The 56,476-nt window shown below is 71.1% G+C and carries 49 protein-coding genes, 3 tRNA genes and 2 pseudogenes (1 of these 54 cut by a window edge); 29 read left to right on the top strand and 25 right to left on the bottom strand.

Annotated elements, in window-relative coordinates; genetic code table 11:
- Window positions 1-569, bottom strand: the 5' end (the start) of a protein-coding gene (locus tag AB0F81_RS18890; RefSeq protein WP_360198850.1) for a histidine kinase. 577 nt of this gene lie to the left of the window's left edge; 569 of the gene's 1,146 nt are visible here — the first part of the coding sequence; the start codon lies at window positions 567-569; its stop codon lies beyond the left edge, outside the window.
- 207 nt (window positions 570-776) lie between these two features.
- Between AB0F81_RS18890 and AB0F81_RS18885 the strand changes: the two genes are divergently transcribed.
- A complete protein-coding gene (locus AB0F81_RS18885) occupies window positions 777-1,463 on the top strand; it encodes a hypothetical protein (RefSeq protein ID WP_360198848.1) in 687 nt (228 codons plus the stop codon).
- Here the strand turns inward: AB0F81_RS18885 and AB0F81_RS18880 are convergent.
- From AB0F81_RS18880 to AB0F81_RS18870, 3 genes are read right to left on the bottom strand one after another with little or no spacing between them, the layout of a single operon-like run.
- The gene (locus AB0F81_RS18880) at window positions 1,448-3,019 is read right to left on the bottom strand and encodes a metallophosphoesterase (protein WP_360198846.1); all 1,572 of its coding nucleotides are present in this window, start codon (window positions 3,017-3,019) and stop codon (window positions 1,448-1,450) included. The two genes, AB0F81_RS18885 and AB0F81_RS18880, sit on opposite strands and share 16 nt — an antisense overlap.
- Window positions 3,020-3,066: 47 nt before the next feature.
- A complete protein-coding gene (locus AB0F81_RS18875; protein WP_360198844.1) occupies window positions 3,067-4,233 on the bottom strand; it encodes a PQQ-dependent sugar dehydrogenase in 1,167 nt (388 codons plus the stop codon).
- A gap of 60 nt (window positions 4,234-4,293) precedes the next feature.
- Window positions 4,294-4,680 carry a PH domain-containing protein gene (locus AB0F81_RS18870; RefSeq protein ID WP_360198842.1) on the bottom strand — a complete coding sequence of 129 codons (387 nt, stop codon included), beginning with the start codon at window positions 4,678-4,680 and terminating at the stop codon, window positions 4,294-4,296.
- A 174-nt stretch (window positions 4,681-4,854) separates the two neighbouring features.
- On the opposite strand from AB0F81_RS18870, the gene AB0F81_RS18865 reads away from it, so the two are divergent.
- A complete protein-coding gene (locus AB0F81_RS18865; RefSeq protein ID WP_360198840.1) occupies window positions 4,855-7,479 on the top strand; it encodes an EAL domain-containing protein in 2,625 nt (874 codons plus the stop codon).
- A 6-nt stretch (window positions 7,480-7,485) separates the two neighbouring features.
- Here the strand turns inward: AB0F81_RS18865 and AB0F81_RS18860 are convergent, their stop codons facing one another.
- Window positions 7,486-8,499, bottom strand: a complete 1,014-nt coding sequence (locus tag AB0F81_RS18860; RefSeq protein WP_360198838.1) for a LacI family DNA-binding transcriptional regulator — start codon at window positions 8,497-8,499, stop codon at window positions 7,486-7,488.
- Window positions 8,500-8,785: 286 nt separating this feature from the next.
- On the opposite strand from AB0F81_RS18860, the gene AB0F81_RS18855 reads away from it, so the two are divergent.
- From AB0F81_RS18855 to AB0F81_RS18845, 3 genes are read left to right on the top strand one after another with little or no spacing between them, the layout of a single operon-like run.
- Complete coding sequence (locus tag AB0F81_RS18855) at window positions 8,786-10,072, top strand: extracellular solute-binding protein (protein WP_360198836.1); 1,287 nt, start codon at window positions 8,786-8,788, stop codon at window positions 10,070-10,072.
- 58 nt (window positions 10,073-10,130) lie between these two features.
- Window positions 10,131-11,111, top strand: a complete 981-nt coding sequence (locus AB0F81_RS18850) for a sugar ABC transporter permease (RefSeq protein ID WP_360198834.1) — start codon at window positions 10,131-10,133, stop codon at window positions 11,109-11,111.
- Window positions 11,108-11,959, top strand: coding sequence for a carbohydrate ABC transporter permease (locus AB0F81_RS18845; RefSeq protein WP_360198832.1), 852 nt, complete (start codon window positions 11,108-11,110; stop codon window positions 11,957-11,959). Before AB0F81_RS18850 ends, AB0F81_RS18845 begins: the two co-directional genes overlap by 4 nt.
- A gap of 394 nt (window positions 11,960-12,353) precedes the next feature.
- Here the strand turns inward: AB0F81_RS18845 and AB0F81_RS18840 are convergent, their stop codons facing one another.
- Complete coding sequence (locus AB0F81_RS18840; protein ID WP_360198830.1) at window positions 12,354-12,791, bottom strand: NUDIX domain-containing protein; 438 nt, start codon at window positions 12,789-12,791, stop codon at window positions 12,354-12,356.
- A 226-nt stretch (window positions 12,792-13,017) separates the two neighbouring features.
- Window positions 13,018-14,865 (bottom strand): dihydroxy-acid dehydratase, encoded by a 1,848-nt coding sequence (gene ilvD, locus AB0F81_RS18835; RefSeq protein ID WP_360198828.1) that lies wholly within the window; start codon window positions 14,863-14,865, stop codon window positions 13,018-13,020.
- Between the two features lie 101 nt (window positions 14,866-14,966).
- On the opposite strand from ilvD, the gene AB0F81_RS18830 reads away from it, so the two are divergent.
- The 5 genes from AB0F81_RS18830 to serA all read left to right on the top strand — a co-directional run bounded on the left by AB0F81_RS18830 (window position 14,967) and on the right by serA (window position 22,593).
- The gene (locus AB0F81_RS18830; protein WP_360198826.1) at window positions 14,967-17,309 is read left to right on the top strand and encodes a bifunctional diguanylate cyclase/phosphodiesterase; all 2,343 of its coding nucleotides are present in this window, start codon (window positions 14,967-14,969) and stop codon (window positions 17,307-17,309) included.
- Between the two features lie 153 nt (window positions 17,310-17,462).
- Window positions 17,463-19,292 (top strand): acetolactate synthase large subunit, encoded by a 1,830-nt coding sequence (locus tag AB0F81_RS18825; protein WP_360198824.1) that lies wholly within the window; start codon window positions 17,463-17,465, stop codon window positions 19,290-19,292.
- On the top strand, window positions 19,289-19,807 hold the full coding sequence (ilvN, locus tag AB0F81_RS18820) for an acetolactate synthase small subunit (RefSeq protein ID WP_196413761.1): 519 nt from the start codon (window positions 19,289-19,291) through the stop codon (window positions 19,805-19,807). Before AB0F81_RS18825 ends, ilvN begins: the two co-directional genes overlap by 4 nt.
- Before the next feature lie 29 nt (window positions 19,808-19,836).
- Window positions 19,837-20,850 (top strand): ketol-acid reductoisomerase, encoded by a 1,014-nt coding sequence (gene ilvC, locus AB0F81_RS18815; RefSeq protein ID WP_360198821.1) that lies wholly within the window; start codon window positions 19,837-19,839, stop codon window positions 20,848-20,850.
- 144 nt (window positions 20,851-20,994) lie between these two features.
- Entirely contained in the window at window positions 20,995-22,593 is a 1,599-nt protein-coding gene (gene serA / locus AB0F81_RS18810) for a phosphoglycerate dehydrogenase (protein ID WP_360198818.1), read from the top strand.
- 7 nt (window positions 22,594-22,600) lie between these two features.
- Here the strand turns inward: serA and AB0F81_RS18805 are convergent, their stop codons facing one another.
- Window positions 22,601-22,963 (bottom strand): hypothetical protein, encoded by a 363-nt coding sequence (locus tag AB0F81_RS18805; protein WP_360198815.1) that lies wholly within the window; start codon window positions 22,961-22,963, stop codon window positions 22,601-22,603.
- Window positions 22,964-23,331: 368 nt separating this feature from the next.
- Here AB0F81_RS18805 and AB0F81_RS18800 point away from each other — a divergent pair, with 368 nt between their 5' ends.
- The 3 genes from AB0F81_RS18800 to AB0F81_RS18790 all read left to right on the top strand — a co-directional run bounded on the left by AB0F81_RS18800 (window position 23,332) and on the right by AB0F81_RS18790 (window position 27,305).
- The gene (locus tag AB0F81_RS18800; protein WP_360198873.1) at window positions 23,332-24,357 is read left to right on the top strand and encodes a 3-isopropylmalate dehydrogenase; all 1,026 of its coding nucleotides are present in this window, start codon (window positions 23,332-23,334) and stop codon (window positions 24,355-24,357) included.
- A 144-nt stretch (window positions 24,358-24,501) separates the two neighbouring features.
- The gene (locus AB0F81_RS18795; protein WP_360198812.1) at window positions 24,502-25,599 is read left to right on the top strand and encodes a branched-chain amino acid aminotransferase; all 1,098 of its coding nucleotides are present in this window, start codon (window positions 24,502-24,504) and stop codon (window positions 25,597-25,599) included.
- Window positions 25,600-25,760: 161 nt separating this feature from the next.
- Window positions 25,761-27,305: an LPXTG cell wall anchor domain-containing protein gene (locus AB0F81_RS18790; protein WP_360198810.1), complete on the top strand. Its 1,545-nt coding sequence runs from the start codon at window positions 25,761-25,763 to the stop codon at window positions 27,303-27,305.
- A 48-nt stretch (window positions 27,306-27,353) separates the two neighbouring features.
- Here the strand turns inward: AB0F81_RS18790 and AB0F81_RS18785 are convergent, their stop codons facing one another.
- Window positions 27,354-28,100, bottom strand: coding sequence for a tyrosine-protein phosphatase (locus tag AB0F81_RS18785; protein WP_360198807.1), 747 nt, complete (start codon window positions 28,098-28,100; stop codon window positions 27,354-27,356).
- A gap of 201 nt (window positions 28,101-28,301) precedes the next feature.
- Here AB0F81_RS18785 and cimA point away from each other — a divergent pair, with 201 nt between their 5' ends.
- Entirely contained in the window at window positions 28,302-29,888 is a 1,587-nt protein-coding gene (gene cimA / locus AB0F81_RS18780; RefSeq protein WP_360198804.1) for a citramalate synthase, read from the top strand.
- Here cimA and thrS read toward each other — a convergent pair.
- The 5 genes from thrS to AB0F81_RS18755 form a co-directional block, all read right to left on the bottom strand.
- On the bottom strand, window positions 29,885-31,105 hold the full coding sequence (gene thrS, locus AB0F81_RS18775) for a threonine--tRNA ligase (protein ID WP_360198801.1): 1,221 nt from the start codon (window positions 31,103-31,105) through the stop codon (window positions 29,885-29,887). The two genes, cimA and thrS, sit on opposite strands and share 4 nt — an antisense overlap.
- 154 nt (window positions 31,106-31,259) lie before the next feature.
- Window positions 31,260-31,793, bottom strand: coding sequence for a GNAT family N-acetyltransferase (locus tag AB0F81_RS18770; protein WP_360198798.1), 534 nt, complete (start codon window positions 31,791-31,793; stop codon window positions 31,260-31,262).
- Window positions 31,790-32,785 carry an endonuclease/exonuclease/phosphatase family protein gene (locus AB0F81_RS18765; RefSeq protein WP_360198795.1) on the bottom strand — a complete coding sequence of 332 codons (996 nt, stop codon included), beginning with the start codon at window positions 32,783-32,785 and terminating at the stop codon, window positions 31,790-31,792. The genes AB0F81_RS18770 and AB0F81_RS18765 overlap by 4 nt, the downstream gene beginning before the upstream one ends.
- A gap of 117 nt (window positions 32,786-32,902) precedes the next feature.
- Window positions 32,903-34,243 (bottom strand): pitrilysin family protein, encoded by a 1,341-nt coding sequence (locus AB0F81_RS18760; RefSeq protein ID WP_360198793.1) that lies wholly within the window; start codon window positions 34,241-34,243, stop codon window positions 32,903-32,905.
- Window positions 34,240-35,583, bottom strand: coding sequence for a pitrilysin family protein (locus AB0F81_RS18755; protein WP_360198790.1), 1,344 nt, complete (start codon window positions 35,581-35,583; stop codon window positions 34,240-34,242). The genes AB0F81_RS18760 and AB0F81_RS18755 overlap by 4 nt, the downstream gene beginning before the upstream one ends.
- A 49-nt stretch (window positions 35,584-35,632) precedes the next feature.
- Here AB0F81_RS18755 and arfB point away from each other — a divergent pair, with 49 nt between their 5' ends.
- Together arfB and AB0F81_RS18745 are read left to right on the top strand one after the other, a co-directional pair.
- A complete protein-coding gene (gene arfB, locus AB0F81_RS18750) occupies window positions 35,633-36,058 on the top strand; it encodes an alternative ribosome rescue aminoacyl-tRNA hydrolase ArfB (RefSeq protein ID WP_360198871.1) in 426 nt (141 codons plus the stop codon).
- Between the two features lie 45 nt (window positions 36,059-36,103).
- The gene (locus tag AB0F81_RS18745) at window positions 36,104-36,316 is read left to right on the top strand and encodes a hypothetical protein (protein WP_360198787.1); all 213 of its coding nucleotides are present in this window, start codon (window positions 36,104-36,106) and stop codon (window positions 36,314-36,316) included.
- 7 nt (window positions 36,317-36,323) lie between these two features.
- Here AB0F81_RS18745 and AB0F81_RS18740 read toward each other — a convergent pair whose 3' ends face one another.
- Complete coding sequence (locus tag AB0F81_RS18740) at window positions 36,324-37,265, bottom strand: 3-methyladenine DNA glycosylase (RefSeq protein WP_360198784.1); 942 nt, start codon at window positions 37,263-37,265, stop codon at window positions 36,324-36,326.
- A 220-nt stretch (window positions 37,266-37,485) separates the two neighbouring features.
- On the opposite strand from AB0F81_RS18740, the gene AB0F81_RS18735 reads away from it, so the two are divergent.
- The 4 genes from AB0F81_RS18735 to AB0F81_RS18720 are packed head-to-tail and all read left to right on the top strand — an operon-like array spanning window position 37,486 to window position 40,274.
- Window positions 37,486-38,334 (top strand): ABC transporter ATP-binding protein, encoded by an 849-nt coding sequence (locus tag AB0F81_RS18735; protein ID WP_360198869.1) that lies wholly within the window; start codon window positions 37,486-37,488, stop codon window positions 38,332-38,334.
- Window positions 38,331-39,173, top strand: coding sequence for an ABC transporter permease (locus AB0F81_RS18730; RefSeq protein WP_360198781.1), 843 nt, complete (start codon window positions 38,331-38,333; stop codon window positions 39,171-39,173). Before AB0F81_RS18735 ends, AB0F81_RS18730 begins: the two co-directional genes overlap by 4 nt.
- Before the next feature lie 24 nt (window positions 39,174-39,197).
- The gene (locus AB0F81_RS18725) at window positions 39,198-39,440 is read left to right on the top strand and encodes a helix-turn-helix transcriptional regulator (protein ID WP_360198778.1); all 243 of its coding nucleotides are present in this window, start codon (window positions 39,198-39,200) and stop codon (window positions 39,438-39,440) included.
- 39 nt (window positions 39,441-39,479) lie between these two features.
- Window positions 39,480-40,274 carry a fumarylacetoacetate hydrolase family protein gene (locus AB0F81_RS18720; protein WP_360198775.1) on the top strand — a complete coding sequence of 265 codons (795 nt, stop codon included), beginning with the start codon at window positions 39,480-39,482 and terminating at the stop codon, window positions 40,272-40,274.
- On the opposite strand, the gene AB0F81_RS18715 is transcribed toward AB0F81_RS18720, so the two are convergent.
- Window positions 40,263-40,958, bottom strand: coding sequence for a TetR/AcrR family transcriptional regulator C-terminal domain-containing protein (locus AB0F81_RS18715; RefSeq protein WP_360198772.1), 696 nt, complete (start codon window positions 40,956-40,958; stop codon window positions 40,263-40,265). The genes AB0F81_RS18720 and AB0F81_RS18715 overlap by 12 nt on opposite strands.
- A 45-nt stretch (window positions 40,959-41,003) precedes the next feature.
- On the opposite strand from AB0F81_RS18715, the gene AB0F81_RS18710 reads away from it, so the two are divergent.
- The 5 genes from AB0F81_RS18710 to AB0F81_RS18690 all read left to right on the top strand — a co-directional run bounded on the left by AB0F81_RS18710 (window position 41,004) and on the right by AB0F81_RS18690 (window position 43,085).
- Window positions 41,004-41,807 (top strand): NAD(P)H-binding protein, encoded by an 804-nt coding sequence (locus AB0F81_RS18710; protein ID WP_360198769.1) that lies wholly within the window; start codon window positions 41,004-41,006, stop codon window positions 41,805-41,807.
- Between the two features lie 62 nt (window positions 41,808-41,869).
- A tRNA-Gln gene (locus tag AB0F81_RS18705) sits at window positions 41,870-41,941 on the top strand.
- 89 nt (window positions 41,942-42,030) lie between these two features.
- Window positions 42,031-42,103 (top strand) — tRNA-Glu (locus tag AB0F81_RS18700).
- 142 nt (window positions 42,104-42,245) lie between these two features.
- Window positions 42,246-42,318: transfer RNA gene (locus AB0F81_RS18695), tRNA-Glu, on the top strand.
- Between the two features lie 95 nt (window positions 42,319-42,413).
- Complete coding sequence (locus AB0F81_RS18690) at window positions 42,414-43,085, top strand: MBL fold metallo-hydrolase (protein ID WP_360198766.1); 672 nt, start codon at window positions 42,414-42,416, stop codon at window positions 43,083-43,085.
- Here AB0F81_RS18690 and AB0F81_RS18685 read toward each other — a convergent pair.
- The 5 genes and pseudogenes from AB0F81_RS18685 to AB0F81_RS18665 form a co-directional block, all read right to left on the bottom strand.
- Window positions 43,082-43,828: an MBL fold metallo-hydrolase gene (locus tag AB0F81_RS18685; RefSeq protein ID WP_360198763.1), complete on the bottom strand. Its 747-nt coding sequence runs from the start codon at window positions 43,826-43,828 to the stop codon at window positions 43,082-43,084. The two genes, AB0F81_RS18690 and AB0F81_RS18685, sit on opposite strands and share 4 nt — an antisense overlap.
- Window positions 43,825-44,613 (bottom strand): alpha/beta hydrolase, encoded by a 789-nt coding sequence (locus AB0F81_RS18680; protein ID WP_360198760.1) that lies wholly within the window; start codon window positions 44,611-44,613, stop codon window positions 43,825-43,827. Before AB0F81_RS18680 ends, AB0F81_RS18685 begins: the two co-directional genes overlap by 4 nt.
- Window positions 44,610-45,452, bottom strand: a pseudogene (locus tag AB0F81_RS18675) (alpha/beta hydrolase); the annotation flags it as partial. The gene AB0F81_RS18680 and the pseudogene AB0F81_RS18675, both read right to left, overlap by 4 nt.
- 59 nt (window positions 45,453-45,511) lie before the next feature.
- Window positions 45,512-48,253 (bottom strand): AAA family ATPase, encoded by a 2,742-nt coding sequence (locus AB0F81_RS18670; RefSeq protein ID WP_360198757.1) that lies wholly within the window; start codon window positions 48,251-48,253, stop codon window positions 45,512-45,514.
- A gap of 65 nt (window positions 48,254-48,318) precedes the next feature.
- Window positions 48,319-49,005, bottom strand: coding sequence for an IclR family transcriptional regulator (locus AB0F81_RS18665; RefSeq protein WP_014447202.1), 687 nt, complete (start codon window positions 49,003-49,005; stop codon window positions 48,319-48,321).
- A 49-nt stretch (window positions 49,006-49,054) separates the two neighbouring features.
- Here AB0F81_RS18665 and leuC point away from each other — a divergent pair, with 49 nt between their 5' ends.
- The 4 genes from leuC to AB0F81_RS18645 all read left to right on the top strand — a co-directional run bounded on the left by leuC (window position 49,055) and on the right by AB0F81_RS18645 (window position 52,609).
- A complete protein-coding gene (gene leuC / locus AB0F81_RS18660; protein ID WP_360198754.1) occupies window positions 49,055-50,509 on the top strand; it encodes a 3-isopropylmalate dehydratase large subunit in 1,455 nt (484 codons plus the stop codon).
- An 11-nt stretch (window positions 50,510-50,520) separates the two neighbouring features.
- Window positions 50,521-51,111 (top strand): 3-isopropylmalate dehydratase small subunit, encoded by a 591-nt coding sequence (gene leuD, locus AB0F81_RS18655; RefSeq protein ID WP_360198751.1) that lies wholly within the window; start codon window positions 50,521-50,523, stop codon window positions 51,109-51,111.
- A gap of 159 nt (window positions 51,112-51,270) precedes the next feature.
- Complete coding sequence (locus AB0F81_RS18650) at window positions 51,271-52,086, top strand: HU family DNA-binding protein (RefSeq protein WP_360198748.1); 816 nt, start codon at window positions 51,271-51,273, stop codon at window positions 52,084-52,086.
- A 94-nt stretch (window positions 52,087-52,180) separates the two neighbouring features.
- The gene (locus tag AB0F81_RS18645) at window positions 52,181-52,609 is read left to right on the top strand and encodes a hypothetical protein (protein WP_360198745.1); all 429 of its coding nucleotides are present in this window, start codon (window positions 52,181-52,183) and stop codon (window positions 52,607-52,609) included.
- On the opposite strand, the gene AB0F81_RS18640 is transcribed toward AB0F81_RS18645, so the two are convergent.
- The 4 genes and pseudogenes from AB0F81_RS18640 to AB0F81_RS18625 form a co-directional block, all read right to left on the bottom strand.
- A complete protein-coding gene (locus tag AB0F81_RS18640) occupies window positions 52,566-53,444 on the bottom strand; it encodes an NUDIX hydrolase (RefSeq protein WP_360198742.1) in 879 nt (292 codons plus the stop codon). The genes AB0F81_RS18645 and AB0F81_RS18640 overlap by 44 nt on opposite strands.
- The gene (locus AB0F81_RS18635) at window positions 53,444-55,801 is read right to left on the bottom strand and encodes an RNA degradosome polyphosphate kinase (RefSeq protein ID WP_360198739.1); all 2,358 of its coding nucleotides are present in this window, start codon (window positions 55,799-55,801) and stop codon (window positions 53,444-53,446) included. The genes AB0F81_RS18640 and AB0F81_RS18635 overlap by 1 nt, the downstream gene beginning before the upstream one ends.
- A 55-nt stretch (window positions 55,802-55,856) precedes the next feature.
- Window positions 55,857-56,063 (bottom strand): cold-shock protein, encoded by a 207-nt coding sequence (locus AB0F81_RS18630; RefSeq protein WP_360198736.1) that lies wholly within the window; start codon window positions 56,061-56,063, stop codon window positions 55,857-55,859.
- A 10-nt stretch (window positions 56,064-56,073) separates the two neighbouring features.
- Window positions 56,074-56,476 (bottom strand): annotated as a pseudogene (locus AB0F81_RS18625) (2-phospho-L-lactate guanylyltransferase); the annotation flags it as partial.

Raw genomic sequence — 56,476 nt, 5'->3', positions numbered from 1 at the left:
TCGTGGATCTCCCGCGCGATGCGCTGCCGTTCCTCCATGACGACGGCACGGTCGCGGGCCTCGCGTTCGGCGTCGAGCGCCGCGGCCAGCCGGGCGAGGTCGTCGCCGCGGGTGCGTTCCCGCCGCACGACCCGCCCGACCCACCAGGACACCCAGTAGAGCGTGCCGAAGAAGAGCGACTCCCACGCCGACTGCCCGCCGGAGAGCACCGCCACCACGGCGAGCAGGTGCCCGGCGGCCGGGCCGGCCCAGCGGTGCCGGCCGGTCTGGCGGTAGCCGAGCCAGCCGAACGCCAGGAGCAGCGCGACGACCGTCGTACCCGGTGGCCCGGGGGTGCCCAGCGCGACCACGACCGGGAAGGTGGCGGACATCAGCAGCGCGCCGGCGAGCGGCGACCAGGCGGCCACCACCGCCGCCACGGCGGTGATCGCGACGCTGACCGCCGGGGCCAGCGGCGCCACCTGATACGCCTGGTCCAGCGTCACCTCGGCCACGCCCAGCGCGGTGAGCAGCACCGCCGCGCCGATCGGCAGGGTGCGCCAGGGCGCCGGTACGCGGAGAGAAGGCATGTGGATCACGGTAGCCAGGACGGGTAGCGGGGCGGATCCGCCTGCTGGGGGACAGCCGGGCACCTGCACGTCCGCCGTGCGGTGGACCGCCGCGCCGGGGAAGGCCAGCCGCGCGACGGGTGTCGATCAAGCCGCCGGAGGGCATCGCCAAGACCCTCCCGGGCCATAAGTTTTCCCAGGTCAAACGAGAACTGAGGAGAACTGATCATGACTGTGACCGCGACCGCCGACGTCGAGACCACCCGCGACAACCCGGCCGCCCGGGTGCTGTGGCGCACCGGTGCCGCCTCCCTGATCGCCGGGCCGCTGCTGTTCTTCGCCGGCAACGTCACCGCGCCGGTGCAGGACTCCGAAACCCAGGCCGGATACGTCGAATCGCTGGCCCGCGACCCGATGCTGACGCAGGTGTCGGCGCTGCTGCTGCACTACGGCAACATCTTCATCGGGGTCGGCGCGCTGCTGCTTCCGCTGCTGGTGCGCGGCCGCAAGGGCGCGATCGTGACGATCGTCGGCTCGCTGATGATGGCGCTCGGCTTCCTCAACATCTCCGGCAACCTGCTCAGCGACTGGTGGATCATGGAGCTGGGCCGGAACCTGCCGGTCGAGCAGGCGGTCGCTCTCGCCGAGGGTGCCCTGGGCCACGGGCTGCTGCAGGTCTGGAACTTCACCGAGATGCTGTCGCTGCTCGGCGTGGTCGTCGCCCAGGTCGGGCTGGCCCGGGCCGGCGTGATCGGCTGGTGGGCCGTGCCGGTGCCGGCGATCTGCCTGCTCGGCGCGTTCGCGCTGCCGCTGAGCATGCCGGTGCTGATCTCCGCCGTGGTGGGTGCCGCCTTCGCCCCGCTGGTGGTGGCCGGGGTCCGCGGCCTGCGCCGCCCCGCTCAGCGGCTGGGCTGACTGACCGGCACGGACGGGGCCGGGGTGGGCTCCTCGTCGAGGCCGACCACGTTGCGCTGCATCTCCACGGTGGACTGGCCGGTCCCGCCGAGCTGAATGTCGTCGTAGGCCTTGAGGGCGTTCTTCTCGTCGAAGTACAGCACCGAGAGGCTCAGCGGTGTCGGGTCCTCGCCCTCGAGCCCGCGCAGCCCGGCCCCGCCGGTCGACCCCTCGATCATGAGCCGGGTGGTCACCGGCGGCGGGGCGGGCACGGCCGAGGCCGCCGGGGACGGCGCGACGGACGGCGAGGGGGCCGGCGCCTCCGGCGGGGGCAGCACGCTCACCTCGCGCTGGTGCCGATGGCCCGCGAGGACCAGCGGAACCACCCCGGAGAGCGGACTCGCCATGACCGGGTCGTGGACCAGCGCGATGTCCACCTGCTTGCCGGAGTTGCGGATGGTGGTCGCCAGCCGCTCGCCGGCCGTGGTGAGCAGCTCCGGGCCGGACTCGTCGCCGGCCTCGTTGGACTCGCTCTTGTCCGGGGTGAACTGCGGGTCGCCGATCCCGGCGATGGTCAGCCCGTCGACCGTGGTGAGCGCGTTGTCCAGGACGACCGCGTTGCTCTGCGCGTCCACCGCGGCCTGGATGGCGGCCGAGTCGTGGTTGCCGCGCACATAGATGTACGGAACCTGGATCGACGGGATCGAGGCCACGTATCCCGTCTCGGCGCTGCTGCCCCAGTCGACGATGTCGCCGGTGTCGATCACGGCGTCGATCTCGAAGGTCTCCACGACGGTCCGGATCAGGCCCCACGACGACGGGTTCAGGTGCAGGTCGGAGACGTGCAGCAGCCGGGTGGTGTTGCCGGCCGGCTCGTAGACCGGCAGCGTCGAGATCGTTGAGTAGACCCGGCTGACGTTGCCGACGATGGCCTGCAACTGCTCCGCGTAGCGCCCGTAGTTGTCCGCGATCCGGCGGGCGTCGCCGACCACCGCCGGGGCGTTGACGAGCAGCCCCTCGTAGCGTGGCTCGCTGATCGCGTCCGGCCGCAGGGTCGCCGCGGCCAGGCCCAGGCTGCCGGTCGTGACGACCAGGGCGGTGACGCCCGCCGCGGCCGTGCGCCGAACGTCCCGGAAGACCACCGCCGCGAGGATCAGGGCGCTGAGCACGGCCAGTCCGAGGGTGCGCAGGCCGAGCCGGGAGATCCCGGCGACCACCTCGTCGACCGCCCGGTCGCCCGCGGTGCTGATCGCCGAGGGGTTGTCGATCAGCGCCTCGGTCCGGCTCTGGTCCAGTGAGCCGAGGGCCACCTTGAGGTGCAGCGGGCCGCGGTGGCTGTCCAGATGCAGCGAGCCGAGCGGCGGGATGTCCACCTCGGTGCCGCCGTGGATCGACGGGCGGATGGACATCTCGGCGCTGAACGGCCCGACGTTGATGCCGGCCTGGGCGAAGAGCATCACGCCGATCACCGCGCCGGCGATGCTGACCAGAGCGACCGTCACGGCGACCCGGATGCGCCGGGCCCAGCGATGCCGGAAAGCCCGGCCGGCCAGGTCAACGAACTCGCGCGGCTTCATCGGCGCTCACCTGCCCGGCCGGGGCTGATTCAAAACAGTCATGGCCGTCAACTCCGGCCGGCGCCGCCGTCGGAGAAGACCAGCCGGATGATGCGGTCGTCCTCGGGGTCGGGCTCGCCGGCCTCCTCCTGGTTGGAGGTGCTCACCCAGAACGAGCCGTCCGGCGCGGCGACCAGCGCGCGCAACCGGCCGAACTCGTCGGTGAGCAGCTCCTGCGGGTTGCCGAGGACGGTGCCGTTGCCGGTGACGTTCAGCATGTACATCCGTTTGCCGAGCAGGCAGGCGGTGGCGACCAGGCTCTCCATCGCCGCCACCCCGCCGCACGACGAGGCGGCGGTCGGCCAGGAGACCAGCGGGTTCGCCAGCTTGCTGTCGGTGCCGGCGCCGTCGGCTCGGGGCCAGCCGTAATCCTTGCCCTTGGCGATCACGTTGAGCTCCGAGAACTGCGGCTGCCCGTGATCGGTGGCGAACATCCGCTTGGTCGCGTCCCACGCCAGGCCCTGCACGTTGCGGTGGCCGGAGGACCAGATCGGCGAGGTCTTCACCGGGTTGCCGGGCGCCGGCTTGCCGGACGTGGTGATCCGCAGGATCTTGCCGCCCAGACTCTTCGGGTTTGCCGACTGGCTGCCGGCCGGGGTCCCGTCGCCGGTGCCGACATAGAGCTGCCCGTCGGGCCCGAAGGCCAGCGCGCCGCCGTTGTGATCGACCGAGCGGGGAATGCCGGTGAGGATCGGCTGGAGCTTGCCGCCGGCCACCAGCTTGCCGACCCGGTTGTCACGCTCGGTGGAGTAATAGACGTAGAGCGTCTTGTCGGTCTTGTAGGCCGGCGACACGGCGATGCCGAGCAGCCCACCGTCGCCGGAGGCGTGCACCTCGCTGAGCCGCTGCAACTCGGTGACCTTGAGACCCTCGGCGTCGGACTCCGGGCCCACCTTCAGAATGCGGGCGGTGTCGCGCTCGGTGACCACGGCCGAGCCGTCGGGCAGGAAGTCGATGCCCCACGGCACCTCGAGCGCCTTGGCCAGAACGGTGACCGCCACCTCGCGCTCGTCGCCGCTCCCGCTGGCGGTGGGCGCGACCGAGGGACGCGGCAGATTGGGCGGGGAACCGGCCTGGTCCGGCCCGGGCGGCCCGAAGCTGCACCCCGCGGTCAGGGTCAGCACGGCACCGACGGTCGCGACCGCGGCGCGGCCCCGGCGGAAGCGGACCACCAAACCACCCCTCTCAGGCTCTGCGGACCAGGGTAGCCGCGCCGCCTGACAGTTTCGGGCCGCTCACTGCTCGCTGGTGGCCGGTTCGCCGAGCGGATGCCCGCCGGCCGCCAGGACCAGCGGAAGGTTTTCCCGGTTGACGCCGGTCAGCCGGATGACGTTGCCGTTGTCGAGCAGGGCGGAGACCCGGCCGCGCTGGTCCGGGGCGAGCTCGGAGATCCGGCTCCAGGGGACCCGGCTGCCGCCGAACAGGGCCCGCACCCGCAGCTCGTCGGGATAGACGTCGGTGCCGGCCCGCCACGCCCAGGCCAGCACGGCGAGCGGGATCAGCACGATCGGCGCCAGCGCCCACGACGTGCCGGCCAGCGGGACCGCGCCGACGACCGCGATGAGCGCCGCGACGAGGACGGCGCCGGACTTGCGGACGCGGAGAACAGGACGATTGCGCACGTCCCCATCCTCCCACTCGGCGCGCCCGGCGGCCGTGCCGGTCCCCGGCCGGCCTGCAGGATTTGACCATCGTCGTTGGAAGGTCCACGATCCGTTGTAGGAGAACCCGTAACTCGATCCGGGGACACTCGTTGACCGGGTGCAGTTCCCACCCCTCGTCCCAGAGGACAGATCGTGGCTGTGCCTCCCGCGCCGGACCCGTCCCGGCCTGACGGCCGGACGGTCCTGATCGCTGTGCCCGTGGCGTCGGCGCTGATCCTTGTGGCCGGTGCGGCCGGCCTGCTGCCGGCCCCGGCCGCCCTGGCGGTTGCGGTGGGCGCGACCGGCCTGTGCGCGGGAGCTTTCCTCATTCGTACGGCGCTGGAGCTGCATCACGCCGAGCGGGCCTTCGTGGCGTGCCGCGGCGCGGGTTTTGTGGGGCTCGGAACACTGGCCACCGCGGCGACCGTGACGGTGCCGTGGTGGGCCGCCGGCGCGGTGGTCGGCTGGCTGACCGCCGGCCTGGCGGTGGCGGCCGTCTGTTTCGTGGTGGGCGTCTCACTGCTGCCCGGCGCGACCAGCAACTGGCAGATCCGGCTGCGCCGGGCGTTCGACGGCGTCGGCCTGGGCGTGAGCCTCGGCTTCGCGGCCTACCTGGTGCCGGGCGCGGCGACCCGGCCGGCCGGGGTGCCCGCGATGCTGATCGCGGCCGGTGGGGCGGCCATCGTCACGGTGATCGTGCTGCGCGCCCGTCCCCGCCCGCACCCGGCCCTCTGGTGCGGCGCCGGCACGGTGCTGACGCTGCTCGCGCTCTGTGCGCTGACCGAGATGGTGGCCTTCGGGGTGACCGGCCCGGCGGTGCCGCTGACCGGGCTGCCGATGGTGGCCGGGCTGACCGCCTGCGCGCTCGGCGGGTCCCGGCGCGACCTCCCGCCGCCACCGCTCGAGCCGCGGCACCCGGATCAGTACCTGGCGAGTTATCCGCTGCTGGCGGTGCCGGCGACGGTCGGTGTGGTCGCCGCGCTCTGGCATCTGATCACCGTCCGGGACTTCACCATCCAGGCGATCATTTTCGGACTCGTCATGGTCAGCGTGCTCGCCGTCCGGGAACTGCTGGTGGTCCATGACATCCGCCGTTACGCCGGCCGGCTGCGGGTCGCCGAGGCACACTTCCGATCCCTGGTGGCCGGCGCCACCGACCTCACCCTGGTGCTCGACGAGCAGCTCACCATCCGCTGGCAGTCACCGGCCGCGGCCCGGCTGTTCGGCCTGCGCGACGAGGCGGTGATCGGCCGCCGGTTCGGCGAGCTGATCCACCCGGACGACGCCGACTCCGCCCAGGCGGTGATCGAGTCGGTCCTCGCCGGTGAACACGAGGGCGGCCCGCCGGTGCTGGTCAGCGCGCGGTTGCGGGACGGCGCCCGGCTCTGGCGGGACACCGAGTCGACCATCTCCGACCAGCGGTCGGTGCCCGAGGTGGCGGCGCTCGTGGTGCACGTGCGTGACGTCGGGGAACGCGTCCATCTGGAACGCACCCTGCACCGGCTCTCCCACCTGGACCAGCTGACCGGGCTGGCGAACCGGCCGGCCCTGATGCGCGACCTGCTCGCCCACCGGCGCCGCGCCGGGCAGCGCGGCACCCTGCTGGTGATCGACCTGCACGGGCTCGCCGAGATCAACGACAGCCGCGGGCGCGAGGTCGGGGACGCCGTGCTCGTCGAGGTGGGCCGCCGGATCCGGGGTCTGCTCGGTGCCGACGACGTGCCGGCCCGGCTGGGCGGCGACGAGTTCGCGGTGCTCACCGGTGAGTCGGCGGTGCCGGCGTACGCCCTGGCCACCCGCATCGTGACCACGCTCGGCGAGCCGTACCCGCTGCCCGGCGTCACGGTCGAGCTGCACACCAGCGTGGGCCTGGCCGAACTCTCCGGCGGCGCCGACTCCGACGAGGTGCTGCGCCACGCCGACCTGGCCCGGCAGCGCGCTCGGCAGATCGGCCTGGACCGCGTCGAGTGGTACGACCCGGACATCGAGATCCAGCTGCACCGCCGGATGGAGCTGGAGCGGCAGCTGCTCGGCGCGGCCGGCCGGGGCGAGCTGGACCTGGTCTTCCAGCCGGTGACCGGGCTGCGCGACAACCATCCGGTCGGGGTCGAGGCGCTGCTGCGCTGGCGACACCCGGACCTCGGCACGATCCTGCCGGAGGAAGTGCTGCCGATCGCCGGGGCCCTCGGCATCACCGCCGAGCTGGACGAATGGGTCCTGGACGAGGCCTGCCGGCGTCTGTCCGGCTGGGCCTTCTCCGGCGACGACTTCTGGCTGTCGGTCAACGTCGGCCCGCGCGAGCTGCTCACCGCCCGGTTCCCGGAGCACGTCGCGGAAACCCTGAAACGGTACGGCCTGGCACCGGAACGCCTGGTCGTCGAGGTGGCCGAGACCTGGATCGCCGAGGACGTGCCGGCCATCGTGGCGGCGCTCACCGGGCTGCGCAAGCTGGGCGTGCGGGCCGCCCTCGACGACTTCGGCTCGGGCCAGACCTCGCTGTCGCACCTGCGCCGGCTGCCGGTGGACATGCTGAAGCTGAGCGGGTCACTGCTGAACAACCCCGCCGAGGCGGTGGTGGGTGGCGGCCCGGCGGTGCTGGACGTGGTGGTCAGTCTCGGTCGCCGGCTCGGGCTGGAGATCGTCGCCAAGGGGCTGGAGAGCGCCGACCAGATCGAGCGCGCCGCAGCCGCCGGCTGCCGGTACGGCCAGGGTTTCGCGCTGGGATACCCGGCGCCGGCCGAGCGGATGGAGGCCTACCTGGAGAGCCACCGCTCCTAGGCCTCGCTAGCGCGGCGGGGCGGTGCTTCCGCGCGGGGTGAGGTGGACCCGGCCGGCCTCGACGTTGCCGACCATCTTGCCGTCGATCGCGTTGAGCAGTTCCCGCGCGGCCTGCGCGCCGTATGCCGAGATGTCCCGGCTGAGCGCGGTGAGCGGCGGGTGCACGAGGCTGCACAGTGGTGAGTCGTCCCAGGCCACGATGGACAGATCGCCCGGCACGGACAGGCCCATCTCCTGCGCCACGGCCAGGCCGGCGACCGCCATCACGTCGTTGTCGTAGATGATCGCGGTGGGCCGGTCGCCGCCGATCAGCAGCCGGCGGGTGGCCCGGCTGCCCTCCTCGCCGGTGTAGTCGGCGGGCAGCGTGACCACGTTGTCCAGCCCCAGCGAGGCGCAGACCTCGTTGAACGCCTTGGTCCGGACCTGGGTGTGCAGCAGGTCGGGCACGCCGCTGACCCGGGCGATCCGGTGATGGCCGAGCGCCACCAGGTAGCGGACCGCCTCGGTGATGGCGCCGGCGTCGTCGGACCAGATCTGCGCGATCGGCCCGGTGTCGCCGGGGCCGCCGATCACCACGGCCGGCAGCTGGAGTTGCTGGAGGACCGGGATGCGCACGTCGTCCTCGCGGATGTCGGTGACGATCACGCCGTCGATCCGGCGCTCGCCCCACCAGCGGCGGTAGACCTCGATCTCCTGCTCGGGAGTGGCCACCACCTGCAGGGTCAACGCGTACGACTGGGCGCCGAGCTCGGCCTCGAAACCGCTGATCAGCCCCATGAACCAGGGCTCGATGCCGAGGATGCGGGCGGGCCGGCAGAGGGTCAGGCCGACGGCCCGGGCCCGGGCGCCGGAGAGCGCGCGGGCGGCGCTGTTCGCGTTGAAGCCGATCTCCTGGGCGATCGCCAGGATGCGTTTCCGGGTCGCTTCGGAGACGCCGGGCTGGCCGTTCAGCGCGTACGACACGGCGCCCTTGGACACGCCCGCACGGCGGGCTATGTCGGCGATCGTGGGCCGCTTCACTCAGTCTCCTCCGTACCCGATGCTGCCGAGCTTAACGGTCGCTGAACGTCCTTTGGCGAGCTCCCTTAGCGCTCGGAAGGCGCTTGAGCGGTTAAGTGTTACGGCACACATCGATCGGTGTAAAGCATGGGAGCGCACCCATGTCCGTTTAATCCAGCTTATGCGTTCCTGAGACATCGAAAGAATCAAGACTGTAACCGGCTATTGACAGCCGCCTAAGCCCCACATAGCGTCGCTGCAACTTACCCGGTTCAGTGACTTACACCTCTGCGCACAGGAGGAAACCATGGAGCGTTTCGGACGTCGTGCCCTGCACGCGGCCGTCGCGGGCGTCGCGGCGACACTGCTGATCGCCGGCTGTAGCGGTCAGGCCCTGGAGGGCGACAGCAGCGACACCGCGAGCGGCGAGCAGATCACGCTGAAGTGGAACATCTTCGGCGACATGGGCCAGGAGCAGCTCAAGGCCAAGTACGAGAAGCTCAACCCGAACATCAAGATCGTCTTCAACAAGAGCGAGTACCAGGCGCACCACGAGGACCTGCAGAAGAAGCTGGTCGCCGGCAGCGGCGCGGCGGACGTGGTGGCCGTCGACGAGGGCTTCATGGTCCAGATGCGGGCTCAGGCAGACAAGTTCGTCAACCTGCTCGACAAGGGATCCGGCAAGCTCGAGGGCAACTACCTGGCCTGGAAGTGGAAGGGCGGGCAGTCGGCCGACGGCAAGCTGATCGGTCTCGGCACCGACGTCGGTGGTCTGGCCATGTGCTACCGCACCGACCTGTTCAAGGCGGCCGGCCTGCCCACCGAGCGCGACCAGGTCTCGGCGCTCTGGCCGACGTGGGACGCCTTCATCCAGACCGGCCAGAAGTACGTGCAGGCCACCGGCAAGAAGTTCGTCGACTCGGGCACCAACATGTTCAACCCGGTGCTCGCCCAGCAGCCGGTCGGCTTCTACGACGAGTCGGAGAAGCTGCTGATGGACGGCGGCCCCAAGATCGCCTTCGAGACCAGCATGAAGGCGCTCGACGCCGGCATCTCCGCCAACCTGAACAGCTTCCAGCCGGGCTGGGACCAGGGCTTCACCGGTGACAAGTTCGCCGCGCTGCCCTGCCCCGCGTGGATGCTCGGCCACATCCAGCAGACCGCGCCGAAGCAGAAGGGCAAGTGGGACATCGCCGCGATCCCGGGCGGCGGCGGCAACTGGGGCGGTTCCTGGTTCACCGTGCCGGCCCAGGGCAAGCACGTCGACGAGGCCGTGAAGTTCACCGAGTGGATGGTGCAGCCGGAGCAGCAGATCGAGGTCTTCAAGACGGTCGGCAACCTGCCCTCGCAGCCGGCGCTCTACAAGGACCCCGCGGTGCTGGACTTCAAGCACCCGTTCATGAGCAACGCCCCGACCGGCCAGATCTTCGCCAAGACCGCGGAGAGCCTGCAGCCGCAGTACCTCGGCAAGAAGAACGGTAAGACCCGTGAGGCTGTCGAGGCGGTCATCACCCGCGTTCAGCAGGGCAAGCTGAAGTCGGACGCAGCCTGGGCCGAGGCGGTCAAGGAAGCCGAGAAGGTCGCGAATTCCTGACCTGGATCGCACTGGCGGGGCGACGCGAGTCGCCCCGCCTTCGCCTCAAGGAGTGCCCGTGTCCCTGACCCAGATCCGGCCGGCGCCGCCCGCGCCGCAGCCGGCCGAGCGTGTCAGCAAGTCGAAGCTGTGGTGGCACCGCTTCGACACCAAGACTGTTCCGTACCTGCTGATCGCGCCGTTCTTCGTACTCTTCGCGATCTTCGGGCTGTTCCCGCTCGCCTACAACGCCGTGGTGTCCTTCCGCCACTGGCGGCTCGACGACTCGACCAAGACCGGCTGGGCCGGCTTGGCGAACTACACCCAGCTCTTCTCGGACGAAGACTTCTGGAACGCGCTGTTCAACACGTTCGGCATCTTCATCCTGTCGACGGTGCCGCAGCTGCTGCTCGCGCTGACCATCGCGAACCTGCTCAACCACAGGTTGCGCGGCACCACCTGGTGGCGGGTCGCGGTGCTGCTGCCGTACGTGACGCCGGTCGCGGCGTCCACCCTGCTCTTCTCGATGTTCTTCGCGCGCGACTACGGCATGGCCAACTGGTTCCTCTCGCTGGTCGGGTTCGGCCAGGAGCAGCCCCTGGACTGGCGCGCCGAGAAGTGGAGCTCGTGGATCGCGATCGCCACGATGGTCAACTGGAAGTGGATCGGCTACAACGCGCTGCTCTACCTCTCGGCCATGCAGGCGATCCCGCGTGACGTCTACGAGGCGGCGGCGGTGGACGGCGCGGGACCGCAGCGCCAGCTGTGGCAGATCACCGTGCCGATGATCCAGCCGGTGGTGATCTTCACGGTGGTGCTCTCCACCATCGGTGGTCTCCAGCTCTTCAACGAGCCGATGCTCTTCGACGAGAACCCGGCCACGGCCCGCGGTGGCTCCAACCATCAGTGGCAGACCATGGCTCAGTTGATCTACGAGGTCGGCTGGCGTGACCTGAACCTGGGCTACGCGGCAGCGATGTCCTGGGCGCTGTTCCTCATCATCCTGGTCGTGGCAGCGATCAACGCCCTGCTGACCAGGCGCTTCGGAGGTGGCCGATGAGCACCGTGACGGGTCGTGCACCGCAGGACACCCGCGCCGGCTGGCGGACCTACCTCGGCCTGACCATCGTGCTGGTCCTGTCGATCTTCCCGCTGTACTGGATGTTCGTCATCGCCACCAGCGGCGACGGCGCGATGGTCAAGTACCCGCCGGCGTTCCTGCCGGGTGACCAGTTCATGGTCAACCTCCGCGAGGTCTTCACCGCGGACAACGTGTACTTCGCCGCTTCGCTGATCAACAGCGTCATCGTGTCCACGGTCGTCACAGCGTCGACGCTGTTCTTCTGCTCGCTCGCCGGATTCGCCTTCGCCAAGCTGCGCTTCCCCGGCCGCGACAAGCTGATGTTCGTGGTCATCCTGACCCTGACCGTGCCCAACCAGCTCGGTGTGGTCGCGCTCTACATCCTGATGGGCGAGATCGGCTGGAACGGAACCCTGCTGGCGGTCATCGCGCCCAGCCTGGTCACCGCGTTCGGCGTGTTCTACATGCGTCAGTTCATCGACCACGCGGTTCCCGGCGAGCTGATCGAAGCGTCGCGCATCGACGGTGCCTCGACGTTCCGGATCTACTGGAGCATCGTCCTGCCGGCCATCCGCCCGGCGCTCGCGGTGCTCGGCCTGCTCACCTTCGTGGCGACCTGGAACGAGTTCCAGTGGCCGCTGATCACGCTCGGCGGCACGGAGTTCCCCACGTCGATGGTGGCGCTCTCGGACCTGGCCAGCGGAAGTTTCGTGGTCTTCCGCCGGGTGCTCGCGGGTGCGTTCGTGGCCACCCTGCCGCTGCTCGTGCTGCTGCTCGTCGGCGGACGGCAGATCGTGCGCGGCATCATGGAAGGCGCCGTCAAGTAAACCCGACCCCGCCGGGCCCGCTGCGGGCCCGGCGGTCGGTCACTCTCCACCCGCAGCCGTACGCCCGAAGCGCCCGCCCGAATCCCCGGCCGTCTCCCGGCGCTGTTCCGTGCGGACATATACCGCCCTGAGCAACAGCCCGTCCGTCCGGCTGTCGCTCAGGGCTGTCTCGCGTGGCTCCGGACAGCTCTGAGCAACAGCCGGTTCGTCCGGCTGTCCGCGAGAGCTGTTTCGCGTGGCTGGGGACGGCTCTGGGCGACAGCCGGTTCGTCCGGCTGTCAGCGAGAGCTGTTTCGCGTGGCTGAGGGCAGCTCTGGGCGACAGCCGGTTCGTCCGGCTGTCAGCGGGAGCTGTTTCGCGTGGCGGGGGACGGCTCTGGGTGACAGCCGGGGGGTCAGGCGGGTGGGGGAGTGAGGAAGCTCAGTGGCGGCGCCGGAACGAAATACGGCGCGGCGGCGGGATCGCGGGCGAGCGCCAGGTAACGCATCTGGCGCTCGTTGAGCTGTGGCATGGCGTCCGGCGAGAACCAGGCCACGTCGAGCGACTCGTCGTCGTTGACCCGGGCTTCCCCGGCGACCGGCCGGCAGGCGAGCACCACCTCGAACCAGTAGACCTGGTCGCCGTTGGCGAGCCGGCGCAACTCCAGCGCCTCCACCGACAGGATCCGCTCGACCGCGACCTCGACGCCCGTCTCCTCGAACACTTCCCGCACAGCTCCGGCCGCGGGTTGTTCACCCGGCTCCAGGACACCGGCGAGCAGCGACCACCGATGATCGTCACTTCGCTGGTTCAGCAGCACGCGCCCGGCCTCATCGAGGACGACCGCGGTCACGCTGGGCAGGGGAAGTGGCGCATGTCCGACATGCCGCCGAAGCTCCACGATGAATTCTGGAGTAGCCACGAAACGACCCTAACCATCCGCCGCACCCGGGCCCCGGTCGCCGCGCGGGAGGCGTCGAGGCACCCCTCGCCGGGGCGGTCACCCAACGACAAACGCGCCAGCCGCCGCAGGCGGGGCCGGACGTCGCGTCGGCGCCGGCCCCGTCAGACGTACGAAATTATTCGGGAACGCGGCGGTAGGCGCCGTCGCTGGCGCTGGTGGCCATCGAGGCGTAGGCGCGCAGCGCCGCCGAGACCGGCCGCTCCCGCGCGACCGGCGTGTAGGGCTTGGGCCGGCGCTCCTGCTCGTGCCGCCGCTGGGCCAGGACGTCGTCGTGCACGTTGAGGGTGATGCTGCGCCCGGGGATGTCGATGGTGATCTCGTCACCGGTCTCGACCAGGGCGATCAACCCGCCACCGGCGGCCTCGGGAGAGACGTGGCCGATCGAGAGGCCCGACGTGCCGCCCGAGAAGCGCCCGTCGGTGATCAGCGCGCACGCCTTGCCCAGCCCGCGGCCCTTGAGGAACGACGTCGGGTAGAGCATCTCCTGCATGCCCGGCCCGCCGCGCGGCCCCTCGTAGCGGATGACCACGACGTCGCCCTCGACGACCTCCTTGCCGAGGATGCCGTTGACCGCGTCGTCCTGGGACTCGTAGACCCGGGCCGGGCCGGTGAACTTCCAGATCGACTCGTCGACGCCGGCGGTCTTCACGACGCAGCCGTCCGGCGCGAGATTGCCGAAGAGGATCGCCAGGCCGCCGTCCGCGGTGTACGCGTGATCGACCGACCGGATGCAGCCGCTCTCACTGTCGGTGTCGAGCGTGGCCCAGCGGTTCTCGGTGCTGAACGGCTGCGTGGTGCGCACACCGCCGGGGGCGGCGTGGAACAGCTCCAGCGCCTCGGCCGACGGCGACTCGCCACGGATGTCCCACCTGTCCAGCCAGGCGGAGAGCGACGGCGCGTGCACGGCGCGGACGTCGGTCTTCAGGGCGCCGCCGCGGTGCAGCTCGCCCAGCAGGGCCGGGATGCCGCCGGCCCGGTGCACGTCCTCCATGTGGTACTTCGGGCTGTTCGGTGCGACCTTCGACAGGCAGGGCACCCGGCGCGAGATGGCGTCGATGTCGGAGACGCTGAAGTCCAGCCCGGCCTCGCGGGCCGCGGCCAGCAGGTGCAGCACCGTGTTGGTGGAGCCGCCCATCGCCACGTCCAGGGCGACCGCGTTCTCGAAGGCGTCCCGGTTGGCGATCGAGCGCGGCAGCACCGACTCGTCGTTCTTCTCGTAGTACTCCTTGGCGATCTCGACGATCAGCCGGCCGGCCTCGGTGAACAGCGCCTTGCGGGAGGCGTGCGTGGCCAGCGTCGAGCCGTTGCCGGGCAGCGACAGGCCGATCGCCTCGGTCAGGCAGTTCATCGAGTTGGCGGTGAACATGCCGGAGCAGGAGCCGCAGGTCGGGCACGCGGAGCGCTCGATGGTGTCCAGCTGGGCGTCGGTGACGTTGTCGTTGGCGGCCGCGCTCATCGCGTCGACCAGGTCGAGCTTCTCGTGGACGATGCCCTCGATGGCGACCGTCTTGCCGGCCTCCATCGGGCCGCCGGAGACGAAGACCGTCGGGATGTTGAGCCGCAGGGCGGCGATCAGCATGCCGGGGGTGATCTTGTCGCAGTTCGAGATGCAGACCAGGGCGTCGGCGCAGTGCGCGTTCACCATGTACTCCACCGCGTCGGCGATCAGCTCGCGACTGGGCAGGGAGTAGAGCATGCCGCCGTGACCCATCGCGATGCCGTCGTCGACCGCGATGGTGTTGAACTCGCGGCCGACGCCGCCGGCCGCGGCGATCGACTCGGCGACCAGGCCGCCGAGGTCCTTGAGGTGCACATGCCCGGGTACGAACTGGGTGTAGCTGTTGGCGATGGCGACGATCGGCTTGCCGAAGTCGTCGTCAGTCATGCCGGTGGCGCGCCACAGGGCGCGTGCGCCGGCCATGGTGCGGCCGTGTGTCGAGGTCCGGGAGCGCAGCTCAGGCATGCCCCCATACTGCCACCGGCTGCGCGGCGAATGGCCAAGGACGTCCACAGCTCGGGACGCCGGGGCTGTCGGAATCGACGGAGATCCGGCACAGTGTGTCCGTGCATTCACCGTCCGGATTGGAGCTGGCGGGCCTGGCATGCCTGGTGGCCGCTGTTCCGGCGGTCGCCTACCTCGGGCAGTCCGGCCGCCGGCACACCGGTGCGGCCCGGCGTGCCCATCTTCTCCTCGCGGCCGGCGGCGCCATCGCCACGGCGGCCGCGCTGGCCGGGCTGGCCAGCGCGCTGCTCGGCGGCCATCACCATGATCCCGGGCACATCCGCACCCTCGCCACCGCGGTCGCGATCGGCATGGGGTGCGGCATCCTCGTCCTGCTGGCCGGCACGGTGGCGCTGCCCGGCGCCACCCGGGGCCCGGCCGCGGCGGTCCGGCACGTGCTGGACGGCCTGGTGATCGCGGCGGCCATCTGGTTCGTCGGCTGGGTGCTGATCTCCCGCCCCACCCGGATCCTCGGCGACCTCACGCCGTACCCCTGTGTGGCCGTGCTGCTGCCCGCGGTTCTCGCGGTGCTGGCGCTCGGCCTGACCGCGGTGATGACCCTGCACGCGCACCGGCCGCGCCGCAACACGGTCCGGGTGTCCGCCGGGGTGAGCCTGGTGGCCGTCGCCGCGACCGCGCTCTGCGGCGGCATCTGCCGCGAGCGCGACGCGTTCGCGCTGGCCAGCGTGTTCGTGCTCACCGCCGGCCTGATCCTGGTGGCCTACGCGGTGCGGGCCGCCGACCGCCCGGTCGAGGTGACCGGCGACGTGCTGGAGCGCGGCGGGGCCTACGCGGTGGTCCCGATGGTCGCCATGATCGCCGCGCTCGGCTACCACCTGGTTCGTGGCGGCGAGATGGACGCGCTCGGCTATTTCGGGGCGGCGGTCGTCGGCCTGGCCCTGGTGGCCCGGCAGTATCTGGCGCTGGACGACGTGCGCCGCTACACGGTGCAGCTGCGCCAGCGCGAGGCGCACTTCCGCGAGCTGGCGCACACCGATCCGCTGACCGGCCTGGCGAACCGCCGCGGGCTGCAGCGGGCGCTGCGGGACTCCCCGGAGAATGCGGCGCTGATCGGCATCGACATGGACGGCTTCAAGATCGTCAACGACATGCGCGGGCACGACGTGGGTGACGCCGTGCTGGTCGAGGTGGGCGTCCGGCTGCGGCGCAACCTGCTGGCCGGCGACGTCGCGGCCCGGCTGGGCGGTGACGAGTTCGCGGTGCTGATGCACGGCGACGCCGAGGAGGCGGTGCTCGCCGCGCACCGGCTGCTCGCGGTGCTGGGGGAGCCCTACGAGGTGGACGGCGGCCCGATCTTCCTTTCCGCCAGCGTCGGCGTGGCCGACACCGGCGAGCTGCTGCACGACGCCGACCTGGCCCTGCGTTACGCCAAGCAGCGCGGCAAGAACCGGGTGGAGCGCTACCAGGCCGGCTATGACGAGTTGCTGCGCCGCCGCGGCACCCTGCAGGGCGAACTGCGTCACGCGATCGACCGCGACCAGCTGCGGCTGGTCTTCCAGCCGGTGGTGGCGCTGCCGTCGATGCGACCGGTGGGCGCCGAGGCGCTGCTGCGGTGGACGCATCCCGATCTGGGGCCGGTGCGCCCCGACGAGTTCATCCCGGTCGCCGAGGAGTCCGGCCTGATCAACCGGATCGGCGCCTGGGTCCTGGAGCAGGCCTGCAAGCAGCTCGCCGACTGGCTGGCGAAAGGGCACGACGTCTGGGTGTCGGTGAACCTGTCGCCCAAGGAGCTGCACAACTCCGACTACGCCGGCCAGGTCGCCGACGTGCTGGCCGAATACGGCGTGCCACCCCAGCGGCTGGTCCTGGAGGTCACCGAGCACGCGGTCGCCACCGACATGGAGGAGCTGGTCGGCCGGCTGGCCGAGTTGCGGGAGACCGGGGTGCGGATCGCGCTGGACGACTTCGGCGCCGGCTATTCGTCGCTGACCCAGCTGCGGACGCTGCCGGTGGACATCCTGAAGATCGACCACGCGCTGGTGGCGGAGCCGGAGTCGCGGACCGGGACGGCGGCCCCGCTGGTCGACGTGGTGGTGCGGCTCGGGCACCGGCTCGGCCTGGAGGTGCTGGCCGAGGGGATCGGCTCGCCGGCCCAGCGTGAGGTGGTCGAGGAGGCCGGCTGCCGGCTGGGCCAGGGCTCGCTGTTCGGCTGGGGTGTGCCGGCCGAGCACTTCGAGACGCGCCTGCGGACCCTGCGGCCCTCGGGCCCGCGCCCGCTGCCGGCGCCGCGGTCCACCCCTCCGAGTGACGCCCCGGCGCGCAGTCAGGTGGTGCGGCTCGGTCCCGGAATGCGGCAGGTCAGAGCGTTGTTGCCGAGCGACCCGGATTTCGCTGATCAAAATGTGGGATCAGTTGACTCAGGCCGTGAGATGGGGCAAGGTTAGCCGCATGTGCTTCCAGTCCCGAGTACTTATCTGAGCGCACTCTCCGCAACAGGAGGGTGCGCTAGGTCCCGTGCTTCTGCACGAGGGCCTTTTTTGTTGCTCAGAAGTCGCTCACAAGACTGGACCGACCAACCCGAAAAGGTCTGAACTGCCATGACGAGACCCACTCCCGAATCCCTCGCCCAACGGGTCACTCCGGCCACCGTCGCTGCGGCCGCGAACTCCGCCCCCGCCGCCGTGGCCCCGGTAGCCACCACCGGTGCCGGCGCGCTCGTCCGGTCGCTCGAGGCGCTCGGGGTAGAGGTCGCGTTCGGCATCCCGGGCGGGGCGATCCTCCCGGCGTACGACCCGCTCTTCGACTCGAAGGTGCGGCACATCCTGGTCCGGCACGAGCAGGGCGCGGGGCACGCCGCGACCGGTTACGCGCAGGCCACCGGCAAGGTCGGCGTCTGCATCGCGACCAGCGGCCCGGGTGCGACGAACCTGGTCACCCCGATCGCCGACGCCTACATGGACTCGGTCCCGATCGTCGCGATCACCGGGCAGGTCGGCCGGCCGTACATCGGCACGGACGCCTTCCAGGAGGCGGACATCCAGGGCATCACTCTGCCGATCACCAAGCACAACTTCCTGGTGCAGCACCCGGAGGAGCTGCCCCGGATCCTGGCCGAGGCGTTCCACCTGGCGGCGACCGGCCGGCCCGGCCCGGTCCTGGTCGACATCCCGAAGGACGTGCTGCAGGCGCAGACCACGTTCTCCTGGCCGCCGACCCTCGACCTGCCGGGCTATCGCCCGACCCTGCACCCGCACGGCAAGCAGATCCGCGAGGCGGCCCGGCTGATCGCCCAGGCCAAGCGCCCTGTTCTGTACGTGGGCGGCGGCGTCCTGAAGGCCGGCGCCACCGACGGGCTGCGCAAGCTCGCCGAGCTGACCGGCATCCCGGTCGTCACCACCCTGATGGGCATCGGCGCGTTCCCCGACTCGCACCCGCAGCACCTGGGCATGCCCGGCATGCACGGCACGGTGCCGGCGGTCTACGCGATGCAGAAGTCGGACCTGCTGGTCACCCTCGGCGCCCGCTTCGACGACCGGGTGACCGGCAAGCTGGACTCGTTCGCCCCGGACGCCAAGATCGTGCACGCCGACATCGACCCGGCGGAGATCGGCAAGAACCGGCACGCGGACGTCCCGATCGTCGGCGACGCCCGGCACGTCATCGACGAGCTGATCGCCGCGGTCTCCGCGACGGCCGGCGGCACCGCGCAGTACGAGGCCTGGTGGAAGACGCTCGACGACATCCGCGAGCGGTACCCGCTGGGCTACGACGAGCCGACCGACGGCACCCTCTCCCCGCAGTACGTGATCGAGCGGATCGGCGCGCTGGTCGGCCCGGACGCGATCTACTGTGCCGGCGTCGGCCAGCACCAGATGTGGGCGTCGCAGTTCATCAAGTACGAGAAGCCGGGCACCTGGCTGAACTCGGGCGGCGCCGGGACCATGGGTTACGCGGTTCCGGCCGCGATGGGGGCCAAGGTCGCGCAGCCGGACACTCAGGTGTGGGCGATCGACGGTGACGGCTGCTTCCAGATGACCAACCAGGAGCTGGCCACCTGCGCCCTGGAGGGCATCCCGATCAAGGTCGCCGTGATCAACAACGGCAACCTGGGCATGGTCCGCCAGTGGCAGACCCTGTTCTACGACGGCCGCTACTCGAACACCGAGCTGGGCACCCACAAGCACCGCATCCCGGACTTCGTGAAGCTGGCCGAGGCGCTCGGCTGCATCGGCCTGCGCTGCGAGTCGAAGGACGACGTCGACAAGATCATCCAGCAGGCCATGGAGATCAACGACGCCCCGGTGGTCATCGACTTCACGGTCGGCAAGGACGCGATGGTGTGGCCGATGGTCGCGGCCGGCACCAGCAACGACGAGATCATGTTCGCCCGGGACGTGCGTCCCACGTTCGATGAGGACGACCTGTGACTAACAAGCACACGCTGAGCGTGCTGGTCGAGAACAAGCCCGGTGTGCTGGCCCGGGTCAGCGGCCTGTTCTCCCGCCGCAGCTTCAACATCGATTCGCTGGCGGTGGGCGAGACGGAGAACCCGGAAGTCTCCCGCATCACGATCGTGGTCAACGCCGACACGTCTCCCCTGGAGCAGGTCACCAAGCAGCTCAACAAGCTGGTCAACGTCCTGAAGATCGTGGAGCTGGACCCGGCGCAGTCGGTCCAGCGTGAGCTCCTGCTGGTCAAGGTGCGCGCCGACCGGGCGCAGCGCAGCCAGGTGCTCGAGACCGTCGAGCTGTTCCGGGCCCGGGTGATCGACGTCGCTCCGGACACCCTGACGATCGAGGCCACCGGTAATCCCGACAAACTGGATGCGTTGCTGCGCGACCTCGAGCCGTACGGCATCAAGGAGATGGTGCAGTCGGGTCTCGTGGCCATCGGCCGCGGTTCCCGGTCCATCACCACCGGCCCCGCGCTCCGCGCCGCCTGAGTTTTTCCAAACGAGAGAAGAAGGAAGTCATGACCGCGGAAGTGTTCTACGACGACGACGCCGACCTGTCGATCATCCAGGGCAAGAAGGTCGCCGTGATCGGCTACGGCAGCCAGGGCCACGCGCACTCGCTGTCGCTGCGTGACTCGGGCGTCGACGTGGTGGTCGGTCTGCAGGAGGGCTCCAAGAGCCGTCCGAAGGCCGAGGAGCAGGGCCTCACCGTGAAGACCCCGGCCGAGGCCGCCGCCTGGGCTGACGTGATCATGGTGCTGGCGCCGGACACCGCGCAGCGCAAGATCTACGCCGAGTCCATCGCCCCGAACCTCACCGCGGGCAAGGCGCTCTTCTTCGGCCACGGCCTGAACATCCGCTTCGAGCTGATCAAGCCGCCGGCCGACGTGGACGTGGCGATGGTCGCCCCGAAGGGCCCGGGTCACCTGGTCCGCCGTCAGTACGTGGACGGCAAGGGCGTGCCCGCCCTGATCGCGGTCGAGCAGGACGCTTCCGGTGGCGCCCAGGCGCTCGCCCTGTCGTACGCGAAGGCGATCGGCGGCACCCGCGCCGGCGTCATCAAGACGACGTTCAAGGAGGAGACCGAGACCGACCTCTTCGGCGAGCAGGCCGTCCTCTGCGGTGGCACCGCGGCGCTGGTGCAGACCGGCTTCGAGGTGCTCACCGAGGCCGGCTACGCCCCCGAGATCGCGTACTTCGAGTGCCTGCACGAGCTCAAGCTGATCGTCGACCTGATGTACGAGGGCGGCATCTCCCGGATGCGCTACAGCGTCTCGGACACCGCCGAGTTCGGTGACTACGTCTCCGGCCCGCGCGTGATCAACGCGTCGGTCAAGGAGGAGATGAAGCGGATCCTCGCCGACATCCAGTCCGGTGAGTTCACCCGTCACCTGATCGCGGACGACGAGGCCGGCGGCCCGGAGCTCAAGAAGTACCGCGAGCAGGGCGCCCAGCACCCGATCGAGATCACCGGTGCGAAGCTGCGCGGCATGATGAGCTGGGTGGACCGGCCGATCACCGAGACCGCCTGATCGACGTTCCGTCGAAAACGCCCGGCCGGGTCACCGGCCGGGCGTTTTCGTGAATGAACTGAACCTCACTGTGGCCCCCGTTCGTACCATTCGGCATCGTCTATGAGGACGAGAGTCGATGGGGACGAAAGCGGATGGAGAGCCATGACTGCTGTTGTCCTGGTAACCGAGGAACTAGCCCCGGCCGCACTCGACCTGCTCACCGAGGAGCACGAGGTCCGGCGGGTGGACGGCACCGACCGGCCCGCCCTGCTGTCCGCGCTGGCGGAGGCCGACGCGGTCATCGTCCGCAGCGCCACCCTCATCGACGTCGAGGCGCTGACCGCCGCGCCCCGGCTGCGCGTGGTGGCCCGCGCCGGCGTGGGGCTGGACAACGTCGACCTGCCCGCCGCGACCGCCCGCGGCGTCCTGGTGGTGAACGCGCCCACCAGCAATATCGTCTCGGCCGCCGAGCAGGCGGTGGCCCTGCTGCTGGCGGTCGCCCGGCACACCGCGGCGGCCAGCGCCACGCTCAAGGGGGGCGCCTGGCGGCGCCCCGAATTCACCGGCGTCGAGGTGCACGGAAAGACCGTCGGCGTGGTCGGGCTGGGACGCATCGGCGTCCTCTTCGCCCAGCGCATGGCCGCTTTCGGGGTACGACTGATCGCGTACGACCCGTACGTGCAGCCGGCCCGTGCCGCGCAGCTGGGTGTCCAGCTGGTGACCCTCGACGACCTGCTGAAGGAGAGCGACTTCATCTCGGTGCACCTGCCGCGGACGCCGGAGACCCTCGGCCTGATCGGCGCACGGGAGCTGACGCTGGTGAAGCCGGGTGTCCGGATCGTCAACGCGGCCCGCGGCGGGCTGGTCGACGAGGCGGCGCTGGCCGAGGCGATCGCCGAGGGGCGGGTCGCCGGCGCCGGGCTGGACGTCTTCGAGACCGAGCCGCTCACCGAGTCGCCGCTGTTCGGCTTCGCCAACGTGGTGGTCACCCCGCACCTGGGCGCGTCGACGGTGGAGGCGCAGGACAAGGCCGGGCTGGCGGTGGCCCGCAGCGTACGGCTGGCCCTGCGCGGCGAGTTCGTCCCGGACGCGGTGAACGTGCGGGCCGGCGGCGCCGTGGACGAGGACGTACGCCCGCTGCTGCCGCTCGCCGAGCGCCTCGGCCGGGTCTTCACCGCGGTGGCCGGCGGGGTGGCGGCCCGGATCACCGTGGAGGTCCGCGGTGAGGTGGTCGCGCACGACGTCACGGTGCTCGAACTGGCCGCCATGAAGGGCCTGTTCGCGCCGGTGGTGGAGGAGCCGGTGACCTACGTGAACGCCCCGCACGTGGCCGCGGACCGGGGTGTCGAGGTGGACCTGGCGACGGTCGAGGACGCCGGGGAGCACGCCAACCTGATCACGGTGCGCGGGGCGATGCCGGACGGTCGTACCGTCGCGGTCGCCGGCACGCTGGTGACCTCCGGCACCCGGGAGACCGCGAAGCTGCTGCAGGTCGACGGCTTCGAGCTGGACCTGGCCCCGGAGGGGGTGCTGCTGTTCTTCCGCTACCGGGACCGGCCGGGCGTGGTCGGCACGATCGGCACCAATCTGGGCCGGGCCGGCGTCAACATCGCCGCCATGCAGGTGGCCCGCCGGGCCGCCGGCGGTGAGGCGCTGATGGTGCTGACCGTCGACTCGGCGGTCGGGTCGGAGGTGCTCACCACGGTGGCCAACGGCATCGGCGCCTCCCGGGCCGCCGTGGTGGATCTGCGCGCGGACTGACGGGCGGCTAGCGGGTCTGCAGCGGCGGCCGGTAGACCGTGCCGTCCTGCAGGTCCAGCAGATCCAGGTTGAGCTCGCCGGCCAGCCGCTCGATCGTCTCCAGCACGACGTCCGGGCAGTTCTCGTCCAGCCGCATCTGGATGTGGTCGGCGGCGGCGTGCAGCGGTGCGCTCGCCCACGGCGAGCCGGCCGCCGTGGCGCGCGGCCCGCGGTCCGGGTAGTTGCTGGTCAGGGCGTCGTAGAAGGCGACGACGCGAGGATCGGCCGCCCGCTGTGGATGCTCGCCGCGGGCGCATCGCTCATTGGCGGCGCGCACCGTGTCCGGCGCGGCGGTCGGGTCCATGGCCCACACGACGAGGTCGAAACTCACCGGCGCATCGTGCCATCACCGCCGCTGTCCGCCGTGAATCGGTGGCCCGACACGCGGGGATGCGTCTTGCGCGTCATTAGTCCGTCTCGCTAGCGTTGTTCCGGCCGTACGTCCCGGGCGGACGCGTCTTCGGGTGACGCGTTTCGTCGCCGGGTGGACGGCCGGAATCCGGCGGGACCGATCCACGCGTACTCGTCGCAGCAGCCCCCGTGACCGTTTGCCGCGGTCCGGGGGCTGTTCGCGTCCGCCGAAGCTTTCACCCGAACGCTCATTTGGTGGGACTGCCGTTCCGTGTCTCGGGACCGGCGGTTACCGTAGGCGAGGTTCGAAGGCAAGGTTGCCGGACTTGATGGGGAGTTGACGTGAGCGTGGCGCGGATCGCGGTTGTCGCCGGAGACGGCATCGGGACCGAGGTGACCGCGCAGGCCCGCAAGGTGATCGACGCCGTCCTCCCCGACGCCGACTACAACGAGTACGACCTGGGCGCCCGCCTCTACAACCGCACCGGCGAGGTGCTGCCCCGGTCGGTGCAGGACGAGCTGGCCGGCCACGACGCCATCCTGCTCGGCGCGATCGGTGACCCGAGCGTCCCGCCGGGCGTCCTGGAGCGCGGCCTGCTGCTGAAGCTCCGCTTCGACTTCGATCAGTATGTGAATCTGCGCCCCAGCAAGCTCTGGCCCGGCACCACCAGCCCGCTGGCCGGCGTGAAGCCCGGTGAGATCGACATGGTCGTGGTCCGCGAGGGCACCGAGGGCCTCTACGTCGGCGCCGGCGGCGTCCTGCACAGGGACACCCCCGCCGAGATCGCGACCGAGGAGAGCCTGAACACCCGGCACGGCGTCGAGCGGGTCATCCGCGACGCGTTCGCCCGCGCCCAGCGCCGCGACCGCCGCCACGTGACCCTGGTGCACAAGACCAATGTGCTCACCCACGCCGGCAACCTGTGGTCGCGGACCTTCGCCGCCGTGGCGGCCGAGCACCCCGACATCACCACGGAGTACCAGCACATCGACGCCGCCAGCATGTTCATGGTGAGCAACCCGCAGCGGTTCGACGTGGTGGTGACCGACAACCTCTTCGGTGACATCCTCACCGACATCGCCGCGGCCGTTACCGGCGGCATCGGCATGGCTGCCAGCGGCTCCGTCAACCCGGAGCGCACGTACCCGTCGACCTTCGAGCCGGTGCACGGCTCCGCGCCGGACATCGCCGGCCAGGGCATCGCCGACCCGGCGGCCGCCATCCTCTCCGGCGCGCTGCTGCTGGAGCACCTGGGCCACCTCGACGAGGCGCGGCGAGTAACCGAGGCGGTCGCGGCCGAGGTCGCGTCCCGGGCCCCGGGCGCGCCGCTGCGTACCGCCGAGGTCGGTGACCGGGTCGCCGCCGCCGTCTGAGCGGGCACCCTTCCCACCCGGAAGCCCGAGGGGCTTCGTCACCCGCGGTCATTGTTTTAACGACCGTTCGGGGTAGATTCATGGGGCACTACGGGTGCCCTCGCATGCTTCGATCTTTACTTGCAGAAAGCAGGTCTCCTTGTCATGAGCGGTGGTGACAACCTCGAATTCGAGATCCGTCCGAACCCGGCACCCGTAGGCGACGCAGAACGCGCCGCCCTGCTGGCCAACCCCGGCTTCGGCCGCATCTTCACCGACCACATGGTCACTGTGCGCTACGCGGACGGTAAGGGCTGGTACGACCCGCGCGTCGAGGCCCGCGCGCCGATCCCGATGGACCCGGCGAGCGCGGTGCTGCACTACGCGCAGGAGATCTTCGAGGGCCTCAAGGCGTACACGCTGCCCGACGGTGGCGTCGCGATGTTCCGCCCGGATGCGAACGCGGCCCGGTTCAACCAGTCCGCCGAGCGGATGGCGATGCCGGCCCTGCCGGTGGAGACGTTCCTCCGGTCGCTGCACGAGATCATCGAGATCGACCGGAAGTGGATCCCGCCGGGCGAGGAGGGCAGCCTCTACCTGCGCCCGTTCGCCTACGCGAGTGAGGTCTTCCTCGGCGTCCGTCCCGCCACCGAGTACCTCTACCTGGTCATCGCCTCCCCGGTCGGGCCGTACTTCTCCGGTGGCGTCAAGCCGGTGCACATCTGGGTCTCGCCCGACTACACCCGGGCCGCTCCCGGCGGCACCGGCGCGGCCAAGTGCGGCGGCAACTACGCGGCCGGTCTCTCGGCGCAGGCGGAGGCCGCCGAGCACGGCTGCGACCAGGTCGTCTACCTGGACGCGGTGGAGCGCAAGTACATCGACGAGCTGGGCGGCATGAATGTCTTCCTGGTCTTCGACGACGGCAGCCTGGCCACCCCGCCGCTGACCGGTACGATCCTGCCCGGCATCACCCGCGACTCGGTCATCAAGCTGGCGCAGCGGGCCGGCCGCCGGGTCGAGGAGCGCCCGATCAGCCTCGACGAGTGGCGTGAGGGCGCGGCGTCGGGCCGGGTTCGTGAGGCGTTCGCCTGCGGCACCGCCGCGGTGATCACCCCGATCGGCACGATCAAGAGCGAGGACGGCGAGTTCACCGTCGCTGACGGCGGCTCGGGCGAGGTCACCATGGGCCTGCGCAAGGAGCTGGTGGACATTCAGCGCGGCCGCGCCGAGGACCCGTTCGGCTGGGTGCACCGCGTTCTCTGATCCTCGACGTCAACGGGCCGGGAGACATTGCCTCCCGGCCCGTTGATCTCGTTTTGAGCACGAAGCATGCGCATGCGTGTATCCGGGACCTTCGAAAAATTGAAGAATCCTTAAGATGCGGCTCTCCTGATCTTCGGACACCCCCTCCGGAAGGAACCCGCATGTCCCGCCCCACGGCCCGGCGCCTGTTCGCCGGTTCGGCCGCCGCCATCGCAGCCGCTCTCGCGGTGACGACGCCGGCCTACGCGGCGGCCGATGCCGCCATCGACATCAGCCTGCCCGACATCACCGTCGGGGTGGGCGCCGAGACCCCGCTCGAGCCGGTTCTGCGCGCCGACCGTGAGGTCACGCTCTCCGAAGCCTCGATCACCTACGAGCTGTCCGGCATCACCGGCGTCAGCCTGACCGGCCCGGAGGACATCGGCGGGTGCGAGAGCGCCTCGCCGGCCAAGCTGGTCTGCACCCGGCCGTACGAGATCGACCTGAGCCCGGACGGCGCGGTCGGTTACCTCGCCGCCGTGCTGAAGGCCGCCGACGACGCCAAGTCCGGTGCGACCGGCACGGTGACGGCGACGTTCAGCGCCGCGGGCGTCGAGCCGGTCAGCACCACCGCGGAGGTCGAGGTCGCCGACGGTGTCGACCTGGCCGCCGGCGAGACCGCCGAGCTCAGCGTCAAGCCGGGCGCCACCTTCGACGCCCGGGTCGAGGTGACCAACAAGAGCACCAAGGTCGTCAACGGCGCCGGGTTCTTCGCCTCCTCGGACTACGCGATCGAGGTCGCCGAGCAGTTCGCCAACTGTGTCTACGACGGACGGCGATACGGCTGCCTCTTCGACCAGGACCTGGAGCCGGGCGCGACCTACCGGGTCGAGCTGCCGTACCGCCTGCGCAAGGACACCGCGGCGCCGAGCACCTCGGCCGCCGACTTCCAGTGGCTGACCGCCGACGACTACGCGAACAAGCCGAAGGGCATCACCTCCCGCAAGTCCGGCACCGGCGCGAAGCTCAAGTTGGAGAAGGTCGCCGGCGTCAAGGCGGCCCGCCAGACCGACACCGAGCCGGACAACAACTGGCAGCTGGTCATGGTCAAGGCGACCGGCAAGCAGGGCACGGACATCGCCGCGGTCGGTGACGAGGTGACCGGCGAGGCCGGCGACACGGTCAAGGCCACCGTCGGCCTGCGCAACAACGGCCCGGCGACGCTGGACAGCAGCCGCGCCGGCGAGCCCGCGGGCGTCGCCATCGTCACGATCCCCACCGGTACGACCGTCACCACCGTGCCGAAGGGCTGCTCCCTGGCCGAGGACGACAGCGTCCGCACCGACCCGAAGGCGATCCAGTACGCCTGCTTCACCGACTACGTGCACCCCGCCGGCGAGACCGTCAGCTGGGAGTTCGGGCTGCGCATCGACAAGGTGGTGTCCAACGCGACCGGCGCGGTCGAGGCCAACCCCGCGTGCCAGTGCTCCCGCTTCTCCGAGGACATCGACAAGTCCAACGACAAGGCCGAGCTGATCGTGAACCCGGCCCCGGGAGCACCCGGTGAGGAGCCCGGCGACGGCACGGACGACGGCGGCGAGGGTGGCGGCCTGCCGATCACCGGCCCGCAGGGCACGACGATCGCCGTCGTCGGCGCGCTGCTCGTGGCGGCCGGTGTGGCCGGTTTCGTGATCGCCCGCAAGCGGCGTACCCGCTTCGAGGTGTGACAGAGGTGTGACATCCGGGTGGGCGGGCTCCGGCCCGCCCACCCGGTTTCAGTTCTCGGTCAGCAGGTGGGCGCGCATCGCGGCGATCTGGTCGGCGGTGATGCCGATCTCCTTGGCGTACGCCTCCACCGAACCGTGCAGTTCCCGCAGGTCGTTCAGGAACATCAGCATGGCCCCGGGCGGCGAGTCGAACATGTGCTCGTTGCCGAGGATCGTCTCCGGGTTGTGCTCCAGCAGGTATTTCGTGAGCGGGCGCATCGCCTCGGTGGTCAGCGCGTAATCCGCCGCGATCACCTCGTCCTCGACGCCGAGCAGCGACAGGGTCAGCGCGCAGACGGTGCCGGTGCGGTCCTTGCCGGCCATGCAGTGCACCACGACCGGCGCCGCCTCCGGGTCGGCGATCAGGCGCAGCGAGTCGGCGAGGGCCTCGTGCCCGTCCTCGGCGAAGTTGAGGTAGCGGTCGGCCAGCCAGCGCTCGTGCATCACGTCTTCCGGGTGCTCGATCTGCTCCCAGTCGACGTGCCGCAGGACCAGGTTGCGGTAGTCGACGCCGTGCTCGTCGGCCACCCGGCCGAACTTCTCCACCTCGAACGGTCGGCGCAGGTCGATCACCGTGCGGACACCGAGCGCCGCGAACGCCTCGGCGTCCGCCTCGTCGAGTCGGTGCAGCGAGTCGGCCCGGAACAGCCGCCGCCAGCGCACCGTCCGCCCGTCGAGTCCGGAGTATCCGCCGACGTCACGGAAGTTGTAGGCCTTCGAGAAGGGCAGGTTTCGTGAATACGATTCGGCCACCACGCCCCAAACTTAGTCTCGATAGTTGGAACAGCGCTTCCCGCGAACCCGGTTAGTGGCATGCTTCATCTCGTGACCCACCTCGTGCTCATTATTGGCACCTAGCGCGCCGGCTGACTCTCCGCCGACGCGCAGACCTCCCGCATCCGCGGGGGGTCTTTTTGTTGTTGATGTGGGTGACCAACCCGAAAGGACTCTGCTCCGATGAACTACCAGGTGTTCGACACGACGCTGCGCGACGGCGGGCAGCGCGAGGGAATCAGCTACACCGTCGCCGACAAGCTCGCGGTCGCGCGCCTGCTGGACGAGTTCGGAGTGGGCTTCATCGAGGGCGGCTGGCCGGGCGCCATGCCCAAGGACACCGAGTTCTTCGAACGCGCGAAGACCGAGCTGGAGCTGCGGCACGCGGTGCTGGTGGCGTTCGGCGCGACCCGCAAGGCCGGTGTCGACGTTGCCGAGGACCCGCAGGTGAAGGCCCTGCTGGACGCCGGAACACCGGTCGTCTGCGTGGTCGCGAAGTCCGACATCCGGCACGTGGAGCGGGCGCTGCGCACCACCGGCGACGAGAACCTGGCGATGGTCCGGGACACCGTCCAGCACCTGGTCGCCAATGGACGCCGCGCGTTCGTGGACTGCGAGCACTTCTTCGACGGCTTCCGCTTCGACCCGGCGTACACCGCGAGCGTCGTGAAGACCGCGATCGAGGCCGGCGCCGAGCGGGTCGTCATGTGCGACACCAACGGCGGCATGCTCCCCTCGATGATCACCAAGGCCATCAACGAGGTGGTGGAGCGGACCGGGGTGAGCCCGGAACAGCTCGGCATCCACTGCCAGAACGACACCGCCTGCGCGGTCGCCAACACGGTCGCCGCGGTCGAGGCGGGCGTCAAGCACTTCCAGTGCACCGCCAACGGGTACGGCGAGCGCCCCGGCAACGCCGACCTGTTCGCCGTGGTCAGCAACCTGCAACTCAAGCTCGGGCTGAAGGTCCTACCGGACGGATGCCTGGAGAAGGCGACGCGGGTGTCCACCGCGCTCGCCGAGATCGCCAACATCGCCCCCGACACCCACCAGGCCTACGTCGGGGCCGCGGCATTCGCTCACAAGGCGGGGCTGCACGCGAGTGCGATCAAGGTGGATCCGCTGCTCTACAACCACGTCGACCCGTCGGTTGTCGGCAACGACATGCGGATCCTGGTGACCGAGATGGCCGGCCGGGCCAGCATCGAGCTCAAGAGCCGTGAGCTCGGACTGGACCTGGCCGGCCATCCGGACACCCTGACGAAGGTCACCCAGAAGGTCAAGGACCTGGAGGCCGGCGGCTGGTCGTTCGAGGCCGCCGACGCCTCCTTCGAGCTGCTGGTCCGCAGCGAGCTGCCGGGCGCCGAGGTGGCCCGGCCGTTCACCCTGGAGTCGTACCGGGTGCTGGTCGAGCACCGCGAGGACGGCACGGTCATCTCCGAGGCCACCGTCAAGGTCCGGGTACGCGGCGAGCGGGTGATCGCCACCGCCGAGGGCAACGGCCCGGTCAACGCCCTCGACGAGGCGCTGCGCGTCGCGCTCTCGAACCACTACCCGCAGCTCAAGTCGTTCGAGCTGACCGACTACAAGGTGCGGATCCTGGAGGGCAGCCACGGCACCAACGCGATCACCCGGGTCCTGCTGGAGACCAGCAACCACACCGGCGAGTGGACCACGGTCGGCGTCCACGAGAACATCGTCGAGGCCAGCTGGACGGCCCTCGTGGACGCCTTGACCTACGGCCTGGCCCGCAGCACGGCCCACGCCTAGGCAGGCAGCAGCTCCGGACTGTGTGCGGAGGCGACCGCGGAGATCAACGCGATCGCCTCCGCCTGCGGCATCGGATCGAGCTGCCGGCCGTCGCGCAGCCTGAGCGCGACCCTTGCGGACGGCGCCTCCCGGGCGCCGATCACCGCGACGTACGGGACCTTGCGCCCCGCCGCCTCGCGGATCCGGGCGCCGACCGACCCGTCGTGGGAGACCTCGACCCGAAGGCCGGCGGCGAGCGCGTCCCGGGCGAAGTCCCCGGCCGCCGCATCCTGCTCGGCGCCGACCGGCAGCACGGCCAGCTGCACCGGGGCGTACCAGACCGGGAACGCGCCGCCGTGCACCTCGATCAGGTGCCCGAAGAGCCGTTCCATCGACCCGGCCAGGCTGCGGTGCACCATCACCGGGCGGGACCGGCCGCCGTCAGCGTTCGCGTACTCCAGCTCGAACTGTCTCGGCTGGTGGTGGTCGACCTGCACGGTGGCGAGACTCCACTCCCGGCCGGCCGGGTCGGCGACCTGCAGGTCGATCTTCGGGCCGTAGAAGGCCGCCTCGCCGGGCGCGTCGACGTACGCCACCCCGGCCTCCTTCAACGCGGCCCGCAGCAGCGCTTCGGCGCGGGACCAATCTGCCTCGTCGCCGCCGTACCTCCTGCCCGGGCCGCGCAGGGACAGCTGGTAGGAGACCGGGCCGAGGCCGATCGCGGCATGCGCTTCGCGCATGAGCCGCAGCACGCCGGCGACCTCGTCGCCGGCCTGCTCCTCGGCGCAGAAGATGTGGGCGTCGTTGAGCATGATGGAGCGGACCCGGGAGAGCCCGCCGAGGACCCCGGAGCGTTCCGCCCGGTACATCGGGCCCAGCTCGGCGATCCGCAACGGCAGCTCACGGTACGACCGCCCGCGTGACTTGAAGATCAGTGCGTGGTGCGGGCACAGGCTGGGCCGCAGCACCAGGTCGTCGTCGCCGACGCGCATCGGCGGGAACATGTCGTCGCCGAACTTGTCCCAGTGGCCGGAGAGCTCGAACATCCGGCGTTTACCGAGGGCGGGGGAGTTGACGTGCCGGTAGCCGGCGCGCCGCTCCAGCTCGTACAGATAAGACTCGATCTCGTGCCGGGCGGCCGCGCCGCCCGGCAGCCAGAAGGGCAGGCCGGCGCCGATCAGCGGGTCGGAGTCGAAGAGGTCCAGCTCGCGGCCGAGTTTGCGGTGGTCGACAGACATCGGGTTCTCCTGGAGGTGAGCGGGCGGCACACCTGGGAGACACGACGGCCCCGGGCATGTCGCCCGGGGCCGTTCGTCGCTTCAAGGTCAGCGCGAATCTCCGCCGGGGCTTCCCGGCGTCGTCGTGACCGAACTGACCATCATGCCGCCGATGCTAGGCATCGCTCGGATGCGCCGCCAACCAGTTTTCGGCGAGCAGCTGGAACAGGTAGTGGTCCTGCCACTCGCCGGCGATCCGCAGGTAGCGCGGGGCCATGCCGAACCGCTCGAACCCGTTGCGCTCCAGGACGCGCTGCGACCGGATGTTGTGCAGCAGCGTCGCCGCCTCGATGCGGTGCAGCCCGTACTCGGTGAAGGCGGCGCGGGCGAGCGCCGCGACGGCCGTGCCGGCCACCCCGCGGCCGATGGCGTCCGCAGCCACCCAGTAGCCGAGGTTGGCCGACAGGAACGGGCCGCGCACCACGTTCGCCAGGTTGATCCGGCCGACCACCCGGCCGTCCTCGACGATCACGTGCGGCAGCTGATTGTCCTGCGCCAGCACGTCGGCGATGTGCTGGCGCTGGCCGGCCTCGGTGAAGAAGCTCTCGTCGCGGACCGGCTCCCACGGCTCCAGATGGGCGCGGCTCGCCCGGATCTGCGCGGCCAGTGGACCGGCGTCCGCCAGGGCGATCCGCCGGATCTCGATCATGACGCTGCCGGGACGGTGAGCGAGGCGAACACGGCGCGATGGTCGGATTCGGTCACGTCGTGCACTTCCACATCCCGCACCCCGATCCGCTCGTCGACCAGCACGTGGTCGATGGTCACCAGCCCGTTCATCCCCGCGCGGGACGGCCAGCTGGGCACCAGCCCCTTGCCGACGGCGTCCGCCGCGTCACGGTAACCGGTGTCGATCAGTTCGCGCAGCACCCGGTGGTCCAGTGTCGCGTTGAAGTCGCCGAGCAGGATCCGCGGCGTCCGGCCGGCGTCGGCGGGCAGCTGCTCGCGCAGGTCGGTGCGCCAGCCGGCGAACATGGTCGGGTGGGCCGGGGCCAGCGGGTGCACCGACTCCAGGTAGACCGGTGCGGCGCCGGGCGGCTGGATCGTGCCGAACGCCTGCTGGAACCCGCCGTCGTTGCGCCGCGACCCCGGATCGGTCAGCGGGTAACGGGAGTAGAGGCCGGAGCCGCTCGCGCCGTACTCCGGCGCCAGCTGCTGGTAGGGCAGCAGCTCGGTGAGGCCGGCGGCCTTGAGCGCCTCCTCGCCGCGCGGGGTGAACTCCTGCACGGCGAGCACGGCGACGTCGTTGTCCCGGACCAGCTGGACGATCTGGGCCGGGTCGGCCCCGCTGAACAGCAGGTTGGCGGTCAGCACCCGCAGCTCGACGCCCTCGGTGGGGCCCTTGTCGAAGTCCGGCAGGGCGCGGGGCAGCACACACACCGCCATGCCGAAGGCGACCAGCCCGGCCACCGCGGCGGCGGCCCAGCGCTTGGCGACCAGCGCGATCAGGAACGGGATCCAGGTCCAGGCGGCGACGAACGGCGTCCCGGCGAACAGCATGATCAGCATGCCGCGCTCGAGGCCGAAGGCCCGGCCCAGGAACCAGAGCGCTCCGGGCGCCAGAAGCAGCCAGAGCAGGACGGAGAGGACGATGCGGCGCTTGGCCGGGCGTGTCGCGGGCGGCGCGTCGGTGATCGTCATGGCGGCAAAGTTATCCGGTGGCTGCTAACAGGACGCTGAGAAGGCGGTCCAGCTCACATCATCGATATGGATGGTTTGCCCGGGGTCGCGGCGCGACACGACCCCGGGCCTCCATCGTCAGACCTCGGCGTCGATCAGGTCGCCGAACTCGGAAATGTCCTCCCGGATGACCGCGCCGTCACCCTCCACGACCAGGGTCAGCCCGTCCACGGCGAGGTGGCGTGCCGCGGCCGCGGACACCTGCTCCACGGTCGCCTCCAGGTAGTCGCGGCGCAGCGTCTCGTAGTAGTCGTCCGGCAGCCCGTGCACCACCAGGCTGGCCAGCGCGCCGGCGATCGCTCCGGGGGTCTGCATCTCCACGCTCAGCTGGCCCGCTCGCCAGGAGCGCGCCACCTCCAGCTCGGCCTCGGTGACGCCCTCGTTCTGGGTGCGGGCGATCTCACCGAGGGTGTCCCGGATCGCCGGCCCGGTCACCGCGGTCTGCACGCCGGCGGCCACCTCGAACCGGCCGGACCGGCGGGTCATCGCGTACGACCCGCGGATCCCGTAGGTGTAGCCCTTCACCTCGCGGATCAGGTGGTTGAGCCGGGACGTGAACGCGCCGCCCAGCACCGTCGCGGCGAGCGTCATCGCCACGTAGTCCGGGGTGGCCCGTTCTGGCGCGCGGTGCCCGATGCGCAGCGTCGACTGCACCGAGCCGGGCCGGTCCACCAGCAGCGTGCGGACCCGGTCCGGCACCGGCACGCCGAGCGGCCCCTCCTTCTCCAGCGGTGCGCCGGAGGTGCCGGCGAACGCCGCCTCGGCCAGCGCGTCCAGGTCGAGCGCGTCCAGGTCGCCGGCGACCAGCAGCACGCCGGGCCGCAGCATCCACGACTCGTGGAAGGCGAGCACGTCCTCGACGGTGACCGCGGCGACGCTCGCCGGGTCGCCGTGCAGCGGGCGGGAGTAGCGCCCGTCCGCGCCGAACAGGTCTCGCCGCAGCGCCGCGTCGGCCCGCGGCCCCGGCTGGGCCCAATCCATCCGCAGCGCGGTCACCTCGTCGTCGCGCACGCGCGCGACGTCCGAGGCGTCCAGCTTCGGCGTGCGCGCGGCCTCGGCGGCCAGGCGCACGGCGTCGGTCAGCATCGGTACGGGCGCCGACACCCCCACCCGGAAGGCGTCCCAGTCCACCGACGGGGACAGTTCCGCGCCGAGTCCTTCCAGCGCCAGCGCGTACGCCGCCGAGTCCCGCCGCTTGGTGCCCTCCTCCAGGGACTTGGCGAGGACCGTCGCGGTGCCCTCGCGGCCCTCGGACTCCCGTGCCGCGCTGGCGTCGAGCAGCAGCACCGCGCTGCCCAGGATCTGGCCGGGCAGGTGGGCGGCGACCACGGTGCCGCCGTGCGCGCTGATCCGGCGGACCGCGGGAAACGCGTACGGCCGGGCCGCCCCCGGCTCCGGACGGCTGGTGACGAGGGTCATGCGGGCTCCCCGGGCAGGTAGGTGAGGGTGACACGGGACTCCGGCCGCAGCGTCTCGGCGGCCGCGGCGGTGACGTCGTCCGCGGTGACGGCGAGCCACTTCGGCAGCCGGTCGGCGGCCGCGCCGGGGTCGCCGAACTGGGTCGCGTACCGGCCGAGGGTGTCGGCACGGCCACCCACAGTGGAGACCTGCCGCCACCACGCGGTGGTCAGCAGCGCCTTGGCCCGGTTCAGCTCGTCGGCGGTGACCGGCTCGTCGATCAGGCTCTGCACCACGTCGGCGAGGCCGGCCTCCAGGGTCTCCACGGCGACGCCGTCCTTCGCGGTGGCCGTGATGATCAGCGGGGCCGGCGCGTGCGCCAGATCCACCCCGTAGGACCCGATGTAGTCGGGCTGGGCGATCCGGGCGCCGTCGGCGAGCCGCTGGTAGAGGCGGCTGCCCCGGCCGTTGCCCAGGACCGTGGCCAGCACCGTCATGGTGTCGTAGCCGGCCGTGCCGAACGGGTAGGTCCGGTGGGACAGGTAGATCCGCGGGGCCGGCACGGCCGCGGTCACGGTCTCCCGGGCCGGGGCATCGGCCGGGCCGGGCAGTGACCCGTCCGGGGCCGGCGGGATGTCCGGCACCGTGGCGATCGCGCCGAAGTACTTCTCGGCGAGCGCGAACACCTCGGCCGGGGTGGTGTCCCCGACGACCGTCAGCACGCAGTTGTTCGGCGCGTAGTACTGCTGGTGGAACGCCTTGAAGGTGTCCAGGCTCGCCGCGTTCAGATCCTCCATCGACCCGATCGTGGCGTGATGGTACGGATGGCCCTCGGGATAGAGCAGCGGCAGCAGGCGCAGCCAGGCGTCGCCGTACGGCACGTTCTCGTATCGCTGGCGGCGCTCGTTCTTCACCACCTCACGCTGGTTGTCCAGGGTCTCCTGGGTCAGCGCCGGCACCAGCCCGCCCATCCGGTCGGCCTCGAGCCAGAGCGCCAGCTCGAGGTGCTCGGACGGCATGGTCTCGAAGTAGTTCGTCCGGTCCGGATTGGTGGTGGCGTTCAGCGAGCCGCCGTTGCCCTGCACGAGTTTCATGTGCTCGGTCTTCTTCACGTGCTGCGAACCCTCGAACATCAGGTGCTCGAAGAGGTGCGCGAACCCGGTCTGACCTGGCGGCTCGTGACGGGATCCGACGTCGTACCAGAGGTTGACGCAGACGACCGGTGCGGTCCGGTCCTCGCTGACGACGACACGCAGGCCGTTCGCCAGCCGCGTGGTTTCGATGGGCCACGGATACCCGGTCGTGGCGACCGGTGCGGTTGGTGACGTCACCCGACCAATCTTGCCCTGCCCGCGTCCCATCGATAACCGCGTAGCGCATGATCGTCGGCGGTGGAATGCTGGGGGCGTGCTGGACGACGTACGGGTGAACGACCGCCTGACCATCCCGGCGGCCGAGCTCTCCTGGCGTTTCTCCCGGTCGAGCGGCCCCGGTGGCCAGGGTGTGAACACGACCGACTCCCGGGTGGAGCTCTCCTGGGACCTGCTCGGTTCCGAGCTGCTGCCGCTGATGCTCAAGGAGCGGGCGGTCGAGCGCCTGGGCAACCGCCTGGTGCAGGGCGTGATCACCATCACCGCCGCCGAGCACCGTTCCCAGCTGCGCAACCGGGAGGCGGCCGCGGCCCGGCTGGCCGCCCTGGTCGCCGGGGCGATCGCGGCGCCGCCGCGGGCCCGCCGGGCGACCAAGCCCTCCCGCGGGTCGGTCGAGCGGCGCATCGCGGAGAAGAAACGGCGCGGCGAGACCAAGCGCAACCGCCGTTCCTATCCGACGGACTGATCCAACCGCCTGCGGGACGCGGGTCGGTTTCTGGATACTCGCAGCATGGCGGACTTGACCGAGAAGAGCGAAGCAGAGCTGGTCAGCATGCTGAAGTACGACGCCAGCCACCTCGGCGACGTCGTCGAGGAGCTGAGGTCCGGCTTCCACGGTGACCCGGCGGAAGCGATCCGCCTCCTCGACGACGCGGCGGCCACCCAGCAGGAGAACATCGACATCCTCAAGGAGCTGGCCCGCCGCCGCTCGGTCAACGCGTAGATGAGGCTCAGCGCTGGTTGAAGGGTGCGACCGCCTCGCGGTTGCGGGCGGCGGCCTCCGGGCCGAGCAGCTCCTCGCAGACGCGGATGAGGCGGCTGCGCAGGCCGGCCGCCCGGCGGGCCAGCTCGCGCTGGCGAGCCACATATTCCGCCTTGCCCTCGGGGGTCTCGATCTTCACCGGCGGGTGGCCGTAGGAGGCCAGGTCGTAGGGGCTGGCCTGCATGTCGAGCAGGCGGATCTCACCGGCCAGGGCGAAGCAGTCCAGCGCGAGGGCGCCGGGCACCGCGGGGCCGAGTTTCTGCGCCCACTTGTGCACGTCCATCGCCGCGTGCAGGCAGCCGGGCTGGTCCAGGTCGACCTGGGTGGCCCGGGTGGGCTGCAGCCGGTTGAGCCCGATCGCCTCCGGCGTGAAGAACCGGAACGCGTCGAAGTGGGTGCAGCGGATGGTGTGCTGCTCGACCACCTTGTCGGTGCCGTCCTGACCGAGCCGTAGCGGCAGCTCGTGGCGGTGCTCCGGCTCGCGGTAGACCATCGCCCACTCGTGCAGCCCGAAGCAGCCGGAGAAGACCGGGCGGGACGCGGTCGCGGTGAGCAGGCCGTGGATGTAACGCACGCTCTCGCCGCGGGCGTGCAGGAACGCGTCCACATCCAGCGTGACCACGCCGTCGGGGTGGGTCAGGTAGAACTTCCAGCCGGCGTGCTCGGCCAGCCCGTCGGGCGCCGGGGTCAGACCGGTGCCGACGCCGGGATGCCAGCGGCGCAGCAGCGACGGCCGGGTCCCGTAGTAGTCGTAGAGAAAGTCCTCTATGGCGTGTTTCTCGCCCGCCGTGCGGCGGGCACGGTGGCCCGCGGTCATCTGGTCGGCGCGCTCGGCGTGCGCCCGGGCGAGGGGTATCCAGGTGACCGAGGGCAGCGTGGTGGTGAGCGCCCTCACCTGCTTGATCCCCATCGCACCAATGTATATAGCCAAGGCGATCAACACGATCACCGTTTGGCGCGAATGAGTTCCGCCACGGCGGGTGGTGGCATAGCCATACGTAAGTATGTAGCAGACCTACTACATTCTTGATAGTGTGTTGGACATGAAGGAGACGGTGCTGGCAGGTGTGACCGGAATCGGTCAGGGCGCGCCGATCGACGAGGCGGTCATCGAGGTGCGTGACCTCCGGATGAGCTATGGGTCGAAAGAGGTGCTGACCGGCGTCGACTTCACGGCTCACCGGGGTGAGGTGCTGGTCCTGCTCGGGCCCAACGGGGCGGGCAAGACCACCACGATCGAGATCCTGGAGGGTTTCCGGCGGCGCTCGGGCGGTGCCGTCCGGGTGCTCGGCCTCGACCCCGAGCAGGGCGCCGAGCAGTGGCGCGCCCGGCTCGGCGTGGTGCTGCAGTCCTGGCGTGACCACAGCAAGTGGCGCGTCCGTGAGCTGCTCGCCCATCTCGGGGCCTATTACGCGGCCTATGCGACCCCGCAGCGCCCGCGGCCCTGGCCGGTCGACGAGCTGCTCGACGTGGTCGGCCTGACCGGGTCGGCGGGCACCCGGATCGCCCGGCTCTCCGGTGGCCAGCGGCGCCGGCTCGACGTCGCGATCGGCATCGTGGGCCGTCCCGAGCTGCTCTTCCTCGACGAGCCGACGGTCGGTTTCGACCCGGAGGCGCGGCGCGAGTTCCACGACCTGGTGCACCGGCTGACCGATGTGGACGAGACCACGATCATGCTCACCACGCACGACCTCGACGAGGCGGAAAAGCTGGCCGACCGCATCCTGATCCTGTCCGGCGGGCGGATCGTCGCGGGCGGCTCGGCCGACGAGCTGTCCCGGCAGGTGGCCGGCGAGACGGAGATCCGCTGGACGTGTGACGGGCAGCGGTTCGTGCACTCGGCGGCCGACGCCACCGGCTTCGTGCGCGAGCTGTTCCGGCAGCACGGTGAGGCCATCGGCGACCTGGAGGTGCGGCCCAGCAGCCTCGAGGAGACCTACATGAAGCTGGTGCGGGAGACCGAGGAGGGCGCGCGATGATGCGGGTGGTGGGGCTGGGTCTGCGGCGCGGCCTGATCGAGTTGCGGCAGAGCCTGAGCAGCGGGACCGACCTGTTCGGCTACATCCTGCCCGCGCTCTTCCTGGTGATCGCGCTGATCTGGATGCGCGACAGCACCATTCCCGGCACCGAGTTCGCGCTGGGTGCGCACAGCCTGGTCGGCTCGCTGGCCATTCTCATCGTGATCAGCGGGCTCATGACGATGATGCAGTACCTCACGATGGACCGGGAGGACGGCACGCTGCTGCGGGCGAAGGCCACGCCTCACGGCATGACCGGTTACCTGCTCGGCAAGATCGTGCTGGTCGCCGGGGTGGCCGTGATCAGCTGCCTGTTCGTCCTGGTGCCCGGGCTCTTCCTGGTGGACGGCCTGACCCTGGGCGCCGACGGGGCACTGGTCCTGCTCTGGCTGGTGCCGCTGGGGTTGCTGGCCACCATGCCGCTGGGTGCGGTGCTCGGCGCGCTCTTCGACAACCCGCGCCAGGCGTCGCTGATGATGTTGCCGCTCCTCGGCCTCACCGCGGTCTCCGGCATCTTCTACCCGATCACGGCGCTGGCCGGCTGGGTGCAGGGCGTCGCGCAGGTCTTTCCGGTCTACTGGCTAGGGTTGGGCCTGCGATCGGCCTTCCTGCCGGATGCGCTGGCGGCCGCGGAGGTCGGCGGCTCCTGGCGCCACCTGCAGACAGCCGGTGTGCTGGCGGCGTGGTCGGTGGCCGGGCTGGTGCTGGCGCCGGGCATCCTGCGCCGGATGGCCCGCCGGGAGTCCGGCTCCGTGGTGGCCGCGCGGCGCGAGCGCGCGATGACCCGCATGTCCGTTTGACGGGAAGACCTTCTGAGGGAGCACATGGGCAGCGAGGTCACTTACAACCGGATCGCCATGTTGCGGGCCGAGCGGGGCATCACCCGCCGGCAGCTGGCGGACGCTCTCGGCGTGCACTACCAGACCGTCGGTTATCTGGAGCGCGGCGAGTTCAGCCCGAGCCTGCACCTGGCGTTGCGCATCTGTGAGTACTTCGAGGTGCCGGTCGAGGTGGTCTTCTCGCTGGAGCCGTTCCCGCGGCTCGGTGCGGAGACCCGGTCGGCGTAGATTTCGAGGGGCTCATTCCTTCGAAGAGGGGTAAATCCCGTGCGCTTCGCCCGTTTTGTTCATGCCGGTGGGGTTTCGTTCGGCGTCGTCGAGGGCGATGGCTCCTCCGGCCTGACGGTCGCCGAGATCAGCAGCCTGCCGTTCGAGAAGGTGACCTTCACCGGCCAGCGCTGGGCGCTCCCGGACGTGCGCCTGCTCGCGCCGATCTTCTCCAGCAAGGTGATCGGCATCGGCCGCAACTACGCCGACCACGCGGCCGAGATGGGCAACGAGGTGCCCAAGGAGCCGCTGATCTTCATCAAGCCGTCCACCTCGGTGATCGGGCCGAACGACGCGATCCGCATCCCCAGCGTCACCCAGCAGGTCGAGGAGGAGGCCGAGCTCGCCGTCGTGATCGGCGCCACCGGCGCCCGGCGGGTCGACCGGGCCGGCGCCGAGAAGGCGATCTTCGGTTACACCTGCGGCAACGACGTGACCGCGCGGGACCTGCAGCGCAAGGACCCGCAGTGGACCCGGGCCAAGGGCTTCGACTCGTTCTGCCCGCTCGGCCCGTGGATCGTCACCGACCTCGACGTCAGCGACCTCGAGGTGCGCTGCGAGGTCGGCCGCGACCCGAACAACATGGAGGTGCGCCAGATCGGGCGGACCAAGGACATGGTGTTCGACATCCCCAGCCTGATCTCTTACGTGTCGCACGTCATGACGCTGCTGCCGGGTGACGTGATCCTCACCGGCACCCCGGCCGGGGTCAGCAAGATCGTCCCGGGTGACACGGTGTCGGTCAGCGTGCAGGGCATCGGCGAGCTGCGCAACCCGGTCGTCTCACTCGACTGAGCGCTCGATCCCGTCGAGGAGCAGGCCCAGGCCGTACTCGAAGGCGTCCTGGGCCTCGTCCTCGAAGCCGCCCGCGTTCCACAGGGCGGTCATCGCCGGGTGGGCCTCCACGTCGAACCACTTGTCCCAGAACTCGCCGTGCGCCAGCCACCACGACTCGGTGCTCTGTCCGGTGACCCGCCGCAGCCGGGCGTCCTCGCCGGCCTCCCGGGCGAACGCGTAGACGAACGCGGTCACGGCCACCGCCGCCCGGTTGATCCGGCGGGCCGGCACACCGCGGTTCGTCATGGCCGCGATCATGAATTCGCGCTCCGCCAGCATGCCCGGGCCGAGTGGCGGCCGGACCAGCGAGATCTCGGTCAGCCAGGGATGCCGGACGTACATCTCACGGGTCCGCGCCGCGAACGCGGTGATGTCCCCGTCGCTCGGCAGGGCGCGTTCGGCGAGCGTGTCGTCGACCATCAGGTCGATCAGGTCGGCCCGCGACGGCACGTAGGTGTAGAGCGTCATCGTCGCCACCCCGAGGTCCGCCGCGACCCGGGCCATCGAGGCCGCTTCCAGCCCGTCCGCGTCGGCGATGCGGATCGCGGCGGCCACCACCTCGTCGACGCTGAGCCGGGGCGGGCGCCCGGCGGCCTTGCGCGCGGGCAGGCTGCGGCGCCAGAGCAATGGAAAGTTCGCCATGATTCCGTATACCCTACGGGAACAGTTTCCGTAGGGGGTACGAGAATGAAGATCTTGGTTACCGGCGCTACCGGGAACGTCGGCCGCGTCGTCGTCGACGAGCTGCTGGCCCGAGGCGCCACCGAGGTGCGGGCGCTCACCACCGATCCGGCGAAAGCCCAGCTCCCGCCCGAGGTCGAGGTCGCGCACGGCTTCCTCGGCCGGCTGGAGACCCTGCCCGCCGCACTGGCCGGCGTCGACCGGATGTATCTCGCGCCGCATCCGCCCACCGTGTTCGAGGTCTGCCGGCTGGCCGCCGAGGCGGGTGTCCGGCAGATCGTCGACATGGCCGGCGCGAAAGGCGGCACCTGGCAGGTCATCGAGGACGGGGTGGAGGCCTCCGGGGTGCCGTTCACGCACCTGGAGCCCGGTGAGTTCATGGCCAACGCCACGATCTGGTCGGCACAGATCGCCGCCGGCGACGTGGTGCGCGACGCGTACGGCGACGTGGTGAACGCCCCGGTCGCCCAGGAGGACATCGCCGCCGTGGCCGCCGAGGTGCTGCTCTCCGATCAGCATGCCGGCCGGTCCTACGAGCTCACCGGTCCCGAGGCGCTGAGCCGCCGGCAGATGGTCGCCGCGATCGGGCGGGCGCTGGGGCGCGAGCTGACCTACGTCGAGCTGACCGGCGACGCCGCCCGCGAGCACTTCACCGAACTCATGGGGGAGTACGGCGAGTGGTACCTCGACGGGCTCGCCCAGCTGGCCGACCATCCGCAGGCCGCGGTATCGACCGTCGCCGACCTCCTCGGCCGCCCCGCGATGACTTACGAACAGTGGGCGAGCCGTCACGCGGATCTGTTTCGGTAACCCGATTTGGCGGGCCGGGGGGCCTCGGGTAAAGTTCTCTCCGGCACGGCAAGCCGGGCCAATGGGGTATGGGGTAATTGGCAGCCCGACTGATTCTGGTTCAGTTAGTCTAGGTTCGAGTCCTGGTACCCCAGCGCTACCACTCCCGTCACGGGGGTGTGGCGCTGGATCTCTGGTTGAGTCCAGCGCGTCGCTCCACGGAGCGGCGCACACGGCAAGTCCTGGTCCCGTCGTCTAGCGGCCTAGGACGCCGCCCTCTCAAGGCGGTAGCGAGGGTTCGAATCCCTTCGGGACTACATCGGGTAACGGCCCGCACCGACAAGGTGCGGGCCGTTCCGCTTTCCGCGGGCCTTCGGCCACCGGGGGACGGCCGATTTCGGCTCCCGGGCACGCCCTGATAGAGTTCAGCCCGCCGCACGGAAGCGCGGTGAAAGTGAAGGTCCCGTCGTCTAGCGGCCTAGGACGCCGCCCTCTCAAGGCGGTAGCGAGGGTTCGAATCCCTTCGGGACTACAGCGAGGAACGGCCCGCACCGACATCGGTGCGGGCCGTTCTGCTGTGCGGAGAGCAGCGCGACGCGGTCCCGCCTGGCCGGAAATACTTCGACGATGACCGGCATCACAGTGCAGCGGATCGACTTCGGCTACTTCGTGCGCCCGGCCGCCGAGACCGGCACCGGGGCGCCGCGGGCCGAACCCGCGCTCGGCTATCTCGTCGACCATCCGGACGGGCTGCTCCTGGTCGACACCGGCATGGGCAGCCACCCGGACGTGGACGCCCACTACCAACCCCGCCGGGTCGCTCTCGGCGCGGCACTCGCGGCCGCCGGCACCACGGCCGGCGAGATCCGGTACGTGGTGAACTGCCACCTCCACTTCGACCACTGTGGCGGCAACCCGGAACTCGCCGGGCGCCCCGTCTTCACCCAGCGGACCGAGCTCACCACCGCCCGGACGGTGACCGACCACACCCTGCCCGAGCTGGTCGACTTCGCCGGCGCCGCGTATGAGGAACTCGACGGCGAGACGGAGATCCTGCCCGGCGTGCTGATCGTGCCCACTCCCGGCCACACCGCGGGACACCAGTCGGTCGTGGTGCGCACCCCCGACGGCACCGTGATCGTGGCCGGGCAGAGCCACGATCACGCGACCGCCTTAACCGGCGACGTCCTCGGCCACCGGGCCGGGATCGGTGCGACCCCGGCCTGGCTCGGCCGGCTGCTGGAGCTCGACCCGAAACGGGTCGTCTTCGCCCACGACAACGCGGTCTGGACGCCTTAGACCGTCTGCGGCACTCCGGGGGTCAACCACGTGAGCGTGTCCGGCGGGAAGGCCGCCGTCACCTCCTCGCGCCCCTCGTGGAAGTGTGACCACCCCTCGTAGTGCACCGGCACCACCCGGCGGGGCCGCACCTCGGCGATCAGCCGGGCCGCGTCCCGGCCGGTCATCGTGTACTTGAGCGGCCCGGTCAGGCCGAACTGCACCTTGCCCAGGTGCACGATGGCGGTGTCCACGGTGAGCCGCGACGCCACCTCCCGCACGCCGTCGTAGAGCACCGTGTCCCCGGTGATCCACACCACCGAGTCGGCGCCGGGCGGCCGGAGCGCGAACCCGATCGCCTCCCCGACGATCGGCCGGCTCAGCGGCGGCCCGTGCCGGGCCGGGGTGGCGGTCACCACCACGTCCCCGACCGTCGCGGTACGCCACGGGGCGAGACCGGTGGCGTTGCCGCCGAGCCGTTTCGCACCCGTGACCGTGGTCAGCACCACCGGCACCGTCGGCAGCAGGGCCCGCCCGGCGTCGTCCAGGTTGTCACCGTGCTGGTCGTGGGTGAGCAGCACGGCGTCGACGCGGCCCAACTGGTCGACGGTCAGCGCCGGCCCGGCGGTCTTGACCGAGGAGGTGCCCCAGCCGAAGTCGTAGCGCCGGCCCGGGGTGTCGAAGGTCGGGTCGGTGAGCAGGCGTACCCCGGCGATCTCGATCAGGGTGGTCGGGCCGCCGATGTGCGTGACGCGCAGGCTCATCGGGCGTGCCGCAGTGCCCACTCGAGGACCTCGTCGGCGATCTGCTCCCAGCCCTTCTGCGCGGGCAGCAGGTGGGCGTAGCCGGCGTACTCCCGGATCTCGGTGACGGTGTTGGACTTGTAGTGCTTGTGGTTGGAGCGTTGGATCTCCGGCGGCATGATGTGGTCCTCGGAGCCGGAGACGAACAGCAGCGGGGCCCGGTCGTCGTTGTGGTAGTCGACCCAGGTGTCCTGGTGGCCGGGCTGGAAGTTGGCGAGCACGCTGCCCCACAGGATCCCGCCGTTGGCCGGGATGTGGTAACGCTCGTACAGCGCCTTCGACTCCTCCGCGGTGAAGGTGTTGGTGAACGCGTAGGTCCACTGCTCCAGGGTCAGCGGCACCGCCTTGTGCCGGTTGCCCGGGCTCTTCAGCACCGGGAAGGTCGACTTCACCTGCGAGAGCGGGACCACGCGTACGCCCTCGGTGGGCGCCGAGTTCATCGCCACGCCGGCCGCGCCGTACCCGTGGTCGAGCAGGATCTGGGTGAACGCGCCGCCGGCCGAGTGACCGATGATGATCGGCGCCTCAGGCAGTGCCCGGATCTCCTCCTCCAGGTGGGCGATGATCTGCGGCACGGTGACGTTCACGATCGGGGTGGGGTCGGCGTTGAGCGCCTCCACCTCGACCTCGAAGCCGGGGTAGCCGGGCGCGATCACCCGGTGCCCCTTGGCCTCGTAGTGCGCGATCCAGTTCTCCCAGCTGCGTGGGGTGACCCAGAAACCGTGGACGAGAACGATGGGCTTCATGCGTCGTACTCCTTCAGGAAGGCCAGCAGGTCCTGGCCGAGCCGGTCCTTGTGGGTGTCGGTGATGCCGTGCGGCGCGCCCGGGTAGACCGTCAGCGCCGCGTTCTTGATCCGGGCCGCCGAGGCCTGCCCGCCCACCGCGAACGGGACCACCTGGTCGTCGTCGCCGTGGATGACGAGGGTCGGCACGTCGAAGGCGTCCAGGTCGGCCCGGAAGTCGGTGGCCGAGAAGGCGGCGACGCACTCGTACGCGTTGCGGTGCCCGGCCTGCAGACCCTGCAGCCAGAAGGCCTCCCGGATGCCGGCCGAGACGTCCGCGCCGGGCCGGTTGTTGCCGAAGAACGGCCCGTCGGCGAGATCCCGGTAGAGCTGGGAGCGATCGGCCAGCGAGCCGGCCCGGATCGCGTCGAAGACCTCGACCGGCAGCCCGCCCGGGTTGTCCGGGGTGCGCACCATCATCGGCGGCACCGCGGCGACCAGCACCACCTGGGCGATCCGGCCGGTGCCGTGCCGCCCGACGTAGCGGGCCACCTCGCCGCCACCGGTGGAGAAGCCGACCAGGGTGACCTCACGCAGGTCGAGGTGTTCGATCACCGCGGCCAGGTCGTCGGCGTACGTGTCCATCTCGTTGCCGTCCCACGTCTGGGTGGAACGACCGTGCCCGCGCCGGTCGTGCGCGATCGCGCGGTACCCGTTCGCGGCCAGGAAGAGCTGCTGCGCCTCCCAGCTGTCGGAGTTCAGCGGCCAGCCGTGGCTGAGCACGACCGGGCGGCCGGAACCCCAGTCCTTGTAGAAGATCTCCGCCCCGTCGGCGGCCGTGACGTATCCCATGGACCGATCCTCATGGGAACGCGCCCATCACCGAATCACGTGCGATGCGTAGTCGCGCGTGCACGGACTCACTCCCGCAGCGCGTCCCGCAGCTGGCGGCGCGAGGTGACGCCGAGCTTTCGGAACACCTTGCGCAGGTGATAGTCGACCGTGCTGGCGCTCAGGAACAGGTTCGCGGCGATCTCGGCGTTCGTCGCCCCGGCGCGCGCCAGGCGCGCGACGGAGGCCTCCTGAGGGGTCAGGGCCGCATCGTCAGTTTCCGGTACGCCGGAGCGAACGGTCTCGCCGAGCGCGGCGAGTTCTCGCTCGGTCCGTTCGGCGAAGGCGTTCGCCCGCACCTCGGTGAACATCTCCAGCGCTGCGGCGAGCTCGGTCCGGGCGTCTCGCCGCCGGCGCCGCCGCCGCAGCCACTCGCCGTAGAGCAGCCGGGCCCGGGCCAGATCGCCGTGTGACGGGGTGCCGGTGAACTGCTCGATCGCCGCCCGGTAGTGAACCTCGGCCTGCTCCGGCGAGGCCAGCAACGCCCGTGACCGCTCCAGCAGGGCCAGCGCCCGGGGCGTGTCGCTGGCCCGGGCGGCGAGGTCGAGGTCCGCGTACGCCAGCTTCGCGGTCTGCCGGTCGCCGGAACGCAGGGCGGCCTCGACCAGGTCGGGCAGCGCCCACGCGTACCGCAGTGGCCGGCCGAGATCGACGATGCCCAGCAGACCGTCCCGGGCGGCGGCGTAGTCGCCGACGGCGTTGTCGAGAATGGCCAGGGCGAGCCGGGTGACCGCGTGCATGCCGCCCATGTGCAGCATCTCGAAGACCTGCAGGGCATGCGGCACGGTCGGCCGGAAGTCCGCGGGTGCCCGCCAGGACACCAGCTCCGGGTGCCGCCAGATCTGCTCCTGCTCGGTGGTGATGCCGATCGCCCGGCGCACCCGCTGGCCGGCCGCGTCGTGCCGGTCGGCCTCGGTGAGGCGGCCGAGCACGGCACCGGTCATCGCGCCGATGAAGTGGACGATGTCCAGGGCATGCAGGGCGCCGGTGCGCCGGGCGGCCGCCTCGGCGCGCTCGATCAGCGACTGCTTCGTGACCTCGTCCCAGGTCATGTTGCAGAAGTTGATGCCGAGGATGAACCGGGCCAGCAGGACCTCGTCCGGCAACGCGGGGTCGGCGAGCGCGGTGATCGCCCGGCGCAGCGCCGGGACGCCACCCGCGTAGCCGTGCGTGACGAACTCCGCGTAACCGGCGAGCAGGAGGCCGTCGACGTCGGCCGGGTCGGTCCCGGCCAGCGGGCGTGCCGCGGCGGCGATGTCCAGCGGGCTGGTGCCGCCCAGGTGCTCGGCCGTGGTCGCGTGCTCGATGGCCTTGATGACGGCGAGCCGGGCCCGCTCGCGGTCGGTGCCGAACGCATCGGCGGCGGCCAGCGACATCGCGGAGGCGTCCCGCAGGCCGTGCGGCACGCCCGCGTTGACCGAGGCGGTCGCCCGGGTGAGCAGCGCCTCACCCCGGCCCGCGCCGGTCAGCAGCGACCCCTCCACGGTGTCCAGCAGCAACAGCGCCCGGGAGTGCGCGCCGGCCCCCATCGCGGCGGTGGCCGCCCGGACCTGCCGGCCGGCCCGGTCGACCGCGTCCGGGGTGAGCTCGGCGGCGCGGGCCAGAAAGGTGGCCCGGGCGGTGTGCCCACCGCGCGCGCCGGCCCGGTCGGCCCGGTTCTCCAGTTCGGCGGCGACCGACTCGTCGGGAGCCGCCGCGGCGGCGGCCAGATGCCAGGCCCGCCGGTCGGCGTCGGCCGGCTCGGTGGTCGCCTCGGCCAGGGCGGCGTGCACGGCCCGGCGGTCGGCGGGATCGGCGTCGCCGTAAACCGCGGAGCGGACCAGCGGATGCCGGAAGTCCACCGGCGGAGAACCGGCCACCAGCCGGTCCGCTTCGGCCGGTGCGGCGTCCGCAGGTTCGGCGCCCAGTCGCCGGGCTGCGGCCACCAGCTGATCGGCACGCCCGCCGGCGCCCGCCGCGGCCAGCACCAGCCAGGTGCGGGTGAGCCGGGGGTAGGCGCGGACCCGGGCCGAGTAGTGCGTCTCCAGCCGGCTGCCGATCGGCACCGGGTCGGGCAGCGGTGAGGCGCCGCGCAGCTGGTCCTCGGTGAGCTCGTGACCCAGGTCGGTCAGGGCGAGGGGATTGCCGCCGGTGGTCTCCGCGATCTGCTCGGCCAGGCTCAGATCCAGATCGGTGGCGACGATGTCGGACAGCAGCGCGACCGCGGCGTCCCGGTCCAGGCCGGCGACCGGCATCTCCGGGATGCCGGCGAGCAGGCCCGGGTCGTCGTCGGTGATCCTCAGCCCGAAGAGCATGACCACGCCCTCGGCGTGCAGCCGGCGGGCCACGAAGGCCAGCGCCCGCGCCGATTCCGGGTCCAGCCAGTGCACGTCGTCGACGACGCACAGCCGGGGTTGCGCGGCCAGCAGGGTCAGCGCGGCGAGACTCACCAGGTACAGATCGGCCGGCGGCCCCTCCGCGAGGCCGCAGGCCACCTCCAGAGCGGCGCGCTGCCCGGCCGGCAGGCGGTCCCGGCGAGGCAGCAACGGTACGAGCAGCCGGTGCAGCCCCGCGTAGGGGAAGTCGGCCTCGGACTCCACGCCCCGGACCGTCAGTGAGTGCGGGGCCTTGCTCTGCGCGTACCGAAGAAGGGCGGTCTTGCCGACGCCCGCCTCGCCGCGCAGGACCAAGGCCGCGCTCTGCCCGGCTCGCGCCCCCGCGATCAGGTCATCGAGGGCGGCGCATTCCGCGTCCCGCCCGAACAGCCGATCATTACCCCCGAAGATCCGCACGGCGGCAGCCTAGCCATTGGCGGCCGTCGTTCACCTCCCCCGATCAGGCTGCCGGGGGCGGGCGGTCAGAGGCCGGAGAGGCGCTGGCCGGCGCGGACGACGGCCATCGCGTGCCGCTCGCCGGGGCGGCGGCCGAGGCGCTCGATCGGACCGCTTATCGAGATGGAGGCGATCACGCGGCCGGTGCGGTCGCGGATCGGCGCCGAGACGCTGGCCACACCGGGCTCGCGCTCGGCGACGCTCTGCGCCCAGCCGCGGCGGCGCACCTCGGCCAGCGTGCGGCCGGTGAACTTGCAGCGGGGCAGCAGTGGCATGACCGCCTCGGGCGGCTCCCAGGCGAGCAGGATCTGCGCGGCGGAACCGGCCACCATGGGCAGCACCGAGCCGACCGGGACGGTGTCGCGCAGGCCGCTGGCGCGCTCGGCCGCGGCCACGCAGATGCGCTCGTCGGCGCGGCGCAGGTAGAGCTGAGCGCTCTCGCCGGTCGCGTCCCGCAGTGCGGACAGCAGCGGCTCGGCCGCGGTCAGCAGAACGTCCGGTGCGGCATTGGCCAACTCGCCCAATCTCGGTCCTGGACGCCATCTTCCTTGAGTGTCCCGGACCAGCATCCGATGGATCTCCAGCGCCTGTGCCAGGCGATGCGCGGTCGCCCGCGGCAGCTTGGTGCGCTCGACGAGTTCGGCCAGGCTGGCGCCGTCGACACATGCGGCGAGAATGACAACCGCCTTGTCGAGAACGCCGACACCGCTCATACTGTGTCCCACAAGCCGAAACATACATTCCAGAATTTAGGATGTCCAGATGGTGGGAGTCACTCCCCAGAGCGGGAAACCCAGGACCCTGGCCGAGAAGGTCTGGGATGACCACGTGGTGCGCACGGCCGAGGGTGAGCCCGACCTGCTCTACATCGACCTGCACCTCCTGCACGAGGTCACCAGCCCGCAGGCGTTCGACGGTCTCCGGATGGCCGGCCGCAAGGTCCGCCGGACCGACCTCACGCTCGCGACGGAGGACCACAACACCCCGACCGGGTATGCGGATCCCTCGTTCAACACCCGTCGCGGCGAGCTGCTGACGATCGCCGACACCGTCTCGCGCACGCAGATCGAGACGCTGCGGAAGAACTGCGCCGAGTTCGGCGTGGAGATCCGCCCGCTCGGCGACGTGAACCAGGGCATCGTGCACGTGATCGGCCCGCAGCTGGGCCTCACCCAGCCGGGCATGACGATCGTCTGTGGCGACTCGCACACCGCCACCCACGGCGCGTTCGGCGCGCTGGCCTTCGGCATCGGCACCAGTGAGGTCGAGCACGTGCTCGCCACCCAGACGCTGCCTCAGGCGAAGCCGAAGACGATGGCCGTCACGGTCGTCGGCGAGCTGGGCCCGGGCGTCTCGGCGAAGGACCTGATCCTCGCCCTGATCACACAGACCGGCACCGGCGGCGGCAACGGCCACATCGTGGAGTACCGCGGGGAGGCCATCCGCAAGCTCTCCATGGAGGGCCGGATGACGATCTGCAACATGTCGATCGAGTGGGGCGCCAAGGCCGGCATGATCGCGCCGGACGAGACCACCTTCGCCTACCTCAAGGGGCGCAAGCACGCGGCGCAGGGCGAGGACTGGGACGCCGCGGTGGCCTACTGGAAGACGCTCGCCACCGACGAGGGCGCGGAGTACGACACCGAGATCATCCTCGACGCCTCGGCGATCAGCCCGTTCATCACCTGGGGCACCAACCCGGGTCAGGGCGCCGCGCTCAACGACGTGGTGCCGAACCCGGAGGACTTCCTCGACGAGGTGGAGCGCAGCGCCGCCCAGCGCGCGCTGGATTACATGGACCTCACCCCCGGGACGCCGTTCCGCGAGGTCCCGGTCGACGTGGTCTTCGTCGGCTCCTGCACCAACGGCCGGCTCGAGGACCTGCGCGCCGCCGCGGACGTGATCCGTGGCCGCAAGGTCGCCGACGGGGTGCGCATGATGATCGTGCCCGGCTCCTACCTGGTGCGTGAGCAGGCCGAAGCCGAGGGGCTCGACAAGGTGTTCACCGACGCGGGCGCCGAGTGGCGGTTCGCCGGCTGCTCGATGTGCCTGGGCATGAACCCGGACACGCTCAGCCCCGGGCAGCGCGCCGCCTCCACCTCCAACCGCAACTTCGAGGGCCGGCAGGGCAAGGGCGGGCGCACCCACCTGGTCTCGCCGCAGGTCGCCGCCGCCACCGCCGTGGTCGGCAAGCTGGCCGCGCCCGCCGACCTGTAGAGGACACCGTCATGGACAAGTTCGTCACCCACAGCGGCAAGGTCATGCCGCTGCGCCGCTCCGATGTGGACACCGACCAGATCATCCCGGCGGTCTATCTGAAGCGGGTCACCCGGACCGGCTTCGAGGACGGCCTCTTCAGCGCCTGGCGCGAGGACCCGTCGTTCGTCCTGCACAACCCGGCCCACGCCGGGGCCACCATCCTGGTCGCCGGGCCGAACTTCGGCACCGGCTCGTCCCGGCAGCACGCGGTCTGGGCGCTGCGCGACTGGGGCTTCAAGGCGGTCATCGCCTCCCGGTTCGGCGACATCTTCCGCGGCAACGCGCTGAAAGAGGGTCTGCTGCCGGTTCAGCTCGACCAGAAAATCGTGGAAAGCCTCTGGGACCTCGCCGAGAGCGAGCCGGAGAAGCAGGTGACGGTCGACCTGGAGGGACGGGTGGTCCGTGTCGACGACGCGGCCTACGGCTTCCCGATCGACGATTTCAGTCGGTGGCGCCTCATGGAGGGTCTCGACGACATCGGACTGACACTGCGCCACGAGGACGCGATTACCGCGTACGAGAAGACGCGCCCGGCTTTCAAGCCGGTCGTCGTCCTTTAACGCAGCGATGAATTCGCCCCCATCGGGTCGCCGATGGGGGCGAATTTCGTTGGGACACAACGGATTTTTGCCCCGAATGTTTGTGTCTCCAGGTCACAGGGCATACCGTGCGCGCAGAATGGCCTTCGACGGGCCAGTTCTCACGTCCGGGAGGAAACCGTGAACAAGGCCGAGCTCATCGAGGCGCTCGCCGACAAGCTAGGGGACAAGAAGACGGCGACCCTGGCTTTGGACGCGCTCATCAATGAGGTGCAGAACGCCGTCGCCAAGGGCGACAAGGTGGCCATCACCGGCTTCGGTTCCTGGGAGAAGCGGACTCGCAACGCGCGTACCGCGCGGAATCCGCGTACCGGTGAGCCGGTGAAGGTGAAGAAGACCGCCATCGCCGCTTTCCGGCCGGGCAGCACATTCCGGGAACTGGTGGCCAGTGGCAAGCCCGCCAAGGCCACCGCGACCAAGACCACCGCTGCCAAGAAGACGACGGCGACCAAATCGGCGCCGGCGAAGACGACAGCCGCCAAGTCGACGGCGGCGAAGAAGACGACGGCGACCAAGTCGGCGCCGGCGAAGACCACTGCGACCAAGTCGACTGCCGCGAAGTCGACTGCTGCTAAGTCGACTGCTGCTAAGTCGACTGCTGCCAAGTCGACTGCCGCCAAGTCGACTGCCGCCAAGTCGACGGCGGCGAAGAAGACGACGGCGACCAAGGCGGCGCCGGCGAAGTCCACGGCGGTCAAGTCGACGGCTGCCAAGAAGACGGCTGCCACCAAGACCGCGGCGGCCGGCAAGACCGCGACCGCGGCGGCGAAGAAGACCACGGCCGCCAAGACGACGGCCGCGGCCAAGAAGACGACCGCCACCAAGGCCGCGCCGGCCAAGAAGACCGCGCGCAAGACGGCCACTCCGGCGGCCGCCCCGGCGCGGGCCCGGGGAGCCTCCACGGCGCGCAACGCGGGCGCCCGCAAGGCACGCTGACCGGCTCAGCCCCAGCAGTTGAGGCGTCCACCCGTACGGTGGACGCCTTTCTGTGTCCCGGCGCCCGGCGCCCGTGGCGTCCTACCGTCCGGGCATGGAACGCAGATCGTCGCCGCGCGGCCTGATCGCCCGGTCCGCCCTCGCCGCGGCCCTGTTCGCCGTCGCGGTCGTACCCGGGTGGACGCTCGGCGACCTGGCCGAGCAGAGCACCGCGATGCCGGTGCTGGACTGGCTGATCACCTGCGGCTGGTCCGGGACGGCCGTCGCCGGGTACGCCCGGTGGGGTTCGTACCGGCGGCGCGACGGCTGGCTCGGAGCGGTCCCGCTCTACGGCTGGTACCTGGCCGGTGTGCTCAGCTGGCGGCTGGCCCTGCTGCCCTACCGGGACTGGGAACCGCGGCCGGACGAGCAGTGGCAGGCCCGCTGGCTCACCGGCGACCTGCTCGGTTACTGGCGGGCCGACGCCGGGGCGCGGCCGGTCACAGCCGTGAGGCGTCCAGCAGCCGCTCGCCGGACCAGGTGAGCAACCAGCCGTCGCCCTTGCGCGTCTTGAACGGCTCGGGGTCCTCGTCGCCGTGCAGCAGCGCCAGCAGCGGCGGGATCACCTTGCCCTGACTGCACACCACCGTCCGGCCGTCCAGCCGCAACTCGGCCAGCCGGGACTGTGCCACGGTGAGCCGGCCCGGCAGATCCGCCGCTTCGGACGGTTCGGCGAAGGCGCTGTCCAGCACGATCGGCATGTCGTCGAGCGCCTTGGCGAGCGGTTCGAGCGTCTGCTTGCAGCGCAGTGGTGGCGCGGCCACCAGCCGGCGCGGCGCGAACGTCGTCAGCGCCTCGGCGATCCGGCCGGCCTGCCGCTGCCCGGTCGGATCGATCGGGCGCAGCTGGTCCCGGCCGGCCCACTTCTTGCGCTCGCCGGCGTGCGCGTGCCGGACCAGCGCCACCACCGCGGTCACCGGCGGCAGCTCGGCCACCCGGTCGAGCACCGGGCGTTCGTCCGGATAGCTCAGCCGGGCGGCGGCCTCGGCCGGCGGCAGCCAGGCGATCCGGTCGACCTCGTCGGTGTCCTGCACCGGGCCGGTGGTCCCGGCCCGCATCAGCCAGAACTGGACGGTCTTCGGCCGGCCGTCCGGCAACCGGTACGCCACCTCGGGCAGGCGCAGCTCGGGGATGCCGGCCACCCCGGTCTCCTCGGCCACCTCGCGTACGGCGGCGCCCAGCGCGGTCTCGTCCGCCTTGAACGTGCCCTTGGGCAGGCTCCAGTCGTCGTAGCGCGGGCGGTGCACCAGGCACACCTGAATGCCGTCGTCTCCGGGGCGGTAGAGCACACCGCCCGCGGCCTGAACCTGATCCGGCATCAGCTTCTCTTGCCGATGACCCGCCGCAGCAGCGCCTCCTGGAGGTGGACCTGCGGCTTGCCGGTGCTGCTGACGTTGCGGTGCCAGATGCCGTCGCCGTCCAGGTCCCAGCCCTCGGTCTGGTCGCTCATCGACAGTTCCAGGACGTTGCGCATCTCCTCGCGCGCCGAGGGCAGGGTCACCTTGACCAGCGCCTCGACCCGGCGGTCCAGGTTGCGGTGCATCAGGTCGGCGGAACCCATCCAGTACTCCGCGTCGGGGCCGGGACCGAACCGGAAGATCCGGGAGTGCTCCAGGAACCGGCCGACGATCGAGCGCACCCGGATGTTGTCCGACATGCCCTTCACGCCCGGCCGCAGCGCGCACATGCCGCGGATCACCAGGTCGACCTTCACCCCGTCCTGCGAGGCCTTGTAGAGCGCGTCGATGGTCTGCTCGTCGACCAGCGAGTTCACCTTGAACTGCACCAGCGCCTCACCGCCCTCCCGGGCGATGCGGGCCTGTTCCTCGATGCGTTCGACCAGACCCTTGCGTACGCCGTGCGGCGCCACCAGCAGCCGCCGGTAGGTCGTCTGGCGGCTGTAGCCGGTGAGGACGTTGAACAGGTCGGTGACGTCGGCGCCCACCTCGGGATCGGCGGTGAGCATGCCGAAGTCCTCGTAGAGCCGGGCCGTCTTCGGGTGGTAGTTGCCGGTGCCGATGTGGCAGTAGCGCCGGATCTGGTTGCCCTCCTGGCGCACCACCAGCGACGTCTTGCAGTGCGTCTTGAGACCGACCAGGCCGTAGACGACGTGGCAGCCGGCCCGCTCCAGGGTGCGCGCCCAGGCGATGTTCGCCACCTCGTCGAAGCGGGCCTTCACCTCGACCAGCACGACCACCTGCTTGCCCGCGGCGGCCGCGTCGACCAGCGCGTCCACGATCGGCGAGTCGCCGGACGTCCGGTACAGCGTCTGCTTGATCGCCAGCACGTTGGGGTCGGCCGCGGCCTGCTCGATGAAGCGCTGCACGCTCGTCGAGAACGAGTGGTACGGGTGGTGCACCAGGATGTCCGACTCGCGCAGCCGGTTGAAGACGCTGCGCGGCACCTCGCCGTCGGCCAGGTGCGGGTGGGTCGCCGGGACGAACGGGCGGTCCTTGAGGTCGTCGCGGTCGCAGTCGCCGAACACCTGCCACAGCGACGACAGGTCGAGCAGGCCCGGCACCCGCAGCACGTCGTGGCTGTCCATGTCGAGCTCGCGGACCAGCAGGTCGAGCACGTGGTCGCTGATCGAGGCGGCCACCTCCAGCCGCACCGGCGGGCCGAAGCGGCGCTGCGCCAGCTCCCGCTCCAGGGCCTGCAGCAGGTCCTCGTCGCGGTCCTCGTCGACCTCCAGCTCGGCGTTGCGGGTCACCCGGAACAGGTGCCACTCCAGGATCTGCATCCCGGGGAAGAGCTGGTCCAGGTGGTTCGCGATGAGTTCCTCGACCGGCAGGAACCGCACGCCACGGCTGTCGTTCTGCACGGTCACGAACCGGGGCACGTTGTTCGGCACCTTCACCCGGGCGAACAGCTCGGGGTTGTCGCCGTCCGGGTAGCGCAGTGCCACCGCCAGGTTCAGTGAACGACTCGAGATGTACGGGAACGGGTGCGCCGGGTCGACCGCGAGCGGCGTCAGCACCGGGAAGACCTTCTCCCGGAAGTACGTCCGCAGCCGCCCCTGCTCCGGCGCGTCCAGCTCCTTCCAGCTGACCAGCTCGATGCTCTCGGCGGCGAGTTTCGGCCGGACCTCCTCGGTGAAGCAGGCCGCGTGCCGGGTGATCAGGTCGGCCGTCCGCTCGGTGATCATCTCGAGCTGGTGGCGCAGCGGGGACCGGTCGCCGCCGCGCACCGGCAGGCCGGCGCTCAGCCGCCGCTTCAGGCCGGCCACCCGGACCATGTAGAACTCGTCGAGGTTGCTGGCGAAGATGGCGAGGAATTTCGCCCGCTCCAGCAGCGGGGTCCCCGGATCCTCGGCCAGGGCCAGCACCCGGGCGTTGAAGTCGAGCCAGGAGAGCTCCCGGTTGAAGAACCGGCCCTCGGGCAGCTCGTAGGTCTGCTCGTCCTCCACCATCGCCACGACCTCCGTTGTCGGATCGGCGGTCACGACCGCCGGGTCTGCGGGCGCGGCCGATCCCGGTTCTGCGGGCGCGGCCGACTCCGGCTTTCCGGGCGTGGCCGACTCCGGCTTTCCGGGCGGGGCCGGATCCGGATCTCCGGGCGCGGCCGACTCCGGTTCTCCGGGCGCGGCCGGTTCCGGTTCTGCGGGCTCCGGCCGGGGGAGGAAGCGGCCGTTGGGGCCACGCCTACGGGTCTCGGGGGTCCGGGGCGGGTTCGGCATGGCTCCATCATTGCCGTTCCCGGCAGAACGTGAAACGAACTACCGGATGATCAATTCAGACGACTCCGGGAATTACCACTCGGCGGACCGCGCCGCCCTCGCCGGGCTCCACCGTGACGCGCTGGCCGAGGCGCAGCAGCCGCAGGCCGGAGCGGTCGAACGCATCCGCTCCGAAGACCAGTTCAGAGCCGTCGTCGAGCAGCAGTGAACCGCTGCGGGTGGCCGGGTCGAAGGTGGCGATGGTGCCCTGCATAACCGGCACGGTACCCGCCTCAGGCGGCCGGCGCGCACTCCGCGGTGAGTCCGAGATCACGTAGCAGTTCGCAGGTGCGCCGCCCGGCGCCGAGCGTCAGCACGGTGTCCAGGTCGGCGGCGGTGTCCACGTCCTGCCGCAGACCCGGCCAGTCACCGGCGAGCGGGGCCGCACCGGAGGCCGCGTGCGCGGCCGCGGAGTGCCCGCCGAACCGCGGATCCAGGCGTGCTCCCGGTGGCACGGCGAGCAGGACGGTGCCGATGCCGGCCGCGTCCGGCACGAAGCTGCGCCCACGGGCCTGCCCGAGCGCCTCGCCCAGCTGCTCCGGGCGCAGCGCCGGAAGGTCGCCGGCGAGCACGGCCCGCCACCCGGACAGGCCCGCCACGTCGTCGGCGCCGAAACGCATCGCGGCGTTCAGCCCG

It is taken from the genome of Actinoplanes sp. NPDC024001, assembly GCF_040638955.1.
Classification (GTDB): Bacteria; Actinomycetota; Actinomycetes; order Mycobacteriales; family Micromonosporaceae; genus Actinoplanes.
This window is presented reverse-complemented; position numbering and strand designations above follow the sequence as displayed.

Bases quoted from the DNA above. Each gene is read 5' to 3' on its own strand.
- AB0F81_RS18885 (WP_360198848.1), top strand. From the start codon at position 777: ATGACTGTGACCGCGACCGCCGACGTCGAGACCACCCGCGACAACCCG.
- AB0F81_RS18880 (WP_360198846.1), bottom strand. From the start codon at position 3,019: ATGAAGCCGCGCGAGTTCGTTGACCTGGCCGGCCGGGCTTTCCGGCAT.
- AB0F81_RS18855 (WP_360198836.1), top strand. From the start codon at position 8,786: ATGGAGCGTTTCGGACGTCGTGCCCTGCACGCGGCCGTCGCGGGCGTC.
- AB0F81_RS18845 (WP_360198832.1), top strand. From the start codon at position 11,108: ATGAGCACCGTGACGGGTCGTGCACCGCAGGACACCCGCGCCGGCTGG.
- ilvD (WP_360198828.1), bottom strand. From the start codon at position 14,865: ATGCCTGAGCTGCGCTCCCGGACCTCGACACACGGCCGCACCATGGCC.
- AB0F81_RS18825 (WP_360198824.1), top strand. From the start codon at position 17,463: ATGACGAGACCCACTCCCGAATCCCTCGCCCAACGGGTCACTCCGGCC.
- ilvC (WP_360198821.1), top strand. From the start codon at position 19,837: ATGACCGCGGAAGTGTTCTACGACGACGACGCCGACCTGTCGATCATC.
- serA (WP_360198818.1), top strand. From the start codon at position 20,995: ATGACTGCTGTTGTCCTGGTAACCGAGGAACTAGCCCCGGCCGCACTC.
- AB0F81_RS18795 (WP_360198812.1), top strand. From the start codon at position 24,502: ATGAGCGGTGGTGACAACCTCGAATTCGAGATCCGTCCGAACCCGGCA.
- AB0F81_RS18790 (WP_360198810.1), top strand. From the start codon at position 25,761: ATGTCCCGCCCCACGGCCCGGCGCCTGTTCGCCGGTTCGGCCGCCGCC.
- cimA (WP_360198804.1), top strand. From the start codon at position 28,302: ATGAACTACCAGGTGTTCGACACGACGCTGCGCGACGGCGGGCAGCGC.
- thrS (WP_360198801.1), bottom strand. From the start codon at position 31,105: ATGTCTGTCGACCACCGCAAACTCGGCCGCGAGCTGGACCTCTTCGAC.
- AB0F81_RS18770 (WP_360198798.1), bottom strand. From the start codon at position 31,793: ATGATCGAGATCCGGCGGATCGCCCTGGCGGACGCCGGTCCACTGGCC.
- AB0F81_RS18765 (WP_360198795.1), bottom strand. From the start codon at position 32,785: ATGACGATCACCGACGCGCCGCCCGCGACACGCCCGGCCAAGCGCCGC.
- AB0F81_RS18760 (WP_360198793.1), bottom strand. From the start codon at position 34,243: ATGACCCTCGTCACCAGCCGTCCGGAGCCGGGGGCGGCCCGGCCGTAC.
- AB0F81_RS18755 (WP_360198790.1), bottom strand. From the start codon at position 35,583: ATGGGACGCGGGCAGGGCAAGATTGGTCGGGTGACGTCACCAACCGCA.
- AB0F81_RS18745 (WP_360198787.1), top strand. From the start codon at position 36,104: ATGGCGGACTTGACCGAGAAGAGCGAAGCAGAGCTGGTCAGCATGCTG.
- AB0F81_RS18740 (WP_360198784.1), bottom strand. From the start codon at position 37,265: ATGGGGATCAAGCAGGTGAGGGCGCTCACCACCACGCTGCCCTCGGTC.
- AB0F81_RS18735 (WP_360198869.1), top strand. From the start codon at position 37,486: ATGAGCTATGGGTCGAAAGAGGTGCTGACCGGCGTCGACTTCACGGCT.
- AB0F81_RS18730 (WP_360198781.1), top strand. From the start codon at position 38,331: ATGATGCGGGTGGTGGGGCTGGGTCTGCGGCGCGGCCTGATCGAGTTG.
- AB0F81_RS18725 (WP_360198778.1), top strand. From the start codon at position 39,198: ATGGGCAGCGAGGTCACTTACAACCGGATCGCCATGTTGCGGGCCGAG.
- AB0F81_RS18715 (WP_360198772.1), bottom strand. From the start codon at position 40,958: ATGGCGAACTTTCCATTGCTCTGGCGCCGCAGCCTGCCCGCGCGCAAG.
- AB0F81_RS18710 (WP_360198769.1), top strand. From the start codon at position 41,004: ATGAAGATCTTGGTTACCGGCGCTACCGGGAACGTCGGCCGCGTCGTC.
- AB0F81_RS18690 (WP_360198766.1), top strand. From the start codon at position 42,414: ATGACCGGCATCACAGTGCAGCGGATCGACTTCGGCTACTTCGTGCGC.
- AB0F81_RS18685 (WP_360198763.1), bottom strand. From the start codon at position 43,828: ATGAGCCTGCGCGTCACGCACATCGGCGGCCCGACCACCCTGATCGAG.
- AB0F81_RS18680 (WP_360198760.1), bottom strand. From the start codon at position 44,613: ATGAAGCCCATCGTTCTCGTCCACGGTTTCTGGGTCACCCCACGCAGC.
- AB0F81_RS18665 (WP_014447202.1), bottom strand. From the start codon at position 49,005: ATGAGCGGTGTCGGCGTTCTCGACAAGGCGGTTGTCATTCTCGCCGCA.
- leuC (WP_360198754.1), top strand. From the start codon at position 49,055: ATGGTGGGAGTCACTCCCCAGAGCGGGAAACCCAGGACCCTGGCCGAG.
- leuD (WP_360198751.1), top strand. From the start codon at position 50,521: ATGGACAAGTTCGTCACCCACAGCGGCAAGGTCATGCCGCTGCGCCGC.
- AB0F81_RS18645 (WP_360198745.1), top strand. From the start codon at position 52,181: ATGGAACGCAGATCGTCGCCGCGCGGCCTGATCGCCCGGTCCGCCCTC.
- AB0F81_RS18640 (WP_360198742.1), bottom strand. From the start codon at position 53,444: ATGCCGGATCAGGTTCAGGCCGCGGGCGGTGTGCTCTACCGCCCCGGA.
- AB0F81_RS18635 (WP_360198739.1), bottom strand. From the start codon at position 55,801: ATGCCGAACCCGCCCCGGACCCCCGAGACCCGTAGGCGTGGCCCCAAC.